The sequence below is a fragment of the Xanthomonas sp. LMG 12460 genome, assembly GCF_009192895.1.
GTDB lineage: Bacteria > Pseudomonadota > Gammaproteobacteria > Xanthomonadales > Xanthomonadaceae > Xanthomonas_A > Xanthomonas_A sontii.
In genome coordinates this window covers 1-56,134 of sequence record NZ_NKUH01000028.1, presented here as the reverse complement: position 1 = coordinate 56,134, position 56,134 = coordinate 1, and the positions used below count along the sequence as shown (strand labels likewise).

Below are 56,134 nucleotides of genomic sequence, written 5' to 3'. Positions count from 1 at the left end.
AGGACTGGTATCCGAACCAGTACCTGTACCTGCCGGGCGAGGACGAAGTGGAACTGCGCGTGGTCAAGGTCAACGCCGAGCGCAAGGCGACGCTGGCGCTGGTCGACGACTTCCGCAGCGGCCAGCACGCGGTGTGGGGCATCGCCGCGCGCAACCGCGAGCAGAACTTCGCGCTCAACGCGCTGATGGACCCGGAAATCGACTTCGTCACCCTGCTCGGCACCGCCGGCACCGGCAAGACCCTGCTGGCGCTGGCCGCGGGCCTGGCGCAGACCATGGACCAGCAGCGCTACCGCGAGATCATCATGACCCGCGCCACGGTCAGCGTCGGCGAGGACATCGGCTTTTTGCCCGGCACCGAGGAAGAGAAGATGACGCCGTGGATGGGCGCGCTCACCGACAACCTGGAAGTGCTCACCCACACCCAGGAAGGCGGCACCTGGGGCCGCCAGGCCACCAACGACCTGCTCGCCAGCCGCATCAAGATCCGCTCGATGAACTTCATGCGCGGGCGCACCTTCCTGTCGCGCTACCTGATTCTGGACGAGGCGCAGAACCTGACGCCGAAGCAGATGAAGACGCTGATCACCCGTGCCGGCCCCGGCACCAAGATCGTGTGCCTGGGCAACGTCGAACAGATCGACACGCCGTACCTGACCGAGACCACCTCCGGCCTGACCTACGCGGTGGACCGCTTCAAGGCCTGGCCGCACAGCGCGCACATCACCCTGCGCCGCGGCGAGCGCTCGCGCCTGGCCGACTACGCCTCGGAGGTCCTGTGAACGCGGCGGCCGGCGTGCGCCTGGCAGGCATGGCGCTGGCCATGGCCCTGCTCGGCGCCTGCGCCACCGCGCGCGGGCCGGCCATGGTGCCGACCGCGGTCAAGGCCGGGCAGTCGTGGATCGTCACCCGCAACAGCACCGCGACGCAGGTGCTGGACACCTGCTCGCGCGACAGCCCGGCGCGCCAGGACGGCGCGGTCACCGGCTACTGGATTCCGACCCCGGAGCAGATCGCGCAACTGGAAGCGCACCTGGCGCAACTGCAGCCGCAGATCGCCGACCCCACCGCGTCCGATCGCCAGTACGTCGGCATCCTGTACCGCGGCAAGCAGGCGATCTACGTCAACGCCTTCGCGCCGGACGACAGCAGCGAGCGCGACCCCACGGTCGACGCGGTCAAGGCCTGCGGCGGCGGCAACCGTTTCTGGGGCGCGGTCTACGACCCGGCGAGCGCCAGCTTCTCCGAGATCGCGGTCAACGGCGCACGTTGAGATGGCTGCCGTCGGGTGCCACTGGCGGCGTGCCGGGGCGGCCGCACATCACGGGCGCCGCGCCGCGGCCGCATCGCGCGCGGCATGAACCTGGAACTGCCCCGCTGGGCCTGGGCCTTCGCGGGCACGCTGGCCGCGGTCGCCGGCATGGTCAACGTGGTCGGCTATCTCGGCTTCGAACATCAGGCGGTCACCCATCTCACCGGCACCACTACCCTGCTCGGCGCGGCGCTGGCCGATGGCGACGCCCGCGCGATCGCGCAACTGGTCGGCGTGGTCCTGGCCTTCCTCGGCGGATCGATGCTCGGCGGCTTCATCGTGCAGGACAGCCGCCTGCGCCTGGGCCGGCGCTACGGCGTGGCGCTGGCGCTGGAAGCGCTGCTGCTGCTGGCGGCGATGCAGGCGTTCAAGCAGCAGCAACTCGCCGGCGCCGTGCTCGCCGCGATCGCCTGCGGCCTGCAGAACGCCACTACCACCATCTACAGCGGCGCAGTGGTGCGCACCACCCACCTCACCGGCATGTTCACCGATCTGGGCATCGGTTTGGGCCAGGCGCTGCGCGGCCTGCCGCTGCCGCGTCGGCGCATCCGCCTGAGCCTGCTGATCATCGGCGGTTTTTTGTGCGGCGGCGTGCTCGGCGCCTGGGCCTACCGGCAGGTCGGCTTCGACGCCCTGCTCGGCCCCGCCCTGCTGACCGGCACGGTCGGCACGCTGTACGCGCTGCAGGCGCACTACCGCAGCCGCGAGCGCTGAAGGCACGGCCGAGTGCATAACCCGCGCCGGCCCTGCACAATCGGCGCATGAGCGAACCCACCGTCGTCTCCGCACTGAGCATCGCCGGCACCGATTCCGGCGGCGGCGCCGGCATCCAGGCCGACCTCAAGACCTTCGCCGCGCACCGCGTGCACGGGCTGGCGGCGGCCGCCGCGCTGACCGCGCAGCACACCCGCGGCGTCACCGCGGTACACGTGCCGCCGCTGTCGTTCCTGCGCGCACAGATCGATGCCTGCTTCGCCGACTTCGACATCGCCGCGGTCAAGCTCGGCATGCTCGCCAACGCCGAGGTGATCCACCTGGTCGCCGATGCGCTGGAAGAATATCGCCCACCGTGGGTGGTGCTGGACCCGGTGATGGTGGCCACCAGCGGCGCCAAGCTGCTGCAGGACGATGCCCTGGACGCGCTGCGCCAGCGCCTGCTGCCGCTGGCGACGCTGGTGACGCCGAACGTGCCGGAAGCGCAGTTGCTGCTCGGCCGCCCGATCGACACCGCCGACGACGCCGAGCACGCCACCGCCGCACTGCTGGAGGCGGGTGCGCAGGCGGTGCTGCTCAAGGGCGGCCACCTGCAGGAAGGCCAGCGGGTGATCGACCGCTACGACGACGGCGTCAGCCGCAGCGAGTTCAGCCATGCGCGTCTGCCGCTGGACGCGCACGGCACCGGCTGCACCCTGGCCGCGGCGATCGCCGCACAGCTGTGCCAGGGCCTGGCCTTGCCGGCCGCCTGCGAAGCGGCGATCGACTACGTGGCGCGCGCCTTGCGCGGCAGTTACCGGCCCGGCCGCAGCGACGTGACGGTGCTGGACCACTTCGGCGCGGCGCGCGGCCCATGAGCGCCGCACCCATCGCCGCGACGGCGATCGCCGAGCACGCCCTGCCCGTCGCCGCGGCCGACGGCCATCGCTGGACTTTGCTGGCGCGCCTTCCCGACGCGCCGCGGCAGGCGCTGCTGTGGCTGCCGGCGCTGGGCGTGGCTGCGCGCCACTACCTGCCGTTCGCCGAAGCGCTGGCCGCACACGGCGTCGCGGTGTTCCTGCACGAATGGCGCGGCAACGGCAGCAGCACGCTGCGGCCGTCGCGGCAGTGCGACTGGGGCTATCGCGCCCTGCTGCAACTGGACCTGCCCGCCAGCCAGGCGGCGATCGCCGGGTGCGGGATCGCGGCGCCGCTGATCGTCGGCGGCCACAGCCTCGGCGGACAGCTCGCCTGCTGCCACGCCTGCCTGCAACCACAGGCCTTCGCCGCGCTGTGGCTGGTCGCCAGCGGCACGCCGTACTGGCGCCGTTTTCCCGCGCCGCGCGGCTATCTGCTGCCGCTGGCGTACCGCCTGCTGCCATGGCTGGCGCAGCGGCAAGGCGTGCTGCATGGACGCCGCCTGGGCTTCGGCGGCACCGAAGCGCGCGGCCTGATCGCCGATTGGGCGCGCGTGGGCCGTAGCGGCCGCTACGCCGCGGCCGGCCTGGCGATCGACCTGGAGGCGCAACTGGCGCATCTGACGCTGCCGGCGCGTGGCGTGGTGCTGCAGGACGACTGGCTGGCGCCGGAGAGTTCGCTGCGCGGTCTGCTCGACAAGCTGGCCACGCCGGCGCCGCAGATCCGCTGCCTGGACGCCACGCAACTGGGCGTGGCCGCCGACCATTTCGCCTGGATGAAGCGGCCTGCGGCGGTGGCCGCGGCGTTGCTGGCCGGGGATCGGTGAAATTTTTCGGAAAGAGCATTGACGGGCCCGATCGACTCCCGCATAATTCCGCTCCTGACGACGCGCCCGTAGCTCAGTTGGATAGAGTACCTGGCTACGAACCAGGCGGTCGGGAGTTCGAATCTCTCCGGGCGCACCAGTCAGATGAAAAACGACAAGCCACCGCTTGTCGTTTTTTTTTGCCCTGCCGCGGCAAGGCGATCGCATCGAGACCGCTCCGGGAGCGCACTCGTTCGCGATTCGTCATGCCGACGACACGCAGGTGTAGACGAATCGCCGCAACTCGTGAATAATCCCGCGCCTGACAACGCGCCCGTAGCTCAGTTGGATAGAGTACCTGGCTACGAACCAGGCGGTCGGGAGTTCGAATCTCTCCGGGCGCACCAGTCAGATCAAAAACGACAAGCCAGCGCTTGTCGTTTTTTTTGCCTGCGTGATTCCGATTGCACGAGACGCTCAACGACGAGTGACGCATGCACACGGAAGATGTGCCGATCACGGCACCGCCTCGCGCATCGGCACTTCAACTCCAGCGCCGGCGATCCGCCAGACATTGCGAGGCGGCGGCGGCGGCGGCGCGCGCCGCCTCGGCCTCGCGTACGCGAACGCAGAGACCCCTGCCCGGCTCAGGCGATGGTATCCACCACGCCGCCATCGACGCGCAGCGCCGCACCGGTGGTCGCGGACGCTTGCGGCGAGGCGACGTACACGCAGAGATTGGCGACCTCTTCCACCGTCGCGGCGCGGCGGATGATCGAGCTGGCGCGATGCGCCTTGACGAAGTCGGCAGCCACCTCGTCCAGAGGTTTGCCGGACTGTTGCACCTGGTCGGACAACATGGCGGCGACGCCTTCCGTCAGCGTCGGCCCGGGCAGGATGGCATTCACGGTGACGCCGGTGCCGGCCATGCGCTTGGCCAGCCCGCGCGACAGGGCGAGATCGGCGGTCTTGGTCACGCCGTAGTGAATCATCTCGACGGGAATGTTGAGCCCGGACTCGGAGGAGACGAAGAGCACACGCCCCCACCCCTTGTCCGCCATTCCTTGCAGATACGCGCGAGACAGGCGCACGCCGGACATCACGTTGACGGCCAGGAAGCGCTCCCAATCCGCGTCGGGCGTGTCGAAGAAGTCCTGCATGCCGAAGATGCCGGCGTTGTTGACCAGGATGTCGACGGCAGGAAGCGCCGCGACGATCGACTCGCAGCCGGCCGCGGTCGCCACGTCGCCCACTACGGCCCGCACGCGGGCATTGGCGAGGTCGCGCTTGAGCGTAGCCACAGCGGCCTCGGTGCGGGCCTGGTCGCGGCCGTTCAGCGCGACCTCGGCGCCCGCCGCGGCCAGGCCCTTGGCGATGCCGAAACCGATGCCGGCGGTGGAGCCGGTGACGAGGGCGGTTTTACCGGATAGATCGATGTGCATGGCTGTCTCCAAGGATGAGGGTGAGGATGAGGAGTCGCTTCGGCGCACGCCCTCCGAGGTGGTCGCCGCAGACACGGGCTGGCCGCGCCGGTCGTGCTGTCGAATCGTTGTGTCGATTCGTTCTGTCGATTCGTTGTGTCAATTCATCATGTGCGCCTCCAACCGCAAGGCAAGGAACGGCAAGTGAACGCCACGACGTGAACCTCGCCCATTGCAGCAGGTCGCCACATCAGCGAGGCACAGACGGCACAAGCAAGAGGATCAAGCGCATGACCGCACAACTTGTCCACCTCACACAGCCGCCCGCACGCGACTGCGGATAACGCACCCGCCTGCATCAGCCGGCGCGCGCGCAGGGCCGTGCATCGCAGGCGCCATCGGCACGCATGACGCCTCCGCCACACCGACTCACGCCACGATCGTGTCGCCCTTCGGCGGCGGCGCCACGGCAGCCGCAGCGTCCAGCGCGGCCAGCGGATGGCCCGCCGCACGCCACGCATCCAGCCCGCCCCGCAGCGGCAGCACGTCCTCGAACGCGTGCTGGCGCAAGCGCTTGGCCAGGATCGCGGCCGACACCTCGTTCGGGCAGGCGCAGTAGATGACGATCCTGCGATCGCGCGGCAAGCGCGCGACGAGCGCGTCGACCTGGCGATCGTCCACTTCCAGCGCACCGGGAATGGCGAACGGCTCCAGCGTACGGTAGCCGGGAGCGCGAATGTCCAGCAGCAGCGGCGGCGTCTCGCCCTGCAGCAGCACGTGCAGTTCGTCGACGTCGATGCGCCGCATCTCCATTGCCCTGCGCAGCGACTGCCGGCGCCAGGCGCGGTAGCCGACGTACAGCGCCAGCAGACCGGCCAGCAGCAGCGCCGCGCGCCTGCCGAGCAGGCTCAGCCAGTCCAGCAAGTCCTGCACCTGGTCGGCGAAGCACAGCCCCAGCAACAACCCGACACCCGCCCACAAGGCCGCGCCCAGTGCGTCGTAACGCAGGAAGGCCGCCGGACGCACGCGCATTGCGCCGGCCATCGGCACCGACACCATCGACAGGCCGGGCACGAACTTAGCCACCGCCAGCACGCGCACACCCCACCGCGCATAGAAGCGCTCGGTGCGCTTCATGCAGGTGTCGCGCGACAGCGACAGCCGGCACAGCGACTGCAGCGTGCGATTGCCGTAGCGACGGCCGGCGCCGAACCACAGCAGATCGCCGACCAGGCTGGCCGCGATCGACACCGACAAGGCGCTGAGCAATGCACCCCACATCGCCGCACCATCGAGCAGCGCATAGGTCGCTCCGACCAGGATCAACGTGGGCAGCGCCGGTACCGGCAGGCCCAGCGACAAGGCCAGGACGTTGACGAAGACCAGCCCGAGTCCGTAGCGCGCAATCAGGTCCTGCATGGCGTGGCGGGCGGAAAGAAGAAGATGCCGCGCATTATCCTCCCGTCGCCCACCGCGCGCGCAGGCATCACGGCATCACCGGCGGAACAGACCCATCCATCGTCGCCCTTCGGCACGTATTGCCTGTGTCCAACGTGCCTCACATGCCCTCGTCCAGCCGCGCCGCCATCTGCGCCAGCCATGCCGCGAACACGCCCGGCTGGCGCATGCGTGCGCGCCACCAGGCCAGCGCCGCGCCCTCCTCGCCGCTGCGCCAGGCCAGCTGGAACACCTCGTCCGGCTTCGGCTCCTCCACGGCCTTGCGCACCAGCGTGCCACGCGCCAGCGCGGCACGCGCATACGGCTCAGGCAGGAAGCCGAAGCCGAGCCCGGCCAGTTGCAGCCGATACTTGCTGCGCATGTCCGGCACGGTCAGCGCGTCCTGGCCGAACAGCAACCCGACCGTGCGCGGCAGCAGCCGCCGTGCCGAGTCCGCCACCGCGATCGCGCGATGCGCGCTCAACTGGCTGCGGCTGAGCGGTTCCGGCGCCTGCGCCAGCGGGTGACTGGGCGCGACCGCGAACACGAACGGCAGCGTGCCCAGCGGCTCGGTCACGTAGCCGCCGCCGCTGGGCCCCTCGCCGGCCGCCCCGACCAGCAGATCCACCCGCCGGTCCAGCAGCGCCTCCCAGGTGCCGGACAGCGATTCCTGCACCACCCGCAGCCGGGTCTGGTCGGCAACCGCATAGAACGCCGCCATGTCCTGCGCCAGGCATTCCGGCGCGAACACCGCATCCAGGCCCAGCGCGAACTCGGTCTCCCAGCCGGAGGCCACGCGGCGCACGCGCAGTTCCAGGTCGCCAGCGGCGCGCAGCAGGTGACGGCCTTCGCGCAGCAGTTCGGCCCCCGCGGCGGTCGGCACCGCCTTTGGCCCGATCCGCTCGAACAGTTGCACGCCCAGGTCCTCCTCCAGCTTGGCGACGGTGTAGGAGATGGTCGACGGCACCTTGTGCAGCGCCTTGCCGGCGGCCGAGAACGAGCCGCGACGGTCGATGGCGTCGAGGATCTGCAGGGCATCGAGGCTGAGCTTGAGCATTCGAATTTTTCGATGATGGATGCCGAATCTATCCGTTTTTCAAACCCGGCGACAGCACCGATACTTGTTTTCAAGCCGGAGCTCTCGCGAAATCATGCCGACCGGCGCTTTCGATCCACTTGCACATCAACGCCACCAAGGAGCCTCCCATGCTGCAGATCCGCCCCGCCAACACCCGTGGCCGCGCCGAACACGGCTGGCTGTCCTCGCGCCATACCTTCTCCTTCGGCCACTACCACGACCCGCGCCACATGGGCTTCGGGCCGCTGCGGGTGATCAACGAGGACCGCGTGCAGCCGGGCCAGGGCTTCGGCACCCACGCCCATCGCGACATGGAGATCCTTTCCTACGTGGTCGAGGGCGCGCTGGAGCACAAGGACAGCATGGGCAACGGGTCGGTGCTGCGCTACGGCGACGTGCAGCGCATGAGCGCCGGCTCCGGCGTCACCCACAGCGAGTTCAACCACTCCGCCAGTGAGCCGGTGCACTTCCTGCAGATCTGGGTGATGCCCGAGCGCGCCGGGATCGATCCCGGTTACGAGGAGAAGCACTTCGCCCCGGACAGCAAGCGCGGCCAGTTGCGCCTGATCGCCGCCCCGCAGGGCGAGGACGGTGCGGTGCGCATCCATCAGGACGCGCGCATCTACGCCTCGATCCTCGACGGCGATGCGCGCTTGGACTACCCGCTGGCGGCCGGGCGCGGCGCCTACGTGCAGGTGGTGCGCGGCACGCTGAGCGTCAACGGCCAGACCCTGCAGGCCGGCGACGCGGTCCAGGCGGTCGACGAGGCCAGCCTGCAGTTCGCCGATGCCCAGGACAGCGAGTTCCTGCTGTTCGACCTGCCGCGCTGAGCAGGTCAGGCCAGGTCGCGCCCGCGGCCCACTGGACCGGGCCGCGACGGTCTCGCGAAATCCGCCCACGCAGCGGCGCCACGGCGTCGCTGCGTGGGTCGCTGCATTCGCGGCAATGCCCGCATCCTCACGCCATCCTCGGCACCCCGTAACGCGTCCTGCACGGCCTCCACGTCAATGCTTCCGCTCTCCCTCCCCTACTGCCGGCGTGCCGGCCGAGAGCCTGCCGATGCGCCACCCGACCAGCGCCGCCTATGCCACCCCCTCGCGCATCCGCGAAGGGCGCCCCTTCCCCCGCGGCGCCGTGTTCGACGGCCAGGGCACCAACTTCGCGCTGTTCTCGGCGCACGCCACGCGCGTGGAGCTGTGCCTGTTCGACGAGGCCGGCACCGAAACGCGCCTGGACCTGCCCGAATACACCAACGAAATCTGGCACGGCTATCTGCCCGACGTGAAGCCCGGCCAGCGCTACGGCTATCGCGTGCACGGCCCCTATGAACCCAGCGAAGGCCACCGCTTCAATCCCAACAAGCTGCTGCTCGACCCGTACGCGCGCGAACTCGAGGGCGACCTGATCTGGGCCGACGAACTGTACGGCTACACGGTCGGCCACCCGGACGACGACCTCAGTTTCGACGAGCGCGACAGTGCGCCGTTCATGCCCAAGTGCGTCGTGGTCGAGGACACCTACGACTGGGAGGACGACCAGCGCCTGATGACGCCGTGGAGCGAGACCCTGGTCTACGAGACCCACGTGCGCGGCTACACCATGCGCCACCCGCAGGTGCCGGACGATGTGCGCGGCACCTGCGCCGGGCTGGCCCAGGAGCCGGTGCTGCGCTACATCAAGGAACTGGGCGTCAGCGCGGTGGAACTGCTGCCGGTCCACGCCTACCTCGACGATCAGCACCTGCTCGACAAGGACCTGCGCAACTACTGGGGCTACAACACGCTCGGCTTCTTCGCGATCAAGTCGCGCTACCTGGCCAGCGGCCACCGCGACGAGTTCCGCGACATGGTCAAGGCGCTGCACCGCCAGGGCCTGGAGGTGATCCTCGACGTGGTCTACAACCACACCGCCGAAGGCAGCGAGCTGGGCCCCACCCTCTCCTTCCGCGGCATCGACAATGCCAGCTACTACCGGCTGGCCGAGGACAAGCGCTACTACATCAACGACACCGGCACCGGCAACACGCTCAACCTGAGCAACTCGCGGGTGATCCAGTTCGTCAACGACTCGCTGCGCTACTGGGCCGGCGAGATGCACGTGGACGGCTTCCGCTTCGATCTGGCCACCATCCTCGGCCGCGAACCCACCGGCTTCGACCAGCGCGGCGGTTTCCTCGACGCCTGCAACCAGGATCCGCTGCTGTCGCAGGTCAAGCTGATCGCCGAGCCATGGGACTGCGGCCCGGGCGGCTACCAGGTCGGCCACTTCCCGCCCGGCTGGTCGGAATGGAACGACAAGTTCCGCGACAACGCCCGCGCGTTCTGGAAGGGCGACGAAGGCAAGCTGGCCGAATTCGCCACGCGCTTCACCGGCTCGGCCGACCTGTTTGATCGCCGCGGGCGCCGACCGTGGGCCTCGGTGAACTTCATCACCGCACACGACGGCTTCACCCTGCACGACCTGGTCAGCTACAACGAAAAGCACAACGCGGCCAACGGCGAGGACAACCGCGACGGCTCGGACCACGACAGCTCCTGCAACTACGGCGCCGAAGGCGAGACCGACGACGCCGGCATCCTGCAACTGCGCGAGAGGCAGATGAAGAATCTGCTGGCCACGCTGCTACTCGCGCAGGGCACGCCGATGCTGCTCGCCGGCGATGAGCGCGCGCAAACCCAGGGCGGCAACAACAACACCTACTGCCAGGACAACGAGATCACCTGGATCGACTGGGAGCGCGACCCCACCGAGGGCCGCCTGACCGCCTTCGTCAAGGCGCTGAGCGCGCTGCGCCAGCGTTACCCGATCCTGACCCGTGGCCGCTTCCTCAACGGCCAGTACAACGAAGAAGCCGGCGTTCGCGACCTCACCTGGCTCAACCCCGGCGGCACCGAGATGGACGATGCGCACTGGACCGATGCCGGCGCACGCTCGGTCGGACTGTTGTTGGAAGGCAAGGCGCAGACCTCCGGCGTCAAGGAACTGGCCAACGACCATACCTTGCTGATCGTCATCAACGCCTACCACGAGGGCGTGAGCTTCGTGCTGCCGTCCTCGGAAGAGGAATTGCACTGGAAGCTGGTGCTGTCCACCGACGACGCGCTGCAGGTCGACAGCATGCCGGCCGGCGCCAGCGAGTTCCTGGCGCCGCCGCGCAGCGTCAGCGTGTTCGAGTGTCAGACGGCGGGCGCATAGTCGCCACTCGCCACTTCGGATTGCGCGCGGACTGACGCGTCCGCGCCTGTATTACGTCGCCAGCGCTTGCCGCGGGCGACGCGCGATGCTGGCATCTGCACGCTCCCTACGACGCGCCGCATTGCATTGGTCTACATGGCCTTTGGCACAGTGCTCGATGGCGCATGCTCGCTAGGCTGAATGCCCGCTTCCTTCCAGGCCAGGCATGCAGCACTCCGCGCAAGGCAACACCCACGCGACGTCCAACACCTCCTTCATGCGTCACCCGCTGCTGCGCATCGTGCTCAGCGCCGCGATCCTCGCGCTGGCGTCCTATGCATGGCTCCCGTTTCCGTGGCGCATGCCCGTGGTCGGCCTGCTCGGTCTCTCCTTGGTGTGGATCGAAACGCGCTCCTCCAAGGCCTGCGGCGTCGCACGCCCTCGCCTGGCGTCCGTGATCGGCTGGACAGCGCTGCTGGTGTTGTTGACCGTCGGCTTCATCACACCGGTGCTGCAACCGCTGATCGACACCATTACGGGACACAAGACTGACTACAGCACCTACGGCGCGCTGAAGGGCAACGTCGACGCCACCCTTCATCTGATCGGCGCAGCATGGCTGAGCGCGGCGCTTGGTGAAGAACTGGTGTTCCGTGCCTTCCTCATGCATCAGCTCGATGCCCTGCTGGGTCGCCTGCGCGGCGGCCGCTGGATCGCTGCGCTGGCCGGTGGCGTGGTGTTCGGTCTGATGCACGCCGCACAGGGCACCTCCGGCATCCTGCTGACCGGCGTGGTCGGCATGCTGTTTGGGTACGTCTATCTGCGTTCCAGGCGCAATCTGTGGGCCATGATCCTCGCGCACGGCCTGATCGACACCTGGGGCGTAACCACCCTGTATCTGGGCTGGTACTGAGCGCGCAGCGCGGTCGAGCGCCGCCACTCGGTGCCCCCTTGCGGACCACGCCGTCGCTGCCAGCAGACAGATGAAAGGACATGTCGCCGTGCTCGTGTTCCCGCGTCAACAGTACCGAGCACGGCAGCCCGACAGGGCACCGTGACGTGCGTGATCGTCGCTACACGCATCGGCATACAACCCGTCCGCTACCTAAATGGTGGAGCGCGCACCCTTTCAATTTCACTTGCGCGCCACCGGCCTGCGCGCAGTTTGGCGATGCCCACTTGAGGGCATCCCTACTGCGGAGTCAACGATGGACAAGAATCGCACCGAAGGCGCCAAGAACCAGATCAAGGGCACCATCAAGGAGGTCGCCGGCAAGGTGACAGGCAACAAGATGAAGGAAGTCGAAGGCAAGATGCAGAAGAACGCCGGCAAGGTACAGAGCGAAGTCGGCAAGGCGCGCGACCACGCGCGCGGTTGAGTTCCAGGTTCTCGTACTCCCCTGCCGCCAATGGCGGGGAGTTTTTGCGAGCGACCTGCACCTCGCCGACTCGGTGTCGATTCGCCTGATGCGCCCGATCCACGGAATGCACACAGGCCTCTGCGACGACCAATAGGTGGACTGGAGTAGCGAGACGCGGCGCAGTGTTCAACAAGCTGCCACGAAACCAGTCCGCGACAGCAAGGCGATCGAACACGGCACGCCCCGGAGCGGCTTATTGAGACAGCGCTGGTAGGCGCATCCCAAACGCGATCCGAGTCCACATTGCGCAGCGCATCGGGCCGCGACCCGCAAACAGTCCACCACACGCCTGATCACATCGACGCGAAGCTGTTGCGAAGGCACCAGATTGACGTCGTTTGGTGCATGCGAGTCCGGAAGCGATGGCGCCGCTCCATGCATCCCACCATACTGACGCTCACGTTGCGCCTGCATCGCGAAAAACTCGCCATGCGCAATGCACTGTGTGATCTGACAACCCCGGATGTGTACAGGCTCCCGACCACGCACACGCCCCTGATATTTCCGCCCCCACTCAAAGCATCGATGCACACGATTACCTCCCCCAGAAGAGCAGCGTTCTTGCTTCTCCTTCTGCTTCCTGCCACCCAGGCGGATATGGCTGCTGCGGCAGCAACTCAAACAGCACCTGTCGAAGTAACCGAAAGCGACTTTGCCGTAGTCATCAACAACCACTCCTTCGACCTGGGTGAACGCTGGAGCGAACAAGCCAGGATGCAGGCAGGCACCCAGATCAGCGAGAGTTTTGTGGGAGACGTGCCCGCCGGGGAGACCAGCTACAAGTACTACCAGCATCGCTATGCCGGGTTTGACATCTATACGGCAAACCTCTCCTGGCAAAAAGAGCGACGCGACATCGATAGCTACGTCATTGCGCAGATCACGATCAACGCACCCGCGATCAGAACGGCCAGAGGTGTCGCGATCGGCGACACGCAGAATCTGTTGATCAGCACCTATGGCCAAGGCACCACGGATGACAGCGATGGCCAGCACTGGCGCTCCTATGAGACCAAGAACAAGCGCCTCTCGTTTCAGCTTGAACATGGAAGAATCATCCACATCATGATGACCCTCGACACGGACAGCTGAAGAAAGCGCCCTGCACAGCGCCGCCAACGCCATTTCCGGCGTTAGGCGGCCGCTCCCCGTGCCCGCCCGCAACAGAAACACGGCAAAACGTGTTTCTTGCCGAAGACCACTGGTCCAGCTTGTCTTTCTTGTTGGCAGATCAAGACTCGGCGGCGCGCCGCTGCGGCGCCGAGACTGTCAGGGCCGCCTTTCTACGCCTTGCGAGCACGATGCAGAAAGTATCCCGCTCCAAGCAAAGCAATCAGTCCGATCATGGCACCAAACCGGCCATTCTTGCGCCGGGCCTGGAGCGCCTGCTCAGGCGTGACGACGACGTCATCGCCCAAGCGCAGTCCCCAGATGGATCGCTTGCTGTCCGCATCGTCGAAGGTGACGTGAACCGGCGATCCCACCTTGAGACGCCCCTACAGCGCATCGATGCCAGGCAGCACACTCGAGTACTCGAATGCATCGCCGGCGGGCGCGAGGGTGAAGTTCACGCTTTGAAGCCGTCCCTTTCGCTGCGTTGCGTCGACCTTTTCAACCGTCCCATCGGCTTCAGCCAAATGTGTCGGCACTGCCGAAGGTCTGCTGAAAAACGTGACAGCGCTGGCGATCGTGACGCCAAGGCAAAGCAACGCGATGATGATGAAGCGGATCTTGTGTGACTGCATCTCATACCAGAGCAAGAAGGAAACGTCGCGATCCAGCAACGACGCACATTTTTTCGTGACAATGCGTGGGAATCAATCGATGGATCACCCCCTTCACTCAAAGGCACCGTGGGCTTGCGACCTCCATACGCAAGGACTTCGATCGCATTGAAGCGTCGAGTCAACCGTTGCTGAGTGGACCTTGCAGCGATACGCGACGAACGGGAGATGAGCAGCGTCAATGCGTCGCAGAGAAACGACATGAAGCAGCACTGCATCCCCAAACGTGTTCACCGTCGTCGCGCGTGTCCCGGCGTGAACTCGAAAAACAAGGGCGGTCCCGCGACTTGGTTGACGTCCATCGTCAACAAGGACACACCTCGGAGATACGGTCGATCGACACCGACAAGATGGCCTGCGCTTCAGGGCGCGCTGGCTGCGCTGCCTCGAACAGGACTGGGCCCTTGCGCGATTGATTAGATTGCGTGGCAAAACGAGCTGCAAGCACCTGTATAGCGCAGCGGGCTGAACGCGATAAAGCAGACGATGTGGGATGCAGCGATCGCCCTGCTTTCGTCCTCAACGGCCCGTTGCGAACAAGCTTGAACGCAGCCGCAGGCCCTGAACTTCGTCATGCAAAGCGTTGAGGGCGCTGCGCTCGTCACAGGATCCTTGAGCACAGACATGCGCGATACCGTCTGCTCGAACTCCTGCAAGGCGCGTCAGCGCTCACGTGCCACCATGCTGACACGCGGAGGCAAGCATGACATCGCTGGAGCAGCACGACGCCGTTGCACATCACGTCGGTGCTGCACTGAAGACTTTGCGTCCGAACTGTTTCTACAGGTCAGCAGGAACGCGCAAACGAACGTAGTAGCGGCCGGTCTCGCCGCGCGTGAGGTAGTGCGCTACTCGCACGGAAGTGTCCAAGCGAGTGTCCAAGGTCGGGAAAAAGAAAAACGCCCACAAATCGTTGATTTGCGGGCGTTTTCTTGACACTGGCGGAGTGAGAGGGATTCGAACCCTCGATAGAGCTTTTGACCCTATACTCCCTTAGCAGGGGAGCCCCTTCAGCCACTCGGGCATCACTCCGGATTTCTGCGCTGCGGATATTCCGCGACCGGGCGCGAAGAATACCGGGTTGTGGGGTCTCAGGTAAACCCTTTCGACGCATCAATCGGCAGATTGATCGCCGTGACCGCCGCCGTGGGAGTTCGGCTCGTCGCCGCGCTGGATGCGCTGGTAGATCTCTTCGCGATGCACCGCCACATCCTTCGGCGCGGTGATGCCGATACGCACTTGATTGCCCTTGACCCCAAGCACCGTCACGGTGACCGAATCGCCGATCATCAAGGTTTCGCCTACCCGGCGAGTCAGGATCAACATTTTTAGAATTCTCCAGGGAACCGGTGGGTCTCACCGGCACGGCGCCCGCGCTGCGGCACGCCCCATAATGAAAGTGAAAAGAGGGGTGATGTTACGGGAAGCCGCGCCCTGCCAGCAAGGCGCGGCGTTCGGATGTTCAGGGGAGATGTTGCTTGACCCAGGCGGGGACGCCGGCGAGTGCAGGGGCAAGGGCGGGCCCGTCCTCGCCACCACCCTGGGCGAGGTCCGGGCGGCCGCCGCCCTTGCCCGAGATCTGACCGGCGATATGGCTCAACAGTTCCCCGGCCTTGACCCGTCCCATTGGGCTGCCGTTCACGCCGGCGACCAGGGCGACCTTGCCCTCGCTGGCGCCGGCCAGGACGATCACGCTATCGCCCAGCTGCTGCTTCAAACGGTCCATCGCCTCGCGCAGGGCCTTGGCATCGAAGCCTTCCAGTCGCACGGCGAGGACCTTCACACCGGCCACGTCGATCGCCGAGCCGGCCAGGTCGGCGGTGGCGCCGGATGCCAGCTTGGCCTTCAGCGCCTCCAGCTCCCGCTCCAGGCGCTTGTAGCGGTCGCCGAGCTGACGGATCTTGTCGACCACGTCGTGGCTGTTGCCGCCGACGAGGCCGGCCGCCTCGCGCAGCCGGGCCTCCTCGGCCGCCACGTAGTCCAGCGCGCCCTGCCCGGTCACCGCCTCGATGCGGCGGACGCCGGCAGAGACGCCGCCTTCGCTGGTGATCTTGAACAGGCCGATGTCCCCGGTCCGGCCGACGTGCGTGCCACCGCACAGTTCGGTGGAGTAGTCGCCCATCTTCAGCACGCGCACGCGCTCACCGTACTTCTCGCCGAACAGCGCCATCGCGCCGAAGTCCAGCGCTTCCTGCATGCCCATCTGGTGCACTTCGGCCGCATTGTTGGCGCGGACCTGCTGGTTGACCTTGCGCTCGATCAGCGCCAGTTCCTCGGCCCCGATCGGCTGGAAATGCGAGAAGTCGAAGCGCAGCCGATCCGGCGCCACCAGCGAGCCCTTCTGCTGGACGTGGGTGCCCAGTACCTCGCGCAGGGCCGCATGCAGCAGGTGCGTCGCCGAGTGATTGAGGATGGTGGCGCCGCGGCGCTCGGCATCGACCTCACCGGCGAGCACGTCGCCGAGCTTCAGGCTGCCTTCTTCCAGGGTGCCGACGTGGCCATGGAACTGGCCGGCGAACTTCTGCGTGTCGGTGACCGTCACCCGGATGCCGGCGGCAGTCAGTGTGCCGAGATCGCCGACCTGGCCGCCGGATTCGGCATAGAACGGGGTCTTGTCGGTCAGTACGATCACCGCGTCGCCGGCCTGGGCGGACTGCACCGGGCGACCGTCCTTGAGCAGGGCGACCACGCGCAGGCCGTCGGCCTGCAGGCTGTCGTACCCCAGGAACACGGTCGGGGCCAGCGTCGCCACCAGGTCCGCCGGCAACTGCACGCCGCCGCCGAACTTGCCGGCTTCGCGCGCGCGTCGGCGCTGCTCGTCCATCGCCGTCTCGAAGCCCTGCTCGTCCACGCGCAGATCGCGCTCGCGGGCGATGTCCTGGGTCAGGTCCAACGGGAAGCCGTAGGTGTCGTACAGGCGGAAGGCGTCCTCGCCGGCGATGATCCCGCCCTGCGCCTTGGCGGCGACGTCCTCGAAGATCTTCATGCCGGCATCGAGGGTTTCGGCGAAACGCTCTTCCTCGGCCTGCAGGGCGCGCAGCACGGTGTCCTGGGCGGCGGCCAGCTCCGGATAGGCCTCGCCCATCAGCTCCACCAGGGTCGGCACCAGCTTGCTGAAGAACGGCTGGCGCACGCCGAGCATCCAGCCATGGCGCAGGGCGCGGCGAATGATCCTGCGCAGCACGTAGCCGCGGCCCTCGTTGGACGGCAGCACGCCGTCGACGATCAAGAACGCGCAGGCACGGATGTGGTCGGCGATCACGCGCAGCGACTTGTTCTCCAGGTCGGCGGTGCCGGTCAGCTCGGAGGCCTTTCGGATCAGCGTCTGGAACAGGTCGATCTCGTAGTTGGTGTGCACGTGCTGCAGGATCGCGGCCAGGCGCTCCAGGCCCATGCCGGTGTCCACGCAGGGGGCCGGCAGCGGCACCAGGGTGCCGTCGGGCTGGCGGTCGAACTGCATGAACACCAGGTTCCAGATCTCGATGAAGCGGTCGCCATCCTCGTCGGGCGACCCCGGCGGACCGCCGGCGATGTGCGCGCCGTGGTCGTAGAAGATCTCGGTGCACGGGCCGCAGGGGCCGGTGTCGGCCATCTGCCAGAAGTTGTCCGACGCGTAGGGCGCGCCCTTGTTGTCGCCGATGCGCACGATGCGCTCGGTGGGCACGCCGATCATGTCGCGCCACAGGCCGTAAGCCTCGTCGTCGGTATGGTAGACGGTGACCAGCAGGCGCTCGGCCGGCAGCTTCCAGACCTGGGTCAGCAGCTCCCAGGCCCAGGCGATGGCGTCCTTCTTGAAGTAGTCGCCGAACGACCAGTTGCCGAGCATCTCGAAGAAGGTGTGATGGCGCGCGGTGTAGCCGACCGAATCCAGGTCGTTGTGCTTGCCGCCGGCGCGCAGGCAGCGCTGCACGTCCGCCGCGCGCACATAGCTGCGCTTCTCGGCGCCGAGGAACACGTCCTTGAACTGCACCATGCCGGAATTGGTGAACAGCAGCGTCGGATCGTTGCCGGGCACCAGCGGTGCGGACGGCACGATGGTATGGCCCTTGCCCTTGAAGAAGTCGAGGAAGTCGCTGCGGATCTGGGAGGTGGAGAATTTGGCGGGTGCGTTCATGGGCTGGCTATAGACGAGCGGACGGGCGTCCTGGCGCTCCCTCGTAGATGAGGGCGCCACGGAAACCGGACAAGACAACTCGCCAAGGGTAGCAGGCCCGGCCCGCTCAGTCCTCCGCAGCGTCGCGCACCGCGGCGCGGATGCTGTCCCCATCGAAACCGCGCCGCGCCAGCAGATCGGCGGCCTTGCGCTGCTGCGGCAGGTCCATCGCCCCGGCAGTACCGAAGCGGCGCCGGACCAGATCGCGCGCGTTTTCGGTCCAGTCGCCCTCGAAGGCCCCCATCGCGGTGGCGATGGCCTCACTGTCCAGGCCGTGGGTCCCAAGCTCGGCACGGATATGCAGCGGGCCATACCCTGCCCCGGCGCGGCTGCGCACCAGCAGTTCGGCAAAGCGCCCGTCGTCCTGCCAGCCCTCGCCGCTCAGGCGTTCCACTGCCTCCGCGGCGGCGTCGGCTTCCACGCCACGCGCACGCAGCTTGCGGGTCAGCTCCTTGCGCGAATGCTCGCGCCGCACCAGCAGACCCAGCGCCTTCTGCAGCGGCGTCTGTTCCGGTTGCCGGCGACGCCGACGTGGTGCTTCTTGTGCCTGTTCGTCGCTCATGGGCGATGCCACCCCATTCAAAATGCGCCGTCCCTGGCGCGCGCCCTCCTGGCTTGCTCAAGACTGCCGAGGGAGACGAGCGGCACTGACTCCACCGCTCCCCCGGCAGAAAACCATTACGCGTCGTCGTCTTCCGCCTCGGCCTCGCTCGGGGCGATTTCCGTGGGCTGGAACTTCTCGCGCAGCTCGCTTTCCAGCTTGGCCGCGACCTGCGGGTTGTCGCGCAGGTAACCGCGGGCGTTGTCCTTGCCCTGGCCGATGCGCTCGCTGCCGTAGCTGTACCAGGCGCCGGCCTTCTCGACCAGCTTGGCTTCCACGCCCATGTCGATCAGTTCGCCCTCGCGGCTGATGCCCTCGCCGTAGAGGATTTCGGTGACGACCTGCTTGAACGGCGGCGCCAGCTTGTTCTTGACGACCTTGATCTTGGTCTGGTTGCCGATGATCTCGTCGCCCTTCTTGATCGCGCCGATGCGGCGGATGTCCAGACGCACCGAGGCGTAGAACTTCAGCGCGTTGCCACCGGTGGTGGTTTCCGGGCTCTGGCCCGGCATCATCACGCCGATCTTCATGCGCAACTGGTTGATGAACACCACCAGGGTGTTGGAGCGCTTGATGTTGCCGGTGAGCTTGCGCAGCGCCTGGCTCATCAGGCGCGCCTGCAGGCCCGGCAACTGGTCGCCCATCTCGCCTTCGATTTCGGCCTTGGGGGTCAGCGCGGCGACCGAGTCGACCACCACGATGTCCACCGAGCCCGAGCGCACCAGCATGTCGGCGATTTCCAGCGCCTGCTCGCCGGTGTCCGGCTGCGACAGCAGCAGCTCGTCGACGTTGACGCCCAGCTTGGCGGCGTAGATCGGGTCCAGCGCGTGCTCGGCGTCGATGAACGCGGCGGTGCCGCCGTTCTTCTGGCACTGCGCGATGGCCTGCAAGGTCAGGGTGGTCTTGCCCGAGGATTCCGGACCGTAGATCTCGACCACGCGGCCCTTCGGCAGGCCGCCGATGCCCAGCGCGATGTCCAGCATCAGCGAGCCGGTCGGAATCACTTCCACCGCTTCGATGACGCGATCGCCCATCCGCATCACCGAGCCCTTGCCGAACTGCTTCTCGATCTGGCTCAGGGCGGCAGCGAGCGCGCGCTTCTTGTTCTCGTCCATTGTGGTGTCCTTGGAAGGTGAGGAGGATTTGCGGAGTGAGGTCAATGTAAGGGCCTGGTATCGCACGGACTGAGACAGTGCGTGGCGAGATGAAAATAATTCGTCCGGACCGGGCGACGGCAGCGGCGAATGGCGATATCCGGGGTCGGAAAAGTCCGGCCGGCGCTGTAGTGCATGCCCTGTTCCACGCGCGGCATCAGCGGTTGGGGCGCAGCAGGCCGCAGTACAGGCCTTCGATGGCGAACTCCTGGTCCGGCAGCACCTCGATCGGTGCGTAGTCCGGGTTGCGCGGGAGCAGGCGGATGCGGTCCTTGCCGATCTTGAGCAGCTTGACCGTGATCTCCTCGTCGATGCGCGCCACCACGATCTGCCCGGAGCGTGCATCGCGGGTGCGGTGCACGCCGATCAGGTCGCCGTCGAAGATGCCTTCGTCGCGCATGGAATCGCCCTGCACCTTCAGCAGGTAGTCCGGGGCCGGCGAGAAGAACACCCGGTCCAGCACCACGAAGTCGTCGGAGCCGATGTCCGCGCCGATCGGCAGGCCGGCGGCGACACGTCCGAGCACTGGCAGGCGCAGCACGTCGGCGCTGTCCACCTGCGGCGCGGGGGCCGGAGCGGCCGCCCCACCCAGCAGGCGGATGCCGCGCGCCTGCCCGGGCACCCGGCGGATCGCGCCGGCCTGTTCGAGCGCTTCCAGGTGGTACTGGGCCGCGCGCACGCCTTTGAAGCCGAAGGCACGGGCAATCTCGGTCTGCGACGGCGGCACGCCGTCGTGTTCGATGCGCTCGGCGATCAGGTCGAGGATCGCCTGCTGGGTTTCGGTCAGGTCCATGGTTAGTAGTAATACTACTAAATCAGCTGGCGAGCAACTGGCGTGTGGGCCTGGAGTGCCGGCGCGCTTCGCTGCCGCCAGTGATGGATGCTCCGCGCGACCGCCCGCAATGCCGTCGTCGGCAGGCGCGCGGCTTCTGATCCTGGAGGCCTTTTTGGACCCCGCACAGCGTCAGTGCGATGTGTACCGGGGGATTCGAGTGCATCGCGTCGGGGCTGAAGCCCCTCCCACAAGGGATCGCGTGCGCGCCGACACTCCTGTGAAGCGGGGCGATGCCTGCGGACCAGCCGCCTCAGCTTCCGGCGAACCGTGCTCGAGAGCATGCGCCCCGCTCAGCGCCCGCTGCGCCAGATCGAGAACAGGATCCACACCCCCGACAGTGCCGCGCCGACGAAGCCGCAGACACCGATCGCCAACAGCCAGCGGCTGGAAATGCCGCCGACGCTGTTCATCACGATCGACGAGCCGATGATCAGCGCGGCGGTAACGATGCCCATGGTCAGGCGGTTGGCGGCGCGGTTGACCTGGTCGCCGAAGCCCTTCAGCGAGCCGGTCTCCACGTTCAACTGCAGGCGCCCGCGCCGTGCCGCCTGCAGCAGCCGGCGCGTGTCGCGCGGCAGGTCGCCGAGCAGTTCCAGCGCGCCCAGCACGGTGCGGCGGCCGCGCCTGGCCATCGCCCGCGGCGCGAACCGCTGCAGCATCACCCGCTCCAGGTACGGGGCGGCGGCGCCGGCCATGTCGAAATCCGGATCGAGCTGGCGCCCGACCCCTTCCAGGGTCAGGAAGGTCTTGATCATCAGCGCCAGGTCGGCCGGTAGCGCCAGCGCGTGCTGGCGCAGCAGCGCGGTGACGTCGCCGAGCATCGCGCCGACCCGCAGGTCCTTCAGTGGCACGCCGCGGTACTGGTCGACGAAGGCGGCGATTTCCAGGTGCAGGCGCGCCTCGTCGACCTCGACGTCGCCGTCGGTCCACTCCAGCAGGATGTCGGCCACCGCCTCGGCGTCCTGAGTGACCAACCCGTGCAGCAATTGCACCACCTGGTAACGGCGCTGCTCGGAAATGCGCCCGACCATACCGAAGTCGATCACCGCGATGCGCTCGCCGGGCAGGTAGAAGATGTTGCCCGGATGCGGATCGGCGTGGAAACAGCCGTCCTCCAGCACCATCTTCAGCACGATGTCGGCGCCGGTGCGCGCCAATTGGCGACGGTCCAGGCCGGCGGCGTCGACCGCGGCCAGGTCGCGGCCGCCGATGCCGTCGACGAAGTCCTGCACATTGAGCGTTTCGCAGGTCCACTGCCAGTGCACCCGCGGGATCACGATCTCGTCGTGTCCCTGGAAGTTGGCGGCGATGCGCTCGGCATTGCGGCATTCGCCGGCAAAATCCAGCTCGCGGCGCAGCGACAGGGTGAACTGGTGCACCACCGCGGCCGGGTGATAGCGCTTGAGGTCCGGCGCGCGCGCTTCGACGATCTCCGCCAGCCGCGCCAGCAATCGCAGGTCGGCCTCGATCACCTCGCGGATGCCGGGGCGGCGCACCTTGATCACCACGGCGGTGCCGTCGTGCAGCCGGGCGCGATGGGTCTGCGCCAGCGAGGCGGCGGCCAGCGGGGTTTCCTCGACCTCGGCGAAGATCGCCGTCGGCGCCTCGCCGAGCGCCTCGATCAGCTGCGGCAGGATCTGCGGATAGTCCAGCGCCGGCGCGGCGTTCTGCAGTTCGCCCAGTTCGTCGATCCACTCCGGCGGCAGCAGGTCCACGCGCGTGGCCAGCACCTGGCCCAGTTTGACGAAGGTCGGGCCGAGGTCCTGCAGGGCGCGCCGCACCCGCTGCGGGGCCGACATGCGCAGCATCTCCTCGGCGTTGTGCCAGTGCAGCAGGCGCCCGGCGCGCTCCAGCACGTCGGCCATGCCGATGCGCCGGACCACGTCGCCGAACCCGTAGCGGATCAGCACCGAGGCGATTTCCTGCAGGCGTCCCAGGTCGCGGACGGTGCTCAACGCCTCCCACATCGCGCTCATCCTCGGGGAAGGCGCGCGGCCACGATCACAGCAACGCGTCCAGGCCGCGCAGGGCCGCCGCCACGGTCTGCCGGCGCACCGCGTCGCGGTCGCCCGGGAACTGGAACAATTGCGCGCTGGCATAGCCGCCGCGGCGCTTCCAGCCCAGCCAGACGCTGCCGACCGGCTTGTCCGCGGAGCCGCCGCCCGGCCCGGCGATGCCGGTCACCGCGACCGCGACGCTGGCGCCGGAATTGACCAGCGCGCCGGACACCATTTCGATCACCGTCTCGCGACTGACCGCGCCGTGGTGCTCCAGCGTCTGCGGGCGCACGCCCAGCAGCGCCTGCTTGGCCTCGTAGCTGTAGGCGACGATGCCGCAGTCGAACCAGGCCGAAGACCCGGCGACGTCGGTCATCACCTTGGCGATCCAGCCGCCGCTGCAGCTTTCGGCGGTGACCAGGCGCTCGCGCGCGGTGCGCAAGCGATCGCTGAGCGCGGTGGCCTGTTGCAGCAGATCCGAATCGGTGGGAAGCGTCATGGCACAGCTCGGGAAACCAGTGCGCTTTGTAGCCCAATTCGCCGTGGCTGTCGCGCCTGCGCGTGCCGGCGGATGGCCGGCCGTCAGCCAACGCGGCGCATGGGCCGCGACCACGCCGGCCCGCCCATCGGCGTCGAGCGTGCCGACGCCGGCGTCGACGCGGCACTCAGCGCTGCTGCCACTCCTCCTGCTCGCGCGGCGGCAGCAGCGCGCGGATCGGTGCGCCGTCGGCCGCGGCGGCCAGACGCTCGGCCTCGGTGATCGGGATGTCCACCTGCAGCAGCCAGCCGTCCTCGTCGGCCTGCTCGCTGCGGATCACCTGCAACTGGTGCAGTTGCGAGCGCAGGCGCCCGGCGCTCGGCGGCAGGCGCAGGCTGCCCTGCACGTGGCGCAGGCCCAGGCGCTGGCCGAGCACGTGCTGCAGCAGGTCCAGGCCGCGGCCGTCGCGCGCGGAGATCCACACCCGCTCGCGCCGCGCCGTGTCCGGCACGCCGTCCTGCGCATCGTGTCGCACCTCGGCGCCCTCGATGCGGTCGATCTTGTTGAACACCAGCAACTGCGGCAGTTCGCCGGCGCCGACCGCGTGCAGCACCTCGTCGACCTGGGCGATGCGCTCCTCGCGCAGCGGATCGGCGGCGTCGACCACGTGCAGCAGCAGGTCTGCCTCCCGCGCCTCGGACAGGGTCGAGCGGAACGCCGCCACCAGCTCATGCGGCAGGTTGCGCACGAAGCCGACGGTATCGGCCAGCATCGCGTTGCCGCCGGGCAGCGCGATGCGCCGCACGGTCGGGTCCAGGGTCGCGAACAACTGGTCGGCGGCGTAGGCTTCGGCGCCGGTCAGCGCGTTGAACAGGGTCGACTTGCCGGCGTTGGTGTAGCCCACCACCGCGATCCGCGGCAGCTCGCTACGCACCCGCGCGCGGCGCATCTGGGTGTGCTGCACCTCGACCTTCTCCAGCCGCTTCTGCAACTGCTCCACCCGCTTCTGCAGCAGGCGGCGATCGGTTTCCAGCTGGGTTTCGCCGGGGCCGCGCAGGCCGATCGAACCGCCGCGCTGGCGCTCCAGGTGGGTCCAGCCGCGCACCAGCCGGGTGGCCATGTGCCGCAACTGGGCCAGTTCGACCTGCAGCTTGCCTTCGTGACTGCGCGCGCGCTGGGCGAAGATGTCCAGGATCAACCCGGTGCGATCGATCACGCGCCGCTCCAGGTATTTCTCCAGGTTGCGCTCCTGACCGGGGCTGAGCGCGTGGTTGACCAAGACCAAGTCGGCACCGCTGGCGTCGGCGGCGGCCTTGACCTCTTCCAGCTTGCCGCTGCCGATCAGCGTCGCCGGACTCGGCTTGTCGATGCGCGCAGTCACGGTAGCGGCGATGCTGGCACCGGCCGAGCGCGCCAGGTCGGCGAACTCCTCCAGCACATCGTCTTCCAACGGACCGCCCGCGTAGGGCTGGATCAGCAGTGCATGTTCGCCGCGGCGGGACCGATCAAACACCCGCGGCTCCGCACTTCGTGACGGTACTACTCGACTTCATCATCACCCGCACTGCCACCTTCGTTCTGCTGCACATAGCCGCCGCCCGGTCCCACGCGCACGTTGCGCGCCGGCACCACGGTGGAAATGGCGTGTTTGTAGACCATCTGGCTGACGGTATTGCGCAGCAGGACCACGAACTGATCGAACGACTCGATCGTGCCCTGCAGCTTGATGCCGTTGACCAGATACACCGAGACAGGGACCCGTTCGCGACGCAACGCGTTGAGGAAAGGATCCTGCAAGGATTGCCCCTTGGACATGCTTCACTCCCAAATTATTGTTTTTATTGTCCGGGACGGCACTGCAGCTCCCCTGCCGTGGTCCGGAACGTCGATGTTACACAACCGCGGGCGCCAGCACAGCGCGGCGGCGCCCGATCAGCCGAGGAAGGCGTCCAGGGCCGCCTGCAGGCGCCCGGCGTCGCGCGCCGGGTCGAACCAGCGCGCATCCTGCTCGCCGCGCAGCCAGGTGAGCTGGCGCTTGGCCAGCTGCCGGGTGGCGGCGATGGCGCGGACACGGAAGTCCGCCGCATCGCCGACGCCGTCCAGGTACTCCCAGGCCTGGCGGTAGCCGACCGCACGCACCGCCGGCAGCGCCAGCGGCTGCGCCACTGCCTGCATCCCGGGCAGCGCGCGCAAGGCGCGCACTTCGTCGAGGAAGCCCTGCCCCAGCATCGCGTCGAAGCGAGCCTCGATGCGCCCGTGCAGCACACTGCGCTCGGCCGGCGCCAGCACCAGCTTCAGCACCCGCAGCGGCAGCCGCGGCGGACCCGGATCCGCCTGCCAGGCACTGATCGGCCGGCCGCTGAGCCGGTACACCTCCAGCGCACGCTGGATGCGCTGCGCGTCGCCGGGGCGGATGCGCTGCGCGGCCAACGGATCGATCCGCTGCAGTTCCGCGTGCAATGCCGCCCAACCCTCGGCATGCGCCTGCGCGGCCAGCGCCGCGCGCAGCTGCGGGTCGGCCGCCGGCATCGGCGCCAACCCTTCCAGCAGCGCCTGGAAGTACAGGCCGGTGCCGCCGGCCAGGATCGGCAGGCGGCCGCGGGCCACGATCGCCTGCAGCGCGGCGCGCGCGTCGGCGGCGAACTCGGCCGCCGAATACGTCTGCCAGGGATCGCGCAGGTCCAGCAGATGGTGCGGCACCCGCGCGCGCTCGGCGGCATCGGGCTTGGCCGCGCCGATGTCCAGGCCACGGTAGACCAGCGCCGAATCGACACTGACGATCTCGCCGCCGCAACGTTCGGCCAGGGCGATCGCCGCGGCGGTCTTGCCCGAGGCGGTCGGGCCCATCAGCGCGATCGCGCGCGGGCGGCGGTCGGCCGCCATCAGTCCTCGTCCGGCCAGCGGATCGTCGCCGCGGCCGACGCTGTGGCGGCGCGCGGCAACGGCACGGCCTGCAGCGCCTGCCAGACCTTTAGCGCGTCGACGGTGGCAGCGACGTCGTGCACGCGCAGCAGCGCGGCACCGCGCTGTGCAGCCAGCAGATGCGCGGCGACCGAGCCGGCCACCCGCTGCTCCGGCGCCTCGCGCCCGGTCAGCTCGCCGATGCTGCGCTTGCGCGACAAGCCGGCCAGCACCGGCACGCCCAGCTCGACCAACCGCGCCAACTGGGCCAGCAACTGCAGGTTGTCGGCGGTGCTCTTGCCGAAGCCGAAGCCCGGGTCGACCAGGATGCGTCGCTTGTCGATGCCGGCCATCTCCGCGGCGAAGATGCGCTCGGCCAGGAACCGGTGCACCTCGCCGACCACGTCGTCGTAGCCGGGCGCGCTGCCGGCGGCATAGGCATCGGCGGGCATGTGCATCAGCACCACCGGCACCCCCAGTTCCGCGGCAGCGTCCAGTGCGCCGGGCTGGCGCAGGGCCTGCACGTCGTTGATCATGCCGGCGCCCGCCGCGACCGCGGCGCGCATCACCTCCGGCTTGAAGGTGTCCACGCTCAACGGAAGCGCGGTCTGCGCGGCCAGCCGCTCGATCACCGGAATCACCCGCCGCAGTTCTTCTTCCACCGGCACGGGCGTCGCGCCCGGACGGGTCGACTCGCCGCCGATGTCCAGCACGTCGGCGCCCTCCCCGGCCAGGCGCAGGCCGTGCGCCACCGCCGCGTCCACGCTGGCGTGGGCGCCCCCGTCGGAGAACGAATCCGGGGTGACATTGACGATGCCCATCACCCGCGGGCGATCGAGCAGCAGCCGGTGGGCGCCGCACTGCAGGCTGGGCGAGGTGTCGAACATCGGTGAGTCTCCTGGTAGTGGCCGTGGCCGGCGGCGGAATGGCGCTGCACAGCGCCATGCGGCATCGGCGACACACGCATGGCGGCAGCGGCGTGCGCGACGTTTCCGCGGCACACCGCATCGACGCAGCAACCTGCGGCCAGCGCAGTGCCATTGTCGCCCACGCGCACCCAGGCGGCGAGTCGGCATGAGCCGATGCGACCGGCCCCGCACCGCCGCCAATAAAAAAGCCAGGGATCGCTCCCTGGCTTTTCGACGCTTGAAGGGCGCTCCTGCGCTTACACCTGCTCGGCAGGCCCGGCGATCGGCGGCAGCGGACGCGAATTGCCCTTGTCGTTGTTGCCGCCGTCCTTGCCGGACTTGTTCCAGCCCATCGGCGGCGGCGGATCGCGGCCTTCCATGATCGCCTCGATCTGCGGCGCGTCGATGGTCTCGTACTGCAGCAGCAGCTGCGACATGGTGTGCAGCTTGTCCAGATTCTCGGTGAGGATCTGCGTGGTCTTCGCATACGCCTTGTCGAGGATCGACCGCACCACTTCGTCGATGCGCCGCGCGGTGTCGTCGGAGACGCTCTTGTGCTGGGTCACCGAACGGCCCAGGAACACTTCGTCGTCCTCCTCGCCGTAGGCGATCGGCCCCAGCTCGTCGGACAGGCCCCACTTGGTGACCATGTTGCGCGCCATCTTGGTCGCGCGCTCGATGTCGTTGGACGCGCCGGTGGTGACCTTGTCGGTACCGAAGATCAGTTCCTCCGCCACGCGGCCGCCGTACAGCGAGCACAACTGCGACTCGATCGCCACACGGTTCATCGAGTACTTGTCGCCTTCCGGCAGATACATGGTCACGCCCAGCGCGCGGCCGCGCGGGATGATCGTGACCTTGTAGACCGGGTCGTGCTCGGGCACCAGGCGGCCGACGATGGCGTGGCCGGCCTCGTGGTAGGCGGTGAGCGTCTTCTCGTCCTCGCTCATGGCCATCGAACGACGCTCGGCACCCATCAGGATCTTGTCGCGGGCACGGTCGAAGTGGTCCATGCGCACTTCCTTGACCGACTCGCGCGCGGCGAACAGGGCCGCCTCGTTGCACAGATTGGCCAGGTCGGCGCCGGAGAAGCCCGGCGTGCCGCGCGCGATCACCATCGGCTCGATGTCGTCGGCCAGCGGCAGCTTGCGCATGTGCACCTTGAGGATCTGCTCGCGGCCGCGCACGTCCGGCAGGCCCACCACGACCTGGCGGTCGAAGCGGCCCGGGCGCAGCAGCGCCGGATCCAGCACGTCCGGACGGTTGGTCGCGGCGATCACGATCACGCCCTCGCCGCCCTCGAAGCCGTCCATCTCCACCAACAACTGATTGAGGGTCTGCTCGCGCTCGTCGTGACCGCCGCCCAGGCCGGCGCCGCGATGGCGGCCGACCGCATCGATTTCGTCGATGAAGATGATGCACGGCGCATGCTTCTTGGCCTGCTCGAACATGTCGCGCACGCGGCTGGCGCCGACGCCGACGAACATTTCCACGAAGTCCGAACCGGAGATGCTGAAGAACGGCACCTTGGCCTCGCCGGCGATGGCCTTGGCCAGCAGGGTCTTGCCGGTACCCGGCGGGCCGACCATCAGCACGCCGCGCGGGATCTTGCCGCCGAGCTTGGTGAACTTGGTCGGATCGCGCAGGAAGTCGACCAGTTCGCCGACCTCTTCCTTGGCCTCGTCGCAGCCGGCGACGTCGGCGAAGGTGATCTTGATCTGGTCCTCGCCCTGCAGCTTGGCGCGCGACTTGCCGAAGGACATCGCGCCCTTGGCACCGCCGCCGCCGCCCTGCATCTGGCGCATGATGAACAGCCAGAAGCCGATGATCAGGATGACCGGCAGGAAGTTCAGCACCAGCGACCAGAAGCCCGGACCGTTGTCGGGCTTCTGCCGGGTGATGTCCACGTTCTTGCTGTACAGCACGTCGATCAGCTTGCCGTCGCTCGGGCCGTACACCGAGCCTTCGCTGCCGTCGGCGCGCTTGAAGCGGATCGCGTTGACCGACAGGTTGGTGGCATCGGTGAAATCGACCGACTTCACCCGCCCGGCGTCCACGTCCTTCAGGAACTGGGAGTAGGTCACGTTGTCGGTGCCCGCGCCGCCGGCGAGCCGCGGCGAGAAGCTCTGGAACACCACCATCAGCACGACGGCAACGACTACCCACAACAGCAGATTCTTGGTCAAGTCGTTCATCCTCATTGGCTCCGGTGTCCCTTCAACTCTGTCTCGATGCGTGGCATTGCGGATTCAGCCTTGCGTTCAGCTTACTTGATCTGGGCGCGCTTGCCCTGTCCGAGGGCGTAGACCTCCGGCGAGCGCTTGCGCGACGCGGCCGGCTTGCGGATGGTCACCTTCTCATAGCGGCGGCGCATGTCGCGGATGTAGTCGTCGAACCCCACGCCCTGGAACAGCTTGATCAGGAACGCGCCGTTCGGCTTCAGGTGGCTGTCGGCGAACGCCATCGCCAATTCCGCCAGATGCATCATCCGCGGCTGGTCGACCGCATCCATTCCGCTCTTATTGGGGGCCATATCCGACAGCACAAGGTCCACCGGGGTATCGCCCAGCATGGCCTCGAATTGCGATAGCACCGCGTCCTCCCTGAAGTCACCGTGAAGGAACTCCACGCCGGCCAGCGGCGGCATCTCCAGAATGTCCAGGGCCAGCACGCGACCGCGGTCGCCCATCGACTTGCGCACCTGCTGCGACCAGCCGCCCGGCGCGGCGCCGAGATCGACCACCACCATGTCCGGCTTGAGCAGCCTGTCGCGCTGCAGCAGTTCCTCCAGCTTATAGGCCGCGCGCGAGCGCATGCCTTCGGCCTGGGCCTTCTTCACGAAGGGATCGGCGAAATGTTCGCGGAGCCAGCGTTGGCTGCTTTTGCTGCGGGTGGCCATGGACGCACGGTCGGGAGGGGCGGCCATGATACCCTGATCGCCCTTGCCAACCCTGCTCCCACCTGCATGTCGATCAGCCTGACCTCGGCCCAGAACCGCTTCCTGCGCGGCCTGGCCCACGACCTCAAACCCCTGCTGCAGATCGGCAGCAAGGGCGTCACCCCGGCCTTCCTGGCCGAACTGGACGAGGTGCTGGAGCGCCACGAACTGGTCAAGGTGAAGGTTGGCGGCGACGACCGCGAGGCCCGCGACGCCGCCATCGGCAGCCTGGTGGAGCAGTCGCACAGCGTGCTAGTGCAGCGCATCGGCCATACCGCGATCCTGTATCGCCCGGCCAAGGAAGACCGGCAGATCGTGCTGCCGCGCGCCTGAGCGCGCTCCGGTGACCTCATGCAACTGACCCAGGACCTGCCCGACTACGCCTATGCCCTGCGCATGGCCGACGGCCGCCAGGCCAAGGTGAACGACCGGCTGTTGACCCGCAGCTTTGTCCTCGCGCCGGACACCCTGGTCGAGGACTGGCAGGCCCCGCCGGCCGGCGACCTGCAGCCGCAACATCTGCAGCCGCTGCTGGAGCTCAACCCGGCCCTGGTGATCCTCGGCACCGGCGAACGCCAGGTGTTTCCCGCCGCGGCGGTGATGGCGCTGTTCCTGACCCGCGGCATCGGCATCGAGGTGATGAACAATGCCGCTGCGGCGCGCACCTACAACGTGCTGGCCGCCGAAGGCCGGCGCGTGGCGGTGGGGTTTCTGCTCGAAGGCTGAGCCAGGCGTCGCGGGCCGGGCACTGCGACCTCCTCATCGTTGACCTCAGCGGCCTCAACCACGGCCTGGCCGCGCCGCGGACAACATGCGATCGAGGCAGAGAGGACGCCTGTCGTTCCTTTCGTCTCTTGCAGATCGCTGCGCGGCGTCTGCCGCGCGATGCGAGCACGGCGCGTCGGGGCTGAAGCCCCTCCCACAAAAGAATGCATGCACGGTGGCACCCCGGGTGAGCCGGCGGCGCTTGCGGCCCACTGGGCCGCGCCGATGGCGAACGCCCGGCGCGCTGCGCCGGGCCGGGGATCCGCCCGCGTAACGACGCAACCGGTTACTTCGGCGGCAGATACAGCAGCGGGTCGACCGGCTTGCCGTTGTAGCGGGTGAGCCGGCGGCGCTTGCGGCCCACTGGGCCGCGCCGTTGGCGAACGCCCGGCGCGCGGCGCCGGGCCGGGGATCCGCCCGCATAACGACGCAGCCGGTTACTTCGGCGGCAGATACAGCAGCGGGTCGACCGGCTTGCCGTTGTAGCGGGTGAGCCGGCGGCGCTTGCGGCCCACTGGGCCGCGCCGTTGGCGAACGCCCGGCGCGCTGCGCCGGGCCGGGGATCCGCGCGCGCAACGACGCAACCGGTTACTTCGGCGGCAGATACAGCAGTGGGTCGACCGGCTTGCCGTTGTAGCGGGTGAGCCGGCGGCGCTTGCGGCCCACTGGGCCGCGCCAACGGCGAACGCCCGGCGCGCTGCGCCGGGCCGGGGATCCGCCCGCGTAACGACGCAACCGGTTACTTCGGCGGCAGATACAGCAGCGGGTCGACCGGCTTGCCGTTGTAGCGGATCTCGAAGTGCAGCATGTCGCGCGCCGCGCCACTGTGGCCCATTTCGGCGATCTGCTGGCCGGCCTTGACGTTCTGGCCCTCGTTGACCAGGCGCTTGCGGTTGTGGCCGTAGGCCGACAGCCACTGTTCGTTGTGCTTGACGATGATCAGTTCGCCATAGCCGACCAGGCCGGCGCCGGAATAGACCACCACGCCGTCCGCCGCGGCGCGCACGGCCTCGCCGTTGCTGCCGCCGATGTCGATGCCCTGCTTGGTCGCCTCGCCGCCGACGAAGCGGCTGACCACCACGCCATCGGCCGGCCAGCGCCAGGGGAAACCGCTGCTGACCGGCGCCGGCACCGGAACGGACGGCGGCCGAGCGGCGGCGCCGGCACCGGAGGCCGGCGGCGTCACCGGGCCGCTACCGGGCCGCACTGCGACTGCCCCACCCGGCGGATACAGCTTCAGCGACTGCCCCGGATAGATGGTGTACGGCGGCTGCAGGCCGTTCCAGCCGGCCAGGTCCTGCGGGGTGATGTTGTTGGCGCGGGCGATCGCGTACAGCGTGTCGCCGCGCCGAACGGTGGCGCTGACTCCGGGCTTGGGCACGGACACGCGAGGCGCCGAGGCAGCAGCGGTGCCGCGCACCGGCGCGCCGCCCGGCGTGCGCACCACCGTGGCGCTGCTGCAGGCGCCGAGCGCCACCGCCACCAGCACCCCCAGGCCGCAACGCAGGCCGTTCCGCACCACCCGATCCACGCTCATCCGACCTTCGCTCTCCATATGACCCACACCACCAGCAGCGCCAGGATCGCCGAGGCGACCCAGCCGAGCGGCTCGATCCAGCGGCGCAACGCGGCTTCCGCGCGCGGCCCGCCGAGACGGATCGCCCCGGCCACCAGGTACACGCGCTTGCCGCGCCCCACCAGCATGCTCGCCAGGAACGGTAGCAGCGGCACCCCGACGATGCCTGAGGCCCAGGTGAATATCTTCAGCGGGATCGGGGTGAAACCGGCCAGCACCAACAGCCAGAACGCGCGCCACGGCGACTCGGCGATGACCTCGCGCAGATGGCTGACCTGGGAGTCGATCTTCTGCGTCCAGCCCAGCCATTCGATCAGCGGCTGCACCGCGGCGAAGGCGAAATGCCCGAGCAGGTAGCCGATCAGCGCGCCAGCCAGGGAGCCGAGCAAGCTCAGCGTGGCGAACCACAGCGCGCGCCGCGGCTGCGCCAGCGACATCGGCGCCAGCATCACTTCCGGCGGCACCGGGAACACGATGGCCTCGGCGAAACTGAGCCCGGTCAGCAGCGCCGGCGCGCGGCGATGCCGCGACCAGCCGATGGCGCGTTCGTACAACGGCCCGAAAATCTTCATCCAGCGAGGCTCCGAAAGGTCAATCCAGCATGCCCGACAGCAACGGGACGAAGGTCACCGGCGCCAGGACGTCTTGTTCGATCTGGCCGTCGGCCGCACGGCGCAGGCGGATCAGCGATTGCGCGGACGGGCCGCCGACCGGCGCCACCAGGCAACCTCCCGGAGCCAGCTGTTCGACCAGCGCATCGACCAGCGCCGGTGCCGCGGCGGTGACCACGATGGCATCGAACGGGCCATGCTCGGGCCAGCCGATGCGGCCGTCGTCGTGCTTGCTGCGCACGTTCATGCCGAGCTGGCGGAAACGCTTGCGCGCCTGCCGCAGCAGATCGCCGATGCGCTCGACGGTATGCACTTCCAGACCCAGCGCGGCCAGGATGGCCGCCTGGTAGCCGGAGCCGGTACCGACTTCCAGCACCCTCTTCGGCGCCGCTTCCAGCACCGTCTCGGTCATGCGCGCCACCACCCACGGTTGCGAGATGGTCTGGCCGTGGCCGATCGGCAGCGCGGTGTCCTCGTAGGCGCGCGAGGCCAGCGCCTCGTCGATGAACAGATGCCGCGGCACGGTGCGCACCGCGTTGAGCACGCTCTCGTCGCGGATGCCGGCCTCGCGCAGGCGCTCGACCAGGCGGTCGCGCACACGCTGCGAGGTCATGCCGATGCCGATGGCTTCCGGCTGCAGGCGCAACCGCGGGGTCATGCCGGGCGGCCCAGCGCGGCGGTCAGGCCGCCGACCCAGCTGGCGACTTTTTCCAGTGCCTGGTAGCGGGTCAGATCGACCTGGATCGGGGTGATCGAGATGAAGCCGGTGCGTACCGCGTGGAAGTCGGTACCGGGGCCGGCATCCTGCTCGCGCCCGGCCGGGCCGATCCAGTACACGGTGCCGCCGCGCGGGTCGGTCTGCGGCAGGCACGGTTCGGAGCGGTGGCGGTTGCCGAGCCGGGTGACCTCGAAGCCCTTGATCTCCTGCCACGGCAGGTCGGGCACGTTGACATTGAGGATGGTGTCGGCCGGCAGCGGATCGGCCTTGAGCTGGGCCACGATCTCCACCGCGGCGCGTGCGGCGGTCTGGAAATGCCTGGGGTCGTGGTTGTGGCTGACCAGCGACACCGCCACCGCGGGCAGGCCGAGGAAGCGGCCTTCCATCGCCGCCGAGACGGTACCGGAATAGATCACGTCGTCGCCGAGATTGGCGGAATTGTTGATACCGGAGACCACGATGTCCGGGTCGAACTCCAGCATGCCGGTGAGCGCCAGATGCACGCAGTCGGTGGGCGTGCCGGCGACGCTGCAGGTGTAGTGGTCGATGCGCTTGAGCCGGATCGGCAGATCCAGGGTCAGCGAATTGCTGGCGCCGGACCGGTCGCGGTCGGGTGCGACCACCGTCACCTCGTGGCCGGCGCCGCGCAACTGCTCGGCCAGCATGCGAATGCCGGGGGCGTCGACGCCGTCGTCGTTGCTCACTAATACGCGCATGGTGCTCCTCGAAAACCGGGGGCATGATACCGGATGCGCCCTGCCAGGTCGCTGACAGCGCGACGACGACCGCGGTGACGGCCATCGCGCCGCGCACTGGAGCGGCGTCGCACCGTGCGACCGCAGCGCAGTGGTCCGCACGCCAGACGCTGCCGGCAACGCCGCGCTCACCTCAAACCGCGCCGCACGCTCTAAGCTGTGCGCATGGCGCATTCCGACGACGAAGATCCCGCCGCGCTGTTCCGCGCGGCCATCGGCAAGGTGGCCCCGCTCAACGCGACGCCGCCGGCCAATGCCAAGCCGCGCCCCAAGCCGCGCGCGCGCATGGCCGAACGCGACGACGCCGAGGCGCAGGGCGAGTTCCAGCAATTGCTGCGGCAGAGCACGCCACTGGAAGCCGGCGACGTGGCCAGCTACCGCCGCGAGCATCTGCCGGCGCGGGTGTTCCAGCGCCTGCGCAATGGGCAGTTCTCGGCCCAGGACGAACTGGACCTGCACGGTGCCACCGCGGCGCAGGCCGAGACGCTGCTGCGCCAGTTCCTGGCCGAGGCGCACGCGCACGAGTTCGGCTGCGTGCGGATCGTGCACGGCAAGGGCCTGCAATCGGGCGGCGTGCCGCTGCTGAAGAACCTGGTGGACCGCCTGCTGCGCCAGCGCAACGACGTGCTGGCCTTCCATTCGGCGCCGACCGCGCAAGGCGGCACCGGCGCGATGCTGGTGCTGCTGGCGCGGCGCTGAGCGGCGCCGCAGCCGCGGGCACCGCGGCTCGCGGGCCCCATCGGGAATCTGTGCACTGGCCGAGGTGGAGGGCGCCGGATCGTGGCGCCGCCGAATCCGGCATCGCCCACTGATCTGTCATTCGCGTGCAAGAGCGGCTTCACCGCGACCGGCGTGAACGGGAACGCCCGTCGCGGCTATCGCGCGCGCCCGCTGCCTGCATGACGCAGATCCGGCCAGGCCGGGACGCCGCGGACGCGGCCGAGCACCGCGCGTGCGGACCCATTTCAATTTTCGCCCCTTGAAACGTCTTGTCAGAGAGCACCGTCCCTCTGCGAGCCGAACGTGACCGAAGCGACCACCGAATTCTTCCTGCAACCCACTGATCTGGTGGACGTTTCCGCGAGCGCCGCAGCGTTCGAAACGGCGCCGACCCGCCTGGCCCGGCCTGCGCTGCCGCCCCGGCCGAGCGCCGATGCCGCACCGTCACGGTGGTGGCCGCTGTTCCTGGGCTCGTTCCAGGGGCGTACCGACTGGCACGGCAACCGCCTGCAGCGCGGGATCAAGGCGACCAAGTACCTGCTGCGCGCGTTGAGCATGCCGACCGAGCACGGGCGGTTCCTCGACGCAGTGCGCCGCGATCCGCGCATGCGTGGCTATGCCGAGCGCGACCCGCGCCTGCTCGAGCGCCACCTGCACCGCTTCGTCAATACCCGCTGGAGCAGCAAGGCGCGGCTGCGTCACCTGCGGCAGCACTACCGCCTGATGCTCGAGCGCCTGCCGGCCGCGTTGTTCGACGCCATCTACCGTCAAGGCCAGGCGGACCTGGGGACGCTGCCGCTGCACGATGGCAGCCTGCTGACGCTGTCGCTGCTGCCGCCGGCGCCGATGAGCTGCGAAGGCGAGCTCTGGTTGCAGCTCAGCGACGCGGCGGGACGCGAACTGTATCGCCTGGTGCTGACCGTGACCGGCGACGACGCCCATCCGACGGTACTGATCGGTTGCCTGCAGGGCCCAAAGGGTGCCGACGCCCGCGACGTGGTGCGCGCGCTGACCAAGCAGATGCACGGGCTGCGGCCCAAGCAACTGATGCTGTCCCTCGCCTGCACCTTCGCCGAGCGCCTCGGCGCGCACGCGATCCGCGCCGTCTGCAATGGCGCGCATCCGCTGCAGCGCAAGCGAGACGTGTTCCTGTCCGACTACGACGCGTTCTGGATCGAGCAGGGCGGTACGCCCATCGTCGATGGCTGGTTCGCGCTGCCGCTGACCCCAGCACGCAAGACCGCAGCCGATGTACCCAGCCAGCACCGCTCGGCGTTTCGCCGCCGCGAGGCATTGCGGACGCATGCGGAAGGCTTGCTGGCCGCGGCGCTGCCGGCCGCTTGCGGTGCTGCGTCGCGTGGCGGCCAGTGAGCCTGGCTATACTGCCGCGGCCGCTTCCCTCCAGGAGCATCAGCAGTCGTGAGCCGGGCCGAGCACACCGAGGGCGCGCCGTCGCCGGAGCAGGCGCCTGCGCACCAGGTCGACGCGCTGTTCAAGGAACATCACCGCGCCCTGCTCGCGTTCCTGCACTGCAAGCTCGGCTCGATGGCGGACGCGCAGGACGTGGCGCAGGAGGCGTACATGCGCATCGTGACGCTTGAGCGTCCCGACGCGCTGGCATCGCCGCGCGCCTACCTGTTCCATGTCGCCTCGAACCTGGCGGTGGACCGGCTGCGCATGCGCAAGGTCCGCGAAAACGCCGCAGTGGAGCTGCCGGAACACGATCTGCCGCTCCCGCCGGTTCCGGAGCGGCACGCCACGGCCAGCGAGCAACTGCGCGCGTTGACCCGGGCGTTGAAGGAACTTCCCGCAAAGACCAGCCGCGCCTTCGTGCTGCACGTGATCGAAGGCAAGGACTTCGGCATGATCGCCAAGGCGATGAACGTGAGCGAACGGATGGTCCGCTACCATGTGGCCAACGCGCTCGCGCATTGCCGCAAACGCTTCGACGAAGCGGAGATCCCGTAATGGACAGCGGCATCGACCAACACATCCTCGACGACGCCGCGCGCTGGTGGGCCCTGCTGCGCGAACCCGACAGCAACGAGGACACCGTGGCGCGCTGGCTGGACTGGACGGAGGCCGACCCACGGCATCTGCAGGCGTTCGAACGCATCAATGCGCTCGGCGGCGACCTGGCGACGCTCGATGCGGCAACGCGGGACGAGGTGGTGCGCAGGTTCGCGCCGCCGCGTTCGCGCTGGCGGCCGCTGCAGGTCGCGGCCTGCGTGGGCGTGCTGGCGCTCGGCGGCGCTCTGGCCTGGCGGCAGCTGCACCCGCCGCCGCTCACCCAGGTCTACAGCAGCGCGACCAGCCGCCACCAGAACATCGTGCTGGCGGACGGGTCCAAGATCGCGCTCGGCGGCGCCTCGCGGCTGAGCACCCGCTTCAGCGCCGCGCAGCGCCACGTGGACCTGATCGCCGGCGAGGCCTTCTTCGACGTGGCGCACCACGCCGGGCGCCCGTTCGTGGTCGACGCCGGCGGCGTGTCGATCCTGGACGTGGGCACCGCCTTCGACGTCAGCCGCGACGGCGAACGCGTCGAAGTCGCGGTCACCGAAGGCCGGGTCCGCATCTACGGCGCCGGCCAGGTGCCGGCCGACGGCAGCGGCGGGCTGGAAGCGGTGGCCGGACAGCGCGTGTCCTACGATCCGGCCAAGCCCGCGCTGCAGGTCAGCCAGATCGACGTGGCGCAGGCCACCGCCTGGCGCGATCACCGGCTGGAGTTCGTCGATACGCCACTGGACACGGTGATCGCGCGGGTCAACCGCTACAGCGACCGGCCGCTGCGCCTGGCGGACCCGGAGCTTGCACGACTGAGCTTCACCGGCACCGTCGACACGCAGGCGACCGCGCAGTGGATCGAGGCCTTGCCGCAGGTGTTCCCGCTGCGGGTGCGCCAGGGCAAGGACGAGATCGTGCTGAGCCGCCGTTAGGCGATACCGCGCGCCGCCCGGGCTTAGGGGCGGCGGGCGCCCCCGCGTCGACGTCGCCGCGCGTGGCATAATTCGCGCTTCCGCTGGGGGGCGACGGGCAGTGCGTGGGCTGAGGCGACTGATCATCTGCGGCAGCCTGGCATTGCAGCTCGCACCCTGCCCCCCTGCCCTCGCCGTGCCACTCGCGCCCGACGCACGGCAGATCGGGTTCTCGATCCCGCCGCAGGCGCTGTCCACGGCGCTGATCGCGTACGGCAAGCAGGCCAACGTGCAGGTGCTGACCGCCAGCCCGACCCTGGCCGGGATGCGCAGCGACGGGCTGCAAGGCATGTTCACCCCGGACGCGGCGCTGCAGCGCCTGCTGCAATCGAGTGGGCTCGCGTACCGCATGCTCGATGCGAACACGGTGGCGGTCACCCCCGCCGCCACGGCGCCGGTCGATCCTGCGGATGCCGCCGATGCGCACCGCGCCGGCGCGCCAGCCAAGCTGCTGGAACAGGTCGACGCCGCGGCGCTGACCGATCACGCCATGGGCGACGTGCCAGCCTATGCCAGCGACGCGCTGCGTTACGCCGCCGATTCCATCGCCGTGCCGCAGTCGGTGAATGTGGTCGCTCCGCATCTGCTGGCCTCGCAACAGGTGCGCACCGTCGCCGACGCCCTGCGCAACGTGGCCAGCGTGCAGCAGATCGAAAATCCGTTGCGCGCGCCGCTGTTCAAGATCCGCGGCATCTACACCGGCAACGGCATGACCGACGGGATGCCGAACAGCTTCGTCGGCCTCGGCGGCTACCCGCCGATGATCGGCGTGGAGCGGGTCGAAGTGCTCAAGGGCCCGGAATCGATCCTCGGCGACAGCAACGGCGGCGACATGAGCGGACTGATCAACGTCGTCACCAAGCAACCGCTGCGCACACCGAAGCGCGAACTGAGCTACGTCCTCGGCGAGCGCGGCGACGTGCAGGCCGGGCTCGATGCGACCGGACCGATCGGCGCCACGCCGCTGAGCTATCGGCTCGTCGTCTCCGGCCAGCATGCCGATTCCACGGCGCAAGGCTACGGCCCGCGCAATGCCGCCTACCTGGCGCCGTCCATCGCCTGGCAGGGAGACGACAACCGCCTGGTGCTCGGCGTGCAGCGCGTGACCGATCGGCAGCCGGCCGCCGACCATGCCCTGCTGCTGCGCAACCGCGTGTCGGCGATGACGCCCAGGAGCTTGCGCCTGGGCAACGCACAGGACCATACCGCCTACCGCACCCAGCGCGCCTATTACCTGTTCGATCAGCGGCTCAGCGACCGCTGGCAACTGCGCAGCCGCGGCCAGTACGTGACCCAGGCGATCGACGCGCGCAACTGGGGCATGCTGTCGCCTTCGCCGAAGGGCGCCGTGCGCGCCTATGCCGAGGCGTACCGCAATACGACGGCGTACTACACCATCCAGAACGACCTGGTCGGCAGCTTCGGCGACGGGCCGCTGCGGCAGACCGTGACCCTGGGCCTGGATTACACGCGCGCGCGGCTGGGCAGCAGCGATTACTTCATCCGCATGCACCGCAACCGCTACGACGTGTTCGGCGACGAGCGGCTGGGTCCGGTGCACTGGCCGCATTCGCGGCGCGGGATCCTGCATTACCCCGGCAGCCCGTGGTCGAGCCGGAGCGGCATCCTGCTGCAGGACCAGATCAGCATGGGCGAACGCTGGGACGTACTGCTGGCGCTGCGCCGCTCGGCGTACGAGATTTCCAGCTACGATGCCAAGGGCAAACTGCGCCAGTTGCGCCGGCGCCGCTGGGTGCCCAACGTCGGCGTGGTCTACAAGCTGACCCCGGAGGCGTCGCTGTACGCCAGCACCATGAACGGCTTTGCGCCAAGTGCCGTGCTCGGCAAGAACGGCCGGCCATTGCCGCCCGCGTTGTCGCGGCAAGTGGAGGCGGGGGCGAAGATCGATCTGTTCGAGCACCGGGCGCGGCTCAGCGCCGCCTACTACCAGATCACCGTCGACCGCAGCTTCGACCTGGTGCTGGCGCATCCGTCGTACTTCGCCAGACCGATCGACAGCCAGAGCAACCACGGGCTGGATCTCGACTTCGTCGGCGCCCTCGCCCCCGGCCTGGAACTGAGCAGCAGCCTGGCGCTGGCCCGCATCGGCCGGCGCGACGGTACGCCGACCCTCGGCGTCCCGCGCACCCGTTTCACCCTGTGGAGCAGCTACCAGTTCCAGGACAGCCGCTGGAGCGGCTGGGGCGTGGCCGGCGGCATCCTGGCGCGCGATCACACCCTCGGCCGCCGCCTGGCCGGCGGCTATTTCAAGATTCCCGGGCAGGCCAGCGTGGACGCGAACGTGTCCTATCGCACCGAAACCTGGGGCGTGACCGTGGGCATGCGCAACGTCTTCGATCGGCGACTGTATGCCGACGAGTTCGACGAGACCTTCGTGCCGCTGCCGGACGGCCGCAGCCTGCTGCTGACCGGCAGCTATCGGTTCTAGCACGCGTTGTCGCGACCGACGCGGCAGGCGTCGGCTGCGCTCAGGCCTCGGTGGAGGCCTGCGGCGCCTCTTCGACCTGGCCGAGTTCGTGCAGCAGTGCCGTGGCGTAGCTGCCCGGCGGCAATGCGAAGCGCAGTTCCAGCGCGTCGTCCTGCCCGTCCAGCCAGCGCCATTGCAGGTCGGCCACGCGCAGGCGGGTCGCCCGCCGCTCCTGCTTCAGGCCCTCGCGCTCCAGGCCGTCGCGCAGGCGCTGCGCGACCGCCTCGTCCAGCACCGCCAGTTCCAGCGCACGCGCCGCCTCGGCGCTGCGCAGCTCGCCGGCGCCCCACAGCGGCGCGGACGGATGGATGTCGAAGCGCTGCAAGCGCTCGGCCAGCGCCTCCGACCACGGCTCCGGACCGAACACGCTGCGGCTGCCGTCGAGCATCCACACTTCGCCGTCCAGCGCGCTGTCCCAGTTGCCGGCGGCCACGCGGGCGGCCAGCACCCGGTTGAACAGCTCCGAACGGGCCGCCGACAGCAGCAGCGAGCGCTGCTCGCGGCGCACGCGGCGGCCGCCGAACATCGCCAGCGCGGCGCCGACGTTGCCGCCATCGCGGCCGAAGCGCTGTTCGCCGAACCAGTTGGGAATGCCGCGCGCGGCGATCTGCGCCAGCCGCGTCTCGATCGCGCCGCGCTCGCCGCGCACCTCGCGCAACACCAGCACGAAGCCGTTGCCGGCCAGCGCGCCACGCGGCAGCTTGCGGTTGTGCCAGTGCGCTTCCAGCACCTGCAGATCCGCGTCCTGCAAGCTGTCCAGCGCCGGCGCCACACGCTTGGGCAGATGCACCGAGAAGCGCTGGGTGGTGACCGCATGGCGGTCCTTCATGCCGGCGTAGCCGATCGCCAGTTCCGCCACCCCGGCCCACTGCGCCAGGCGGCGCGCGGCGAAGGCGGTGTTCATGCCGCGCTTGCGCACGGTCAGCAGCAGGTGCTCGCCCTCGCCGCTGGGCGCGAACGCGGGCAGTTCGTCGACCTGGAAATCCTCGGCGGTGCTGCGCATGCGCGCCTGCAACGGCGCGGCGCCGAACGCACGCGGCAACTCGCTCACAGCGCCACCAGCAGGGCCACGGCCTGCGCCGCGATGCCTTCGCCACGGCCGGTGAAGCCGAGCTTCTCGCTGGTGGTGGCCTTGACGCTCACGCAGTCCAGTTCGACCTGCAACAGCGCCGCAAGGCGCTCGCGCATCGCCTGCGCATGCGGGCCGACCTTGGGCCGTTCGCAGATCACGGTGATGTCGGCATTGCCCAGGCGCCAGCCGCGCGCGTGCAGCAGGCCGACGCAGTGATCGAGAAACTGCGCACTGTCGGCGCCCTTCCAGCGCGGATCGGACGGGGGGAAATGCTGGCCGATGTCGCCCAGCGCCAGCGCGCCGAGCAAGGCGTCGCACAGGGCGTGGATCGCCACGTCGCCGTCGCTGTGGGCGAGTACGCCGCGCTCGTGCGCCACGCGCACGCCGCCGAGCATGATGTGGTCGCCCTCGCCGAAGGCGTGGACGTCGTAGCCCTGGCCGATGCGGAAGGGAGGAACGGAAAGGGAATCGTGTGACATGGGAATCCTGTTCGTAGAAGCGTCGACGCCGTCCGGCGGTCAGACGCCGGAGTGCAGCGTGCGCACGTAAACCGGGAGCGGCTCGGACGCCGGCATGGCCTCTCGTTCGTCCGCTGCGCCCCACAGCGGGTTGAGCCAGTCGTCATGGACGATGCGTTCGACCAGCGCCGGCAGCGGCGTGTGCCGGGTCGGCACGCGGAACGGCAGACGGCCGTGCGCCGACGACACCAGGCTGAAGCGCAACTGCCGCGCCTGGCCATCATGCCAGCAGTAGAAGGTCATCGCCGGCGCCGCCTGCGCGCGCAGCGTGGCCTGGCGATCGTCGGCGGCCGCCTCCACGAACCGCGCCACGCTCGCCACGTCGATGCCCGCGGCGTGATCCTCGCGCGGCGAGAACGCCCACAGGTTGGCATTGGCCTCGTGCTGGATGTCGTCGCCATCGACCACGATCGCAGCGTTCGCGGCCTGCTGCAGCCAGGCGTGCGCCACCGCGTCCTCGAACCGCATCAGCCGCCCTGCCGCTGGAACAGTTCGAACTCGAAACGCGCCAGGTCGGCCGGTGTGGTGACCTTGAAATTGTCTTCGGCGCCCTCGACCAGCAGCGGCCGCAGCCCCAGCAACTCCATCGCCATCGCGTCGTCGGTGACCTCGACGCCGGCCGCGGCGGCCTGCTCCAGGGCCCGGCTCAGTTGCATGCGCCGGAACAGTTGCGGGGTCAGCGCGCGCCAGAGGCGCTCGCGCGGTTCGGTGCCGTCGATGCCGCCGTCGTCGCCGGCGCGCTTGAGCGTGTCGCGCACCGGCGCGGCCAGGATCGCGCCGACCGGATCGCCGCGCCCCGCCTCCAGCAGCCGGTCCAGGTCGGCCAGCGCCAGATTCGGCCGCGCCGCATCGTGCACCAGCACGAAGTCGTCCGCCTTCACCGACTCCGGCAAGGCATGCAACGCGGCCAGCACCGAGCCGGCACGGCTGCCGGCGCCCAGGCAGGTCAGGACCGGCTTGCCAGCCAGTTCGGTCCAACCCGGCCACTGTGCATCGTCCACGCCCAGCGCCACCATCGCCCCGGCCACCGCCGGATGCGCCAGCAGCGCTTCCAAGGCATGCGCCAGCAACGGGCGCCCGCCCGCCTGCAGGTACTGCTTGGGCGTGGCGCCGCCGAAACGGGTGCCGCGGCCAGCCGCCGGGACCACGGCCCAGACGGTGGCCATCAGGGCTGCTCGCCCGGCGCCGGCGTCACAGGCGCCGGCTGCGCGCCGGCTGCCGTACCGGCCGGCGCGGTCGACACCGGCGCGTTCTCGACCACGCGGTAGAACTTTTCGCCCGGTTTGATCATGCCCAGTTCGCTACGCGCGCGCTCCTCGATCGCCGCCTCACCGTCCTTGAGGTCCTTGACCTCGGCGGCGAGCGCGGCGTTGCGTTGCTGCAGACCTTCGTTGTCGCGCTTCTGGTGCTCGACCTGACTTTCGAGCACCAGCACTTCGCCGGAATTGCCCGGGCCGAGCCAGAAACGGTACTGCAGCCACGCCAGCAGTCCCGCCAGCACCAGCAGCAGCCAGCGCCAGTTGCGCACGGCTTATCGCTTGAGCGAGACGAACGCGTCGCGCCCGGCGTAGCGCGCGGCGCTGCCGAGCGCTTCCTCGATGCGCAGCAGCTGGTTGTATTTGGCCACGCGATCGCTGCGGCACAGCGAGCCGGTCTTGATCTGGGTGGCGGTGGTGGCCACGGCGATGTCGGCGATGGTGGTGTCCTCGGTCTCGCCGGAACGGTGCGAGACGATGGCCGCGTAGCCGGCCTTGTCGGCCATGGCGATGGCTTCCAGGGTCTCGGTCAGGGTGCCGATCTGGTTGACCTTGATCAGGATCGCGTTGGCGGTGCCGGACTCGATGCCCTGCTTGAAGATCTTCGGGTTGGTCACGAACAGGTCGTCGCCGACCAGTTGCACCTTGCTGCCGACGCGGTCGGTGAGCAGCTTCCAGCCGGCCCAGTCGTCCTCGGCCAGGCCGTCCTCGATGCTGACGATCGGATACTGCGCGGCCCAGTCGGCGAGGAAGTCGACGAACTGCTCGCTGGTCAGGCGCTTGCCCTCGCCCACCAGGTGGTACTTGCCGTTGTCGTAGAACTCGCTGGAGGCCACGTCCAGGCCCAGCAGCACGTCCTCGCCAGCGGTGTAGCCGGCCTTGCCGATCGCTTCCAGGATGGTGTCCAGCGCTTCCACGTTGCTGCGGAAGTCCGGGGCGAAGCCGCCCTCGTCGCCGACCGCGGTGGACAGGCCGTGGCCCTTCAACACCGACTTCAGCGCGTGGAAGATCTCGGTGCCGGCGCGCAGCGCCTCGGAGAACGAGGCGGCGCCGACCGGCAGCACCATGAACTCCTGGAAATCGACGTTGTTGTCGGCATGCGCGCCGCCGTTGATGATGTTCATCATCGGCACCGGCAGCGCCAGGTTGGCGGTGTTGCCCGCGGCCAGCGACTGCCACAGCGGCTGCTTGCGCGAGGCGGCAACGGCATGGGCGTTGGCCAGCGAGACGCCGAGCAGCGCATTGGCGCCCAGGCGGCCCTTGTTCTCGGTGCCGTCCAGGTCGATCAGGCGGCGGTCCAGGCCCTGCTGGTCGGCGGCGTCGAAGCCCTTCAGCGCGCCGGCGATGGTGGTGTTGACGTTCTCCACCGCCTTGCGCACGCCCTTGCCCAGGTAGCGGGTCTTGTCGCCGTCGCGCAGCTCGACCGCTTCCTTGGTGCCGGTGGACGCGCCCGAAGGCACCGCGGCACGACCGAACGAACCGTCCTCCAGGATGACATCGGCTTCCAGCGTGGGATTGCCGCGGCTGTCGAGGATTTCACGGGCGTGGATGCTGCGGATCGTACTCATGGGCGGGCCGGTTACCTGTAGGAAGAGGGGGCGGAAACGAATGCCGGCTGATTATCCCCGGCCGCCGGTTCCTTGCCAAATCCCGCCTCAGCCGGCGCCCATCAGGCCCAGCGGGATTCCGCTGAGGAAGAGCAGGATCAAGACCAGCATCGCCAGCAGCAGGCCGCCGGCGATGCCGGCCAGGAGGCGGCCGCGGCGCTGCGTCCAACTCAGCGCGGCGGCGATCGTCGCGCCCACCGCAGCCACTGCCACTACCAGCAGGGCGATCACCATCCAGAACAGCATGGCCAGGAAATGGTCGCCGTGGCTGGGCGTGCCAATCCCACTGGAGAAGGCGAACAGCGCCACGACCAGCGCCGCCCACGCCAGCAACGACAACAACAAGGCACACAGCCCCCAAGGCCAGGCGCCGGCCCGCTCGGGTGCGGTCATCGCCGCGGCTCCGAGAAGGCGACGCACACCCGGCAGCCCGCACCCGGCCAGGATCGGCACAGCCGCAGCGGCGGCGGCGCGCGCCTCACGCGAAGCGCGAGAACCCGTGTTTCTTGGTCACCGCGTCCAGTTCCATCAGCGTTTCCAGCAGCGCTTCCATCTGATCCAGCGGCCACGCATTGGGGCCGTCGGACAGCGCCTTGGACGGGTCCGGATGGGTCTCGGCGAACACGCCGGCCACGCCCACGGCCACCGCCGCGCGCGCCAGCACCGGCACGAACTCGCGCTGGCCGCCGGAACTGCCGCCCTGCCCGCCCGGCAGCTGCACCGAATGGGTGGCATCGAACACCACCGGGCAGCCGGTCTCGCGCATCACGCTCAGCGAGCGCATGTCGCTGACCAGGTTGTTGTAGCCGAAGCTGGCGCCGCGCTCGCAGACCATGATCTGCTCGTTGCCGGTGGACTTGGCCTTCTCCACCACCGGCTTCATGTCCCACGGCGACAGGAACTGGCCCTTCTTGATGTTGACCGGCTTGCCGGCGGCGCACACGTTCTTGATGAAATCGGTCTGCCGCACCAGGAACGCCGGCGTCTGCAGCACGTCCACCACCGCCGCCACCTCGTGCATCGGCGTGTACTCGTGCACGTCGGTCAGCACCGGCACGCCGATCTGGGTCTTCACCGCCTCCAGCACCTTCAGCCCTTCCTCCAGGCCGGGGCCGCGGAAGCTGGTGCCGGAGGTGCGGTTGGCCTTGTCGAAGCTGGACTTGAAGATGAAGTTGATGCCCAGCCGGCCGGTGATCTCCTTGAGCCTGCCGGCCACGTCGAGCTGCAGTTGCATCGACTCGATCACGCACGGGCCGGCGATCAGGAACAGCGGCCGGTCCAGGCCGACGTCGAATCCACAGAGCTTCATTGATTACCTTCCGGAGGTTCAGAGGGGCGCGGGAGGGGCGCAGGGACGGAGCCGCCGCCGAACCTGCCGGCAGCCCAGATGAGTGCGCCGATCAGCGCCAGCGGCGCAGATAGCCCCACCGCCGCGATCAGGCAATACATCAGCCCCATCCCATAGCTATCGGCCAAGCCGGTGCTGCTGCGCCAGGAGAAATAGACCAGCAAGGCCGCAGGAAACACCAGCACCGCCGCCGCAAAGAACCAGCGCGCGACCCTGCTCTCGCTGCTGCGCCCGGTCGCAGTCACGCCCTGGCTTCCTTGAGCAGCTTGCCGCCGGCCTTGCGCTCGCGCGCGGCGCGCACGAAGCCGATGAACAACGGGTGGCCGTCGCGCGGCGTGGACAGGAATTCCGGGTGCGCCTGGCAGGCCAGGAACCACGGATGCGTCTCGCGCGGCAACTCCACCATCTCCACCAGGGTGTCGTCCATCGACTTGGCGGCAATCACCAGGCCGGCGTCCTCGAGCTGGGTGCGATAGCGGTTGTTGAACTCGTAACGGTGGCGATGGCGCTCGGCGACCACGTCCTTGCCGTACAGCTCGCGCGCCAGCGTGCCCGGCTTGAGCCGCTGCTCCTGCAGGCCCAGGCGCATGGTGCCGCCGAGATCGGACTTCTCGTCGCGCTTCTCGACATCGCCAGTGGCGGTGCGCCATTCGGTGATCAGGCCGATCACCGGGTATGGCGACTGCCGGTCGTTCTCGGTGCTGTTGGCCGCGTCCAGCCCGGCGACATGCCGCGCATAGTCGACCACCGCAGCCTGCATGCCGTAGCAGATGCCGAAGTACGGCACGCCGTGCTGGCGGGCGTAGCGCGAGGTCAGCACCTTGCCTTCGAAACCGCGGTCGCCGAAGCCGCCCGGCACCAGGATGCCGTCCACGTCGGCCAGGGCCGCCATGTCGCTGCCTTCCAGGTCCTGCGCTTCCAGCCACTTCAGGTTGACCTTGGTGCGCTGGCGCAGACCGCCGTGCTTGAGCGCCTCGCCGACCGACTTGTATGCGTCCTGATGGTCCACGTACTTGCCGACCACGGCGATGGTGACCTCGTCGAGCGGATGCTTGATCGCGTCGACCACGGCTTCCCACTCCGACAGGTTGGCCGCGCCGACCTTGTCGCGCAGCTTGAACTGGTCGATGACGATCTCGTCCAGGCCCTGCCGGTGCAACTCCAGCGGCATGCCGTAGAGCACGTCGATGTCGGCGGCGCTGATCACCGCGCGCTCGGAGACGTTGGTGAACAGCGCGATCTTGCGCCGCTCCGAATCCGGGATCGCCTGCTCCGAGCGGCACAGCAGCACGTCCGGCTGGATGCCGATCGAGCGCAGTTCCTTGACCGAATGCTGGGTCGGCTTGGTCTTCAGTTCGCCGGCTGCGGCGATGTACGGCACCAGGGTCAGGTGCATGAACATGGCCTTCTCGGCGCCGCGCTCGGTGCGCACCTGGCGGATCGCCTCCAGGAACGGCAGCGACTCGATGTCGCCGACGGTGCCGCCGATCTCGACCAGGGCCACGTCGTAGCCGGCGGTGGCTTCATCCACGCAGCGACGGATCTCGTCGGTGATGTGCGGAATCACCTGCACGGTGGCGCCGAGGTAGTCGCCGCGGCGCTCCTTGCGGATCACGTTCTCGTAGATGCGCCCGGTGGTGACCGAATTCTTGCGCGACAGGCGCGTGCGCACGAAGCGCTCGTAATGCCCCAGGTCCAGGTCGGTCTCGGCGCCGTCGTCGGTGACGTACACCTCGCCGTGCTGGAATGGGCTCATCGTGCCCGGGTCGACGTTGATGTAGGGGTCCAGCTTCATCATCGTGACCGACAGGCCACGTGCTTCGAGAATGGACGCAAGCGAAGCGGCCGCGATGCCCTTGCCAAGCGAGGACACTACGCCGCCGGTAACGAAGATCAGGGGGGTCATGGCTCGAAGGCCTCCCGGAAAGCCATAGTTTAACGGGTGAAGCGGATTTGCCCAAGCGCTTTTGCGCAACAGCCGCCCCACAAAAAAGCGACGCCCCGGGCGACCGGGGCGTCGTGTGCAGGAAACCGTGCGCAGACTCAAGGCTTGCGCGCTTCCTCTTCCTCTTCCTTCTTCGGCGCGGCCGCATCCTTGCCGGCCTTGTGCTCGGCGGCCGCGGCGGCGCGGCGCTTGGCCTTGGCGTCGGCCTCGGCCTTTTCCTTGGCGACCTGCGCCTCGTAGGCGGCGGCACCGGAGGCGGCCGGATCGGCGCTCTGCGCCTGGGCCATCGCGACCGGCACGGCCACCGCGGCGGCGACCAGGGCGGCCAGGGTCAACAGCTTGCGAACGTTCATGGCGGACTCCTTTGGGACGTGCGACGAAGATGTGGGCGACGTCGCGGTTTTTCCAGGGCCAGCGTAGCGTGGAGCCCCCGCACCCGCCCTGAACACCGGCGACGTGCAAAAAACCGCCGCAGACCGCACACTTCCGGATCTGCTTCGCGCCACCTGCTGAGACGCATGAATACCCGCTACAACGCCGCCGACATCGAAGTTCTCTCTGGCCTGGACCCGGTCAAGCGCCGGCCCGGCATGTACACCGACACCGCACGCCCCAACCACCTGGCCCAGGAAGTGATCGACAACGCCGTCGACGAGGCGCTGGCCGGCCACGCCCGGCACATCGAGGTGACGCTGTACAAGGACGGCAGTTGCGAGGTGTCCGACGACGGCCGCGGCATGCCGGTGGACATCCATCCGGAAGAGAAGATCTCCGGCGTCGAACTGATCCTCACCCGGCTGCATGCCGGCGGCAAGTTCAGCGACCGCAACTACACCTTCAGCGGCGGCCTGCACGGCGTCGGCGTCAGCGTGGTCAATGCGCTGTCCAATCGGGTGGAACTGTTCATCAAGCGCGAAGGCAACGAGTACCGCATGGCCTTCGCCGACGGCCACGCCGCCTCCAAGCTGGAGATCGTCGGCAGCGTCGGCAAGAAGAACACCGGCACGCGTCTGCGCTTCTGGCCGGATCCGAAGTACTTCGACACGCCGAAGTTCGCGGTGCGCGCGCTGCGCCACCTGCTGCGCGCCAAGGCGGTGCTGTGCCCCGGCCTGACCGTCAAGCTGCACGACGAGGCCACCGGCGAGCAGGACACCTGGTATTTCGAGGACGGCCTGCGCGACTACCTGCGCGGCGAACTGGCCGAGCGCGAGCTGCTGCCGGCCGAGCTGTTCGTCGGCAGCCTGAAGAAGGACCGCGAGATCGTCGACTGGGCGGTGGCCTGGGTGGTGGAAGGCGAGCTGGTGCAGGAAAGCTACGTCAACCTGATCCCCACCGCGCAGCACGGCACCCACGTCAACGGCCTGCGCAGCGGCCTCACCGACGCGCTGCGCGAGTTCTGCGATTTCCGCAACCTGCTGCCGCGCGGCGTGAAGCTGGCGCCGGAAGACGTGTGGGACCGCGTGGCGTTCGTGCTCTCGCTGAAGATGACCGACCCGCAGTTCAGCGGCCAGACCAAGGAACGCCTGTCCTCGCGCCAGGCCGCCGGCTTCATCGAAGGCGCCGCGCACGATGCCTTCAGCCTGTGGCTGAACCAGAACGTGGAGACCGGCACGCGCATCGCGCAGATCGCCATCGACCGCGCCAGCGCGCGACTGAAGACCGAGAAGCAGATCGTGCGCAAGAAGGTCACCCAGGGTCCGGCGCTGCCGGGCAAGCTGGCCGACTGCATCAGCCAGGACCTGTCGCGCACCGAACTGTTCCTGGTCGAGGGCGACTCGGCGGGCGGCAGCGCCAAGCAGGCCCGCGACAAGGATTTCCAGGCGATCCTGCCGCTGCGCGGCAAGATCCTCAACACCTGGGAAGTGGCCTCCGGCAGCGTGCTGGCCTCGGAGGAAGTGCACAACCTGGCGATCGCGATCGGCTGCGACCCGGGCAAGGAAGAGATCGACGGCCTCCGCTACGGCAAGGTGGTGATCCTGGCCGACGCCGACTCCGACGGCCTGCACATCGCGACCCTGCTGACCGCGCTGTTCCTGCGCCACTTCCCCGCCCTGGTGCGCGCCGGTCACGTGTTCGTGGCGATGCCGCCGCTGTTCCGCGTGGACGTGGGCAAGCAGGTGTTCTACGCGCTGGACGAGGAAGAGAAGCGCTCGCTGCTGGACAAGATCGAACGCGAGAAGATCAAGGGCCAGGTCAGCGTCACCCGCTTCAAGGGCCTGGGCGAGATGAATCCGCAGCAGCTGCGCGAATCCACCATCCACCCGGACACCCGGCGCCTGGTGCAGCTGACCGTGGACGACGGCGACCAGACCCGCTCGCTGATGGACATGCTGCTGGCCAAGAAGCGCGCCGGCGACCGCAAGCAGTGGCTGGAGACCAAGGGCGACCTGGCGTCGCTGGAGGTCTGAGGCCGGGTGCGCGCGCTGGCGCTTCCAGTCAGCGCGTGCGCGGTGGTGCAGATGCCGCTTCCCCGGCCGGCTCGGCGAGAGCCGTGTCGGGTTTGCACTAGCGGGTTGTGACTGCTCCCGAAAGCATCGTGCGGGAGCGACCTCAGTCGCGACGCGCGAAGCAGGCAGATGCCGGGGCATCATGCCGTCGGGACTGAAGTCCCTCCCACAACATTCCTGCCTGCGCGCCGCACGACCGGCGGATGCCGTCAGTTGCCTGCGCGGCATTGACGCCGCCTGGGCCCTCAGCCACGCGCAGGCGCCGCCGGCACCACGCCGGTGCAGTCGTGATCCTGCAGTTCCTCCGCACCGACCCCATCGCCGGGAAGCGCCGTGGCGGCCAGCACCACGAAGCCGGGACGGCCATCGAACTCCGCGCCGACCACCGCCAGGGTCTGGTGCACCATGCTCTGCTGCGGCGGCAGGCTGCGCGCCAGCAGCGTCAGCGGATTCGCATCCAGTTCTTCGCCCTCCACGCGCATCGCCCGATAGGCGTGACCGTGCAGCGGCTGCGGCAACGGCGCCCAGGTAGGGCCGATCGACGCCTGCATCGCCTGCAACTGGTCGCGCACCTGCGGCGCCAGGCAATCGATATGGACATGCAACTGGTCCTGCGAACGCGCCGAGGGCGGGTTGATCGTCAGGCTGGTCAGTTCGCGCGGCAGCGGCCGGTTCAACAGCCGCTCGACCCGGGTGCGCGCCTGCCAGGCCAGGCCCAGCCAGTTCGGCGCGCCGGCGGCACGCGCGCGCGGATCTTCGATCCCGCTCACCGGCACCGTCGGAATCAGCAGGTACTGGTAGTCGCCGCGCAGGTCCTTCATCAAGGCATAGCGTTGGCCTGGCTCGGCATGCACTTCGCTGCAAGGGGCCGGATCGGCGCCGGCGCGCGCCTGCGGCAGGCAGCGCGTGCTCAACAGCCGCCACAGGCGCTGGCGATCGTGGGCATGCGGATCGTGCGCCGCCGGCGACTCGGCGACGGGCGGCGGCGATGGCACGCTGGCGCAGCCGGCCAGCAATGCCGCCAGGAACAGGCATAACGGCAGGCGGGAACGAAGGACGGGCATGCGCAGCGGACCGGACACGGGACGGACCGGCGATTGTAGCCAGCGCCGATGAACCGGCATGACTAGGGCGTGTCACCCATCCCCGAGCATGCCGCGCCGCGATTGCGCGTGCCTGTGGTAAGGAAGAGCGAGGAAGTGGACGTCCGTCCACGCCCGAGCGATGACGCGGCCACGGGCGCGCGCAACCGCGGCCCTTCGGGTTGGGCCTGGCAGGCGCGCTGCCGGCGCCGCGCGGCTTGACCTGACGGCCAGTCAGGCGCTGCGCCACGCAACGCCGGCAACGCGCCTGCCAGACCCAACGCGGCATACTCGGGGATGGGTGACACGCCCTAGGCCGCGCCGCCACCGACCATGGCTTTGTGCACATCCGCCGCGCCGACGCCGCGGCCTAGCATGCCGGCTCCCTTCCTGCGAGCGACCGTCCGTGCCGACCTTCCCTTCCGTGCTGCTGGCCGTGCTGCTGGCGGCGATGCCGATGACCGCGGCGCTGGCCGCCGATGCCGATGCGGGCAATGCCGACAAGGGCGACAAGCCCGCCGCCGCCGAACCGGCGCCGCTGCCGGCCGACGCGCAGACCAGCCAATCCACCCAGCTCGACGGCCGCACCCTGCGCTACACGGTCAAGGTCGGCACGCTGCCGGTGAAGGACAAGCAGGGCAAGGTCGTCGCCGACGTGGTCTATACCGCCTACACCATGGACGGCAAGGACCGTCCGGTCACCTTCGCGCTCAACGGCGGCCCCGGCGCGGCCTCGGTGTACCTCAACCTGGGCGCGATCGGGCCGAAGGTGGTGGCGTTCGGCAGCGAGGGCGACAGCGCCTCGGCGCCGGCGCAGCTGCGCGACAACCCCGGCACCTGGCTGGACTTCACCGACCTGGTGTTCATCGACCCGGTCGGCACCGGCTTCAGCCGCTCGCGCGTGCCCGACGAGCAGGCCAAGAAGCAGTTCTACAACCCGCAGGCCGACATCGAATACCTCTCGCGCACCATCTACGACTGGCTGCTGAAGAACCAGCGCCTGCAGTCGCGCAAGTACCTGGTCGGCGAGAGCTACGGCGGCTTCCGCGGCCCGCGCATCACCCACTACCTGCAGACCAAGCTCGGCGTGGCGATGAACGGCGTGGTCCTGGTCTCGCCGTATCTGAATCCGACCCTGGACGACAACGGCGACGTCTCGCCGCTGCCGTGGATGCTGACCCTGCCGTCGATCACCGCCGCACGCCTGGAACGCGAGGGCAAGCTGACCCCGGAAGCGATGCGCCAGGTGATCGACTACACCCGCGGCGACTACGTCACCGCGCTGCTGCGCGGGCGCTCCGACCCGGCCGGCACCACCCGCATGATCCAGCAGGTGACCGCGATGACCGGCCTGGACCCGGCCTTCGTGCGCCGCGCCGGCGGCCGCCTGGAGACCCAGGCCTACCTGCGCGAGGTGTTCCGCGACAAGGGCGAACTGGGCAGCCGCTACGACTCCAACGTCACCGCCTTCGACCCGTTCCCCAACGCCCCCGAGCAGCGCGCCAACGACCCGCTGCTGGACAGCATCATCGCCCCCACCACCACCGCGATGGTCGATTTCGTGACCCGCGTGGTCGGCTGGAAGGTCGACGCCCGCTACGAGGCGCTGAACTACGACGTGAACCGGCTGTGGGACTGGGACGACGAACTGCGCAAGGGTTCGGTGACGCAACTGCGCCAGTCGGTGGCGATCGACCCGAAGCTGCGCGTGCTGATCGTGCACGGCTGGAACGACCTGTCGTGCCCGTTCATGGGCTCGGTGCTGACCGTGGACCAGATGCCGGTGATGGGCAACGACCCCACCCGCGTGCAGGTCAAGAACTACCCCGGCGGCCACATGTTCTACAACCGCGCCGACAGCCAGCGCGCGCTGCGTCAGGACGTGATGGCGATGTATCGGGCGAATTGATGGGAATGGGGAATTGGGAATGGGGAATCGCAAAAGCGGTTCCCCAGTCGTCGAGACAATACCCCGACCTGCATGGTTCGGGAGTGCTATCGCGATGGAGTTACTTGGCTACGCGACGTCGCCACGCAGGCAACACTCGTTGCGACAAGAGGACGTAAGACGTATCCAGATTCCTTTCGGAGGGCGACATCGTCACCGTTCGCGGGAAATCTATGCTTTTACGATTCCCGTTTCCCCACTCCCGATTCCCGGCTCCCTCACACCCACCCAGCCAAGGCGAATCCGCGGAAAATCAGATACGCCACGCCGGCAGCGGCCGGGATCGTCAGGATCCAGGCCCAGACGATGCGTTCGATGACGCCGAAGCGCAGCGAGCGCGGATTCTTGGCGAAGCCCACGCCCATGATCGCGGTGGAGATGCTGTGGGTGGTGGACACCGGCATGCCGAAGTGCGCGGCCAGGGTCAGGATCGTGGCCGAGCTGGTCTCAGCGGCGAAGCCGTGGATCGGATGCAGCTTGACCATCTTGTGGCCCAGGGTCTTGATGATCTTCCAGCCGCCGGAGGCGGTGCCGGCGGCCATCACCACCGCGCAGGTCAGCACGATCCAGGTGGCGATGCCCTGCCCCTGGCTGGCGTCGGGATGCAGGAACGCCAGCCACGACGGCAGGTCGTCCAGGGCGCCGGTGCTCTGCGCGCCGATCAGGGTCATGGCGATGATGCCCATGGTCTTCTGCGCGTCGTTGTGGCCGTGCGCATAGCCCATGTACGCGGCCGAGGCGATCTGCGCCTTGCCGAAGAAGGCATTGACCCAGCGCGGCCGCGCCAGCCGCCCGAGCGGGCCGCCCAGCTTGGCCAGGCCGGCGATCGCCGCCCACAGCAGCAGCATCACCGCGATGCCGAGCAGGAAGCCGGCGATCGGGGAGGTGACCATCGGCACGAACACCTTCCAAAGCAGACCCTTGTTCTTGGCCCAGTCGCCGAGGTTCTGCGACCAGATCAGCGCGCCCCAGTTGTTGTGCGCGGCAGCCAGGCCGGCGCCGCACAGGCCGCCGATCAACGCATGCGAGGACGAGGACGGGAGGCCCTTCCACCAGGTGATCAAGTTCCAGACGATGCCGCCGAGCAGCGCGCACAGCACCACCTGCGGGGTCACCGCGATCACGTCGGTGTTGAGCAGGCCGGAGGCGATGGTCATCGCCACGGCGGTGCCGGTCAGCGCGCCGACCAGGTTCATCGCCGCGGCCAGCATCACCGCCCAGCCGGGGCTGAGCACCTTGGTGGCGACCACCGTGGCGATCGAGTTGGCGGTGTCGTGGAAGCCGTTGATGAACTCGAACACCAGCGCCGCCAGGATCACGATCAGGACCAGGGTCAGCATCGGCGCGCCTCCACGCACGCGGCGGCGGCGGCCGGCGCGCGCAGGGCGCCACGGCCGCGCAGGCAGCAACTCCGCAGCGCGTCCATCAGGAGTTCTTCAGCACGATCTGGTAGACCACCACGCCGGCCTCGCGGCAACGGTCGATGGCCTTCTCCAGGATTTCGAAGAACTCCTTGAGCAGGAACATCTGCAGGTTGTCCAGGCGCCCGGAGTAGATGTCGCGGTACAGCTCCAGCATCAGCCGGTCGGCCTCGTTCTCCAGCGAGCGCAGCTTGTCGTTGAGCGCGCTCATCCGGTCCAGGTTCATGTGGCGCAGGTCGTGGACCATCTCCACGACCACCGCCGCGGCCTGCTCCAGCATCGCCGAGCGCGGCGCGAAATCGATGTGCTCCAGGTGCTGGATCGCCAGCGAATAGCGATCGGCGAACTTCTCCACCTGCTTGGGGATCTTGTACAGCGCCGAGCCCAGCGCCTCGATGTCCTCGCGCTCGATCGGGGTCATGAAGCTGTCCACCAGCGCCTGGCCGATCTTGTCGGACGCGGCGCGCTCGCGCAGGCGCGCCAGCTTGAAGCCGTCCAGCGCCGGCTGCCGGTCGGACTCGCGCATCATCGCGTGCAGGGCCTTGGTGCTGTCGTAGGCGGCCTGTGCCGCCTCGTCGAGCAGGGTGTAGAACTGCTTGCCGGAACCGAAGATGGTCTGCAACGAAAACATGCAACGCGCTTCCCGCCGTCGCGGGGAGGACGGCACTGGGGCGGAATTATGACTGTTTGCTGACACCTGCGGGTAGTCGCGGCCCCGGGCCGGCCCTGGCGACGTCGGCGCGGCGTGGACGCGGCCCCCGCCCGGGTTTGTTACCATCGCCGCCGCGCCCTTCGCGGGCGCACCCTATGGACGACCACCCCACACCCCCTCCCCAGATGTCGCTGATGACCTCGCGCAAGAGCCGGCTGAAGC

General features: G+C 68.8%; 54 protein-coding genes and 3 tRNA genes (1 of these 57 cut by a window edge). 22 read left to right on the top strand and 35 right to left on the bottom strand.

Annotation, left to right across the window (positions count from 1 at the left end; translation table 11 throughout):
- The 7 genes from CEK66_RS07010 to CEK66_RS06980 form a co-directional block, all read left to right on the top strand.
- On the top strand, positions 1–782 hold the 3' portion of the coding sequence (locus CEK66_RS07010) for a PhoH family protein (RefSeq protein ID WP_026144466.1). The gene continues 619 nt to the left of window position 1, outside the view; only the last 782 of its 1,401 coding nucleotides appear in the window; the start codon falls outside the window, past its left edge; the stop codon is at positions 780–782.
- A 29-nt stretch (positions 783–811) separates the two neighbouring features.
- A complete protein-coding gene (locus CEK66_RS07005; protein ID WP_052250903.1) occupies positions 812–1,273 on the top strand; it encodes a hypothetical protein in 462 nt (153 codons plus the stop codon).
- Positions 1,274–1,357: 84 nt separating this feature from the next.
- A complete protein-coding gene (locus CEK66_RS07000) occupies positions 1,358–2,026 on the top strand; it encodes a YoaK family protein (protein ID WP_148828178.1) in 669 nt (222 codons plus the stop codon).
- A gap of 47 nt (positions 2,027–2,073) precedes the next feature.
- A complete protein-coding gene (gene thiD, locus CEK66_RS06995) occupies positions 2,074–2,883 on the top strand; it encodes a bifunctional hydroxymethylpyrimidine kinase/phosphomethylpyrimidine kinase (protein ID WP_152236390.1) in 810 nt (269 codons plus the stop codon).
- Complete coding sequence (locus tag CEK66_RS06990; protein WP_152236389.1) at positions 2,880–3,749, top strand: alpha/beta fold hydrolase; 870 nt, start codon at positions 2,880–2,882, stop codon at positions 3,747–3,749. The genes thiD and CEK66_RS06990 overlap by 4 nt, the downstream gene beginning before the upstream one ends.
- Before the next feature lie 62 nt (positions 3,750–3,811).
- Positions 3,812–3,888, top strand: a tRNA-Arg gene (locus CEK66_RS06985).
- A gap of 170 nt (positions 3,889–4,058) precedes the next feature.
- Positions 4,059–4,135 (top strand) — tRNA-Arg (locus CEK66_RS06980).
- 240 nt (positions 4,136–4,375) lie between these two features.
- Here CEK66_RS06980 and CEK66_RS06975 read toward each other — a convergent pair.
- From CEK66_RS06975 to CEK66_RS06965, 3 genes are all read right to left on the bottom strand, one after another.
- Positions 4,376–5,170, bottom strand: a complete 795-nt coding sequence (locus CEK66_RS06975) for an SDR family oxidoreductase (RefSeq protein WP_152236388.1) — start codon at positions 5,168–5,170, stop codon at positions 4,376–4,378.
- A gap of 408 nt (positions 5,171–5,578) precedes the next feature.
- A complete protein-coding gene (locus tag CEK66_RS06970; protein ID WP_152236387.1) occupies positions 5,579–6,568 on the bottom strand; it encodes a DedA family protein/thiosulfate sulfurtransferase GlpE in 990 nt (329 codons plus the stop codon).
- Between the two features lie 139 nt (positions 6,569–6,707).
- Positions 6,708–7,643: a LysR substrate-binding domain-containing protein gene (locus CEK66_RS06965; RefSeq protein ID WP_152236386.1), complete on the bottom strand. Its 936-nt coding sequence runs from the start codon at positions 7,641–7,643 to the stop codon at positions 6,708–6,710.
- Positions 7,644–7,792: 149 nt separating this feature from the next.
- Here CEK66_RS06965 and CEK66_RS06960 point away from each other — a divergent pair, with 149 nt between their 5' ends.
- The 6 genes from CEK66_RS06960 (at position 7,793) to CEK66_RS20330 (ending at position 13,998) form a co-directional block, all read left to right on the top strand.
- The gene (locus CEK66_RS06960; RefSeq protein WP_148828184.1) at positions 7,793–8,494 is read left to right on the top strand and encodes a pirin family protein; all 702 of its coding nucleotides are present in this window, start codon (positions 7,793–7,795) and stop codon (positions 8,492–8,494) included.
- 229 nt (positions 8,495–8,723) lie between these two features.
- Positions 8,724–10,859 (top strand): glycogen debranching protein GlgX, encoded by a 2,136-nt coding sequence (glgX, locus tag CEK66_RS06955; protein WP_152236385.1) that lies wholly within the window; start codon positions 8,724–8,726, stop codon positions 10,857–10,859.
- Positions 10,860–11,199: 340 nt separating this feature from the next.
- Positions 11,200–11,751 (top strand): CPBP family intramembrane glutamic endopeptidase, encoded by a 552-nt coding sequence (locus tag CEK66_RS06950; RefSeq protein ID WP_193312593.1) that lies wholly within the window; start codon positions 11,200–11,202, stop codon positions 11,749–11,751.
- 295 nt (positions 11,752–12,046) lie between these two features.
- Positions 12,047–12,217, top strand: coding sequence for a CsbD family protein (locus CEK66_RS06945; RefSeq protein WP_082028942.1), 171 nt, complete (start codon positions 12,047–12,049; stop codon positions 12,215–12,217).
- A 417-nt stretch (positions 12,218–12,634) separates the two neighbouring features.
- Complete coding sequence (locus CEK66_RS06940; protein ID WP_226978523.1) at positions 12,635–13,351, top strand: hypothetical protein; 717 nt, start codon at positions 12,635–12,637, stop codon at positions 13,349–13,351.
- Between the two features lie 89 nt (positions 13,352–13,440).
- Positions 13,441–13,998 carry a hypothetical protein gene (locus CEK66_RS20330; protein ID WP_193312590.1) on the top strand — a complete coding sequence of 186 codons (558 nt, stop codon included), beginning with the start codon at positions 13,441–13,443 and terminating at the stop codon, positions 13,996–13,998.
- A 984-nt stretch (positions 13,999–14,982) separates the two neighbouring features.
- Here CEK66_RS20330 and CEK66_RS06930 read toward each other — a convergent pair.
- The 14 genes from CEK66_RS06930 to rlmE all read right to left on the bottom strand — a co-directional run bounded on the left by CEK66_RS06930 (position 14,983) and on the right by rlmE (position 29,969).
- Positions 14,983–15,075, bottom strand: a tRNA-Ser gene (locus CEK66_RS06930).
- An 81-nt stretch (positions 15,076–15,156) separates the two neighbouring features.
- Positions 15,157–15,369: a carbon storage regulator CsrA gene (gene csrA, locus CEK66_RS06925; protein ID WP_010341308.1), complete on the bottom strand. Its 213-nt coding sequence runs from the start codon at positions 15,367–15,369 to the stop codon at positions 15,157–15,159.
- Positions 15,370–15,505: 136 nt separating this feature from the next.
- Positions 15,506–18,157: an alanine--tRNA ligase gene (gene alaS / locus CEK66_RS06920; protein ID WP_152236383.1), complete on the bottom strand. Its 2,652-nt coding sequence runs from the start codon at positions 18,155–18,157 to the stop codon at positions 15,506–15,508.
- 106 nt (positions 18,158–18,263) lie between these two features.
- A complete protein-coding gene (gene recX / locus CEK66_RS06915) occupies positions 18,264–18,758 on the bottom strand; it encodes a recombination regulator RecX (RefSeq protein ID WP_017914259.1) in 495 nt (164 codons plus the stop codon).
- A 116-nt stretch (positions 18,759–18,874) separates the two neighbouring features.
- On the bottom strand, positions 18,875–19,912 hold the full coding sequence (gene recA, locus CEK66_RS06910; protein WP_017910627.1) for a recombinase RecA: 1,038 nt from the start codon (positions 19,910–19,912) through the stop codon (positions 18,875–18,877).
- A 196-nt stretch (positions 19,913–20,108) separates the two neighbouring features.
- Entirely contained in the window at positions 20,109–20,744 is a 636-nt protein-coding gene (gene lexA / locus CEK66_RS06905; RefSeq protein ID WP_017910626.1) for a transcriptional repressor LexA, read from the bottom strand.
- A 332-nt stretch (positions 20,745–21,076) separates the two neighbouring features.
- Positions 21,077–22,753, bottom strand: coding sequence for a 2-polyprenylphenol 6-hydroxylase (gene ubiB, locus CEK66_RS06900; protein WP_152236382.1), 1,677 nt, complete (start codon positions 22,751–22,753; stop codon positions 21,077–21,079).
- A gap of 34 nt (positions 22,754–22,787) precedes the next feature.
- A complete protein-coding gene (locus tag CEK66_RS06895) occupies positions 22,788–23,282 on the bottom strand; it encodes a CinA family protein (RefSeq protein ID WP_017914255.1) in 495 nt (164 codons plus the stop codon).
- Positions 23,283–23,448: 166 nt separating this feature from the next.
- Positions 23,449–24,774, bottom strand: a complete 1,326-nt coding sequence (gene hflX, locus CEK66_RS06890; RefSeq protein ID WP_026143930.1) for a ribosome rescue GTPase HflX — start codon at positions 24,772–24,774, stop codon at positions 23,449–23,451.
- A 26-nt stretch (positions 24,775–24,800) separates the two neighbouring features.
- Positions 24,801–25,076, bottom strand: a complete 276-nt coding sequence (gene hfq / locus CEK66_RS06885; protein ID WP_010341316.1) for an RNA chaperone Hfq — start codon at positions 25,074–25,076, stop codon at positions 24,801–24,803.
- 117 nt (positions 25,077–25,193) lie between these two features.
- Positions 25,194–26,144: a tRNA (adenosine(37)-N6)-dimethylallyltransferase MiaA gene (miaA, locus tag CEK66_RS06880; RefSeq protein ID WP_152236381.1), complete on the bottom strand. Its 951-nt coding sequence runs from the start codon at positions 26,142–26,144 to the stop codon at positions 25,194–25,196.
- Entirely contained in the window at positions 26,144–27,049 is a 906-nt protein-coding gene (gene folP, locus CEK66_RS06875) for a dihydropteroate synthase (RefSeq protein ID WP_152236380.1), read from the bottom strand. The genes miaA and folP overlap by 1 nt, the downstream gene beginning before the upstream one ends.
- Positions 27,050–27,327: 278 nt before the next feature.
- Positions 27,328–29,265, bottom strand: coding sequence for an ATP-dependent zinc metalloprotease FtsH (gene ftsH / locus CEK66_RS06870; RefSeq protein ID WP_017910619.1), 1,938 nt, complete (start codon positions 29,263–29,265; stop codon positions 27,328–27,330).
- Between the two features lie 71 nt (positions 29,266–29,336).
- A complete protein-coding gene (rlmE, locus tag CEK66_RS06865; RefSeq protein ID WP_017910618.1) occupies positions 29,337–29,969 on the bottom strand; it encodes a 23S rRNA (uridine(2552)-2'-O)-methyltransferase RlmE in 633 nt (210 codons plus the stop codon).
- A gap of 66 nt (positions 29,970–30,035) precedes the next feature.
- Between rlmE and yhbY the strand changes: the two genes are divergently transcribed.
- Together yhbY and CEK66_RS06855 are read left to right on the top strand one after the other, a co-directional pair.
- Positions 30,036–30,341, top strand: a complete 306-nt coding sequence (gene yhbY / locus CEK66_RS06860) for a ribosome assembly RNA-binding protein YhbY (RefSeq protein WP_010341321.1) — start codon at positions 30,036–30,038, stop codon at positions 30,339–30,341.
- Between the two features lie 18 nt (positions 30,342–30,359).
- Positions 30,360–30,734: an Mth938-like domain-containing protein gene (locus CEK66_RS06855; RefSeq protein WP_017910617.1), complete on the top strand. Its 375-nt coding sequence runs from the start codon at positions 30,360–30,362 to the stop codon at positions 30,732–30,734.
- A 778-nt stretch (positions 30,735–31,512) separates the two neighbouring features.
- Here the strand turns inward: CEK66_RS06855 and CEK66_RS06850 are convergent.
- From CEK66_RS06850 to surE, 4 genes are read right to left on the bottom strand one after another with little or no spacing between them, the layout of a single operon-like run.
- Positions 31,513–32,310, bottom strand: a complete 798-nt coding sequence (locus CEK66_RS06850) for a peptidoglycan DD-metalloendopeptidase family protein (protein ID WP_150409700.1) — start codon at positions 32,308–32,310, stop codon at positions 31,513–31,515.
- A complete protein-coding gene (locus CEK66_RS06845; RefSeq protein ID WP_152236379.1) occupies positions 32,307–32,921 on the bottom strand; it encodes a YqaA family protein in 615 nt (204 codons plus the stop codon). The genes CEK66_RS06850 and CEK66_RS06845 overlap by 4 nt, the downstream gene beginning before the upstream one ends.
- Positions 32,922–32,940: 19 nt before the next feature.
- A complete protein-coding gene (locus tag CEK66_RS06840; protein WP_152236378.1) occupies positions 32,941–33,618 on the bottom strand; it encodes a protein-L-isoaspartate(D-aspartate) O-methyltransferase in 678 nt (225 codons plus the stop codon).
- On the bottom strand, positions 33,615–34,394 hold the full coding sequence (gene surE / locus CEK66_RS06835) for a 5'/3'-nucleotidase SurE (protein WP_043091456.1): 780 nt from the start codon (positions 34,392–34,394) through the stop codon (positions 33,615–33,617). The genes CEK66_RS06840 and surE overlap by 4 nt, the downstream gene beginning before the upstream one ends.
- A gap of 204 nt (positions 34,395–34,598) precedes the next feature.
- Here surE and CEK66_RS06830 point away from each other — a divergent pair, with 204 nt between their 5' ends.
- The 5 genes from CEK66_RS06830 to CEK66_RS06810 all read left to right on the top strand — a co-directional run bounded on the left by CEK66_RS06830 (position 34,599) and on the right by CEK66_RS06810 (position 40,577).
- On the top strand, positions 34,599–35,132 hold the full coding sequence (locus CEK66_RS06830; protein ID WP_152236377.1) for a Smr/MutS family protein: 534 nt from the start codon (positions 34,599–34,601) through the stop codon (positions 35,130–35,132).
- Between the two features lie 324 nt (positions 35,133–35,456).
- Positions 35,457–36,524, top strand: a complete 1,068-nt coding sequence (locus CEK66_RS06825; protein WP_152236376.1) for a DUF535 family protein — start codon at positions 35,457–35,459, stop codon at positions 36,522–36,524.
- A gap of 48 nt (positions 36,525–36,572) precedes the next feature.
- Positions 36,573–37,121 carry an RNA polymerase sigma factor gene (locus CEK66_RS06820; protein ID WP_017911058.1) on the top strand — a complete coding sequence of 183 codons (549 nt, stop codon included), beginning with the start codon at positions 36,573–36,575 and terminating at the stop codon, positions 37,119–37,121.
- Positions 37,121–38,089: a FecR domain-containing protein gene (locus tag CEK66_RS06815; protein ID WP_017911059.1), complete on the top strand. Its 969-nt coding sequence runs from the start codon at positions 37,121–37,123 to the stop codon at positions 38,087–38,089. The genes CEK66_RS06820 and CEK66_RS06815 overlap by 1 nt, the downstream gene beginning before the upstream one ends.
- 175 nt (positions 38,090–38,264) lie before the next feature.
- Complete coding sequence (locus CEK66_RS06810; protein ID WP_226978522.1) at positions 38,265–40,577, top strand: TonB-dependent receptor; 2,313 nt, start codon at positions 38,265–38,267, stop codon at positions 40,575–40,577.
- Between the two features lie 40 nt (positions 40,578–40,617).
- Here the strand turns inward: CEK66_RS06810 and truD are convergent, their stop codons facing one another.
- The 11 genes from truD to CEK66_RS06755 form a co-directional block, all read right to left on the bottom strand.
- Positions 40,618–41,667: a tRNA pseudouridine(13) synthase TruD gene (gene truD, locus CEK66_RS06805; protein WP_152236375.1), complete on the bottom strand. Its 1,050-nt coding sequence runs from the start codon at positions 41,665–41,667 to the stop codon at positions 40,618–40,620.
- On the bottom strand, positions 41,664–42,167 hold the full coding sequence (gene ispF, locus CEK66_RS06800) for a 2-C-methyl-D-erythritol 2,4-cyclodiphosphate synthase (protein ID WP_152236374.1): 504 nt from the start codon (positions 42,165–42,167) through the stop codon (positions 41,664–41,666). The genes truD and ispF overlap by 4 nt, the downstream gene beginning before the upstream one ends.
- 39 nt (positions 42,168–42,206) lie before the next feature.
- Positions 42,207–42,674 carry a hypothetical protein gene (locus tag CEK66_RS06795; RefSeq protein WP_152236373.1) on the bottom strand — a complete coding sequence of 156 codons (468 nt, stop codon included), beginning with the start codon at positions 42,672–42,674 and terminating at the stop codon, positions 42,207–42,209.
- Positions 42,674–43,375, bottom strand: a complete 702-nt coding sequence (ispD, locus tag CEK66_RS06790; RefSeq protein ID WP_193312591.1) for a 2-C-methyl-D-erythritol 4-phosphate cytidylyltransferase — start codon at positions 43,373–43,375, stop codon at positions 42,674–42,676. Before ispD ends, CEK66_RS06795 begins: the two co-directional genes overlap by 1 nt.
- Positions 43,372–43,734, bottom strand: coding sequence for a cell division protein FtsB (gene ftsB, locus CEK66_RS06785; protein WP_043095785.1), 363 nt, complete (start codon positions 43,732–43,734; stop codon positions 43,372–43,374). The genes ispD and ftsB overlap by 4 nt, the downstream gene beginning before the upstream one ends.
- Positions 43,735–43,737: 3 nt before the next feature.
- Positions 43,738–45,030 carry a phosphopyruvate hydratase gene (gene eno / locus CEK66_RS06780; RefSeq protein WP_152236371.1) on the bottom strand — a complete coding sequence of 431 codons (1,293 nt, stop codon included), beginning with the start codon at positions 45,028–45,030 and terminating at the stop codon, positions 43,738–43,740.
- Positions 45,031–45,117: 87 nt separating this feature from the next.
- A complete protein-coding gene (locus CEK66_RS06775) occupies positions 45,118–45,462 on the bottom strand; it encodes a hypothetical protein (RefSeq protein ID WP_026143441.1) in 345 nt (114 codons plus the stop codon).
- A gap of 85 nt (positions 45,463–45,547) precedes the next feature.
- On the bottom strand, positions 45,548–46,378 hold the full coding sequence (gene kdsA, locus CEK66_RS06770) for a 3-deoxy-8-phosphooctulonate synthase (protein WP_017911068.1): 831 nt from the start codon (positions 46,376–46,378) through the stop codon (positions 45,548–45,550).
- Entirely contained in the window at positions 46,375–46,662 is a 288-nt protein-coding gene (locus CEK66_RS06765; protein WP_152236370.1) for a hypothetical protein, read from the bottom strand. The genes kdsA and CEK66_RS06765 overlap by 4 nt, the downstream gene beginning before the upstream one ends.
- A complete protein-coding gene (locus CEK66_RS06760) occupies positions 46,659–48,323 on the bottom strand; it encodes a CTP synthase (protein WP_017912623.1) in 1,665 nt (554 codons plus the stop codon). Before CEK66_RS06760 ends, CEK66_RS06765 begins: the two co-directional genes overlap by 4 nt.
- Before the next feature lie 137 nt (positions 48,324–48,460).
- The gene (locus CEK66_RS06755; protein ID WP_010343426.1) at positions 48,461–48,715 is read right to left on the bottom strand and encodes a hypothetical protein; all 255 of its coding nucleotides are present in this window, start codon (positions 48,713–48,715) and stop codon (positions 48,461–48,463) included.
- A gap of 165 nt (positions 48,716–48,880) precedes the next feature.
- Here CEK66_RS06755 and parE point away from each other — a divergent pair, with 165 nt between their 5' ends.
- Positions 48,881–50,770, top strand: coding sequence for a DNA topoisomerase IV subunit B (gene parE / locus CEK66_RS06750; protein ID WP_017911072.1), 1,890 nt, complete (start codon positions 48,881–48,883; stop codon positions 50,768–50,770).
- A 284-nt stretch (positions 50,771–51,054) separates the two neighbouring features.
- On the opposite strand, the gene CEK66_RS06745 is transcribed toward parE, so the two are convergent.
- Positions 51,055–51,873, bottom strand: coding sequence for a CDP-diacylglycerol diphosphatase (locus tag CEK66_RS06745; protein ID WP_226978521.1), 819 nt, complete (start codon positions 51,871–51,873; stop codon positions 51,055–51,057).
- 475 nt (positions 51,874–52,348) lie between these two features.
- Between CEK66_RS06745 and CEK66_RS06740 the strand changes: the two genes are divergently transcribed.
- Positions 52,349–53,800 (top strand): S10 family peptidase, encoded by a 1,452-nt coding sequence (locus CEK66_RS06740; RefSeq protein WP_226978524.1) that lies wholly within the window; start codon positions 52,349–52,351, stop codon positions 53,798–53,800.
- 257 nt (positions 53,801–54,057) lie between these two features.
- Here CEK66_RS06740 and CEK66_RS06735 read toward each other — a convergent pair whose 3' ends face one another.
- Both CEK66_RS06735 and CEK66_RS06730 read right to left on the bottom strand, forming a co-directional pair.
- Positions 54,058–55,179, bottom strand: a complete 1,122-nt coding sequence (locus tag CEK66_RS06735) for an inorganic phosphate transporter (RefSeq protein ID WP_152236369.1) — start codon at positions 55,177–55,179, stop codon at positions 54,058–54,060.
- 85 nt (positions 55,180–55,264) lie between these two features.
- Positions 55,265–55,891 (bottom strand): DUF47 family protein, encoded by a 627-nt coding sequence (locus CEK66_RS06730; RefSeq protein WP_017911076.1) that lies wholly within the window; start codon positions 55,889–55,891, stop codon positions 55,265–55,267.
- Positions 55,892–56,134: the final 243 nt, after the last annotated feature.

What these genes read in the sequence shown, in the direction of transcription:
- CEK66_RS07005 (WP_052250903.1), top strand. Translation starts at nt 812, where the DNA reads ATGGCGCTGGCCATGGCCCTGCTCGGCGCCTGCGCCACCGCGCGCGGG.
- CEK66_RS07000 (WP_148828178.1), top strand. Translation starts at nt 1,358, where the DNA reads ATGAACCTGGAACTGCCCCGCTGGGCCTGGGCCTTCGCGGGCACGCTG.
- thiD (WP_152236390.1), top strand. Translation starts at nt 2,074, where the DNA reads ATGAGCGAACCCACCGTCGTCTCCGCACTGAGCATCGCCGGCACCGAT.
- CEK66_RS06990 (WP_152236389.1), top strand. Translation starts at nt 2,880, where the DNA reads ATGAGCGCCGCACCCATCGCCGCGACGGCGATCGCCGAGCACGCCCTG.
- CEK66_RS06975 (WP_152236388.1), bottom strand. Translation starts at nt 5,170, where the DNA reads ATGCACATCGATCTATCCGGTAAAACCGCCCTCGTCACCGGCTCCACC.
- CEK66_RS06970 (WP_152236387.1), bottom strand. Translation starts at nt 6,568, where the DNA reads ATGCAGGACCTGATTGCGCGCTACGGACTCGGGCTGGTCTTCGTCAAC.
- CEK66_RS06965 (WP_152236386.1), bottom strand. Translation starts at nt 7,643, where the DNA reads ATGCTCAAGCTCAGCCTCGATGCCCTGCAGATCCTCGACGCCATCGAC.
- CEK66_RS06960 (WP_148828184.1), top strand. Translation starts at nt 7,793, where the DNA reads ATGCTGCAGATCCGCCCCGCCAACACCCGTGGCCGCGCCGAACACGGC.
- glgX (WP_152236385.1), top strand. Translation starts at nt 8,724, where the DNA reads ATGCGCCACCCGACCAGCGCCGCCTATGCCACCCCCTCGCGCATCCGC.
- CEK66_RS06950 (WP_193312593.1), top strand. Translation starts at nt 11,200, where the DNA reads ATGCCCGTGGTCGGCCTGCTCGGTCTCTCCTTGGTGTGGATCGAAACG.
- CEK66_RS06945 (WP_082028942.1), top strand. Translation starts at nt 12,047, where the DNA reads ATGGACAAGAATCGCACCGAAGGCGCCAAGAACCAGATCAAGGGCACC.
- CEK66_RS06940 (WP_226978523.1), top strand. Translation starts at nt 12,635, where the DNA reads ATGCATCCCACCATACTGACGCTCACGTTGCGCCTGCATCGCGAAAAA.
- csrA (WP_010341308.1), bottom strand. Translation starts at nt 15,369, where the DNA reads ATGTTGATCCTGACTCGCCGGGTAGGCGAAACCTTGATGATCGGCGAT.
- alaS (WP_152236383.1), bottom strand. Translation starts at nt 18,157, where the DNA reads ATGAACGCACCCGCCAAATTCTCCACCTCCCAGATCCGCAGCGACTTC.
- recX (WP_017914259.1), bottom strand. Translation starts at nt 18,758, where the DNA reads ATGAGCGACGAACAGGCACAAGAAGCACCACGTCGGCGTCGCCGGCAA.
- recA (WP_017910627.1), bottom strand. Translation starts at nt 19,912, where the DNA reads ATGGACGAGAACAAGAAGCGCGCGCTCGCTGCCGCCCTGAGCCAGATC.
- lexA (WP_017910626.1), bottom strand. Translation starts at nt 20,744, where the DNA reads ATGGACCTGACCGAAACCCAGCAGGCGATCCTCGACCTGATCGCCGAG.
- ubiB (WP_152236382.1), bottom strand. Translation starts at nt 22,753, where the DNA reads ATGTGGGAGGCGTTGAGCACCGTCCGCGACCTGGGACGCCTGCAGGAA.
- CEK66_RS06895 (WP_017914255.1), bottom strand. Translation starts at nt 23,282, where the DNA reads ATGACGCTTCCCACCGATTCGGATCTGCTGCAACAGGCCACCGCGCTC.
- hfq (WP_010341316.1), bottom strand. Translation starts at nt 25,076, where the DNA reads ATGTCCAAGGGGCAATCCTTGCAGGATCCTTTCCTCAACGCGTTGCGT.
- miaA (WP_152236381.1), bottom strand. Translation starts at nt 26,144, where the DNA reads ATGGCGGCCGACCGCCGCCCGCGCGCGATCGCGCTGATGGGCCCGACC.
- folP (WP_152236380.1), bottom strand. Translation starts at nt 27,049, where the DNA reads ATGTTCGACACCTCGCCCAGCCTGCAGTGCGGCGCCCACCGGCTGCTG.
- ftsH (WP_017910619.1), bottom strand. Translation starts at nt 29,265, where the DNA reads ATGAACGACTTGACCAAGAATCTGCTGTTGTGGGTAGTCGTTGCCGTC.
- rlmE (WP_017910618.1), bottom strand. Translation starts at nt 29,969, where the DNA reads ATGGCCACCCGCAGCAAAAGCAGCCAACGCTGGCTCCGCGAACATTTC.
- yhbY (WP_010341321.1), top strand. Translation starts at nt 30,036, where the DNA reads ATGTCGATCAGCCTGACCTCGGCCCAGAACCGCTTCCTGCGCGGCCTG.
- CEK66_RS06855 (WP_017910617.1), top strand. Translation starts at nt 30,360, where the DNA reads ATGCAACTGACCCAGGACCTGCCCGACTACGCCTATGCCCTGCGCATG.
- CEK66_RS06850 (WP_150409700.1), bottom strand. Translation starts at nt 32,310, where the DNA reads ATGAGCGTGGATCGGGTGGTGCGGAACGGCCTGCGTTGCGGCCTGGGG.
- CEK66_RS06845 (WP_152236379.1), bottom strand. Translation starts at nt 32,921, where the DNA reads ATGAAGATTTTCGGGCCGTTGTACGAACGCGCCATCGGCTGGTCGCGG.
- CEK66_RS06840 (WP_152236378.1), bottom strand. Translation starts at nt 33,618, where the DNA reads ATGACCCCGCGGTTGCGCCTGCAGCCGGAAGCCATCGGCATCGGCATG.
- surE (WP_043091456.1), bottom strand. Translation starts at nt 34,394, where the DNA reads ATGCGCGTATTAGTGAGCAACGACGACGGCGTCGACGCCCCCGGCATT.
- CEK66_RS06830 (WP_152236377.1), top strand. Translation starts at nt 34,599, where the DNA reads ATGGCGCATTCCGACGACGAAGATCCCGCCGCGCTGTTCCGCGCGGCC.
- CEK66_RS06815 (WP_017911059.1), top strand. Translation starts at nt 37,121, where the DNA reads ATGGACAGCGGCATCGACCAACACATCCTCGACGACGCCGCGCGCTGG.
- ispF (WP_152236374.1), bottom strand. Translation starts at nt 42,167, where the DNA reads ATGTCACACGATTCCCTTTCCGTTCCTCCCTTCCGCATCGGCCAGGGC.
- CEK66_RS06795 (WP_152236373.1), bottom strand. Translation starts at nt 42,674, where the DNA reads ATGCGGTTCGAGGACGCGGTGGCGCACGCCTGGCTGCAGCAGGCCGCG.
- eno (WP_152236371.1), bottom strand. Translation starts at nt 45,030, where the DNA reads ATGAGTACGATCCGCAGCATCCACGCCCGTGAAATCCTCGACAGCCGC.
- CEK66_RS06775 (WP_026143441.1), bottom strand. Translation starts at nt 45,462, where the DNA reads ATGACCGCACCCGAGCGGGCCGGCGCCTGGCCTTGGGGGCTGTGTGCC.
- kdsA (WP_017911068.1), bottom strand. Translation starts at nt 46,378, where the DNA reads ATGAAGCTCTGTGGATTCGACGTCGGCCTGGACCGGCCGCTGTTCCTG.
- CEK66_RS06760 (WP_017912623.1), bottom strand. Translation starts at nt 48,323, where the DNA reads ATGACCCCCCTGATCTTCGTTACCGGCGGCGTAGTGTCCTCGCTTGGC.
- CEK66_RS06755 (WP_010343426.1), bottom strand. Translation starts at nt 48,715, where the DNA reads ATGAACGTTCGCAAGCTGTTGACCCTGGCCGCCCTGGTCGCCGCCGCG.
- parE (WP_017911072.1), top strand. Translation starts at nt 48,881, where the DNA reads ATGAATACCCGCTACAACGCCGCCGACATCGAAGTTCTCTCTGGCCTG.
- CEK66_RS06745 (WP_226978521.1), bottom strand. Translation starts at nt 51,873, where the DNA reads ATGCCCGTCCTTCGTTCCCGCCTGCCGTTATGCCTGTTCCTGGCGGCA.
- CEK66_RS06740 (WP_226978524.1), top strand. Translation starts at nt 52,349, where the DNA reads ATGACCGCGGCGCTGGCCGCCGATGCCGATGCGGGCAATGCCGACAAG.
- CEK66_RS06735 (WP_152236369.1), bottom strand. Translation starts at nt 55,179, where the DNA reads ATGCTGACCCTGGTCCTGATCGTGATCCTGGCGGCGCTGGTGTTCGAG.
- CEK66_RS06730 (WP_017911076.1), bottom strand. Translation starts at nt 55,891, where the DNA reads ATGTTTTCGTTGCAGACCATCTTCGGTTCCGGCAAGCAGTTCTACACC.